The following is a 49667-nucleotide window of genomic DNA, read 5'->3' on the forward strand; positions in this document are numbered from 1 at the left end:
CCACGCTGTGCAGTGGCGTGACCGTACCGACCGCCTTCAGGCGCAGCACCAGAGGCTCGGCGCTGGCACGCGCCACGCGTACCGGGACCGTCTTGCCCGGCGCATCGTCGCTGCTGCCCGATCCGCTCCGGGGCCACAGCCACCACGCCAGAAGGGCGACGAGGGCGATAGCCAGCACCACCCGCAATGGGCGGGCACGGCGGAAGCGGGAATTTTCGGCGACAGACATGGGGCATCCTGCGCCCTGCGCGCGCAGGGACATGCGGGCCCGTCGGCGCGCTCAAGGCACCACGGGCAGCGGGGAGGGAGTGTCTGGCGGGGCCGCGGGCGCGGCGTGGCTGGATGCCGTCGCGGCAGCAACGGGGTGACAATGGTAGCCAATCACCCCGGCCAATGCCGCATGACCATCGTCATGCAACGCATTCGGTAGTGCCGGCCGCTAGCCGGCAACCTGCTGGAATCCGCGGGCATGTGCCGTGTTGCCGGCCAGCGGCCGGCACTACCGTCAGACAATCAATGCACTTCGTCGTGATAGACGAACTTCGGCATTTCCCAGCGGTAGTGGATCGCCAGAAGCCGCACTGCGAAGCCACCGCCGAGGCAGCACAGGATCGCCGTAGCGTCGGCCACGCCCCAGTGCAGCAGCAACAGGTACACCGCACCGGTCAGCAGCGAGATGATCGCGTACAGCTCCTTCTGGAAGATCAGCGGCACCTCGTTGCAGAGGATGTCGCGCAGCACGCCGCCGAACGCGCCGGTCAGCATGCCGGCAATCAGCACGATGGGCGTGGCATGACCGGCCTCGCGCGCGATCGAGCAGCCGATCAGGGTGAAGGCGATCAGGCCCAGCCCGTCCAGTACCAGGAAGGTGCGACGGAAGTGATGCATCCAGCGTGCGACCCACGTGGCGATCAGCGCCGCGCACACGGTGAAGCCCAGGTACTCGGGGTGCTTCACCCAGCCCAGCGGGTAATGACCGAGCAGGATGTCGCGCAGCGAGCCGCCACCGAGGGCGGTGACACAGGCGATCATGACCACGCCGAACAGGTCCATGCGGCGGCGGCCCGCAGACAGGGCGCCGGTCATGGCTTCGGCGGAAATGGCGATCAGGTAGATGATGGACAGCAGCATGGGGCAGGCTCCGGGCGCGGTGGGGCCGGCCATGCGCGACCACCGCCACTGCCTGCGCAATGACGGGATGACGATGACCGGTGCCGCTCCCGCTGTCCTTTTGCCTGAGAGTTCAGCGGCATGGGCCGCGTGCCCCTTCGGCGGATCGTCCCGGGCGTGCCCGGTGACCTCTCTCCAGCTCGGCGAGTCGAATGCATGGTTGGTGGGATTCCAGCCCACCGGCCTGAGCGATCATGGGAGCCTGCGCCTTCGGCGGGCGCCAGCGCGGCGCCTCTCTCCTGCATTCGGGCGCCAGTATATCCGCTGCAGTGCAGCACGGCATAATCCGGGTATGGCCCCGTCCCTCCGCCCGTGGTTCCTGTACCTGCTCGAATGCCGCGATGGCAGCTATTACGCCGGCATCAGCACCGACGTGCAGGCCCGTTTTGCCGCCCACCAGGCTGGCAAGGGAGCCCGTTACACCCGATCGCGGCCGCCGCTGCGCGTGCTGGCCGTGCGCGAGTACCCGGACCGGGCCGCCGCCTCGCGGGCCGAGTGGCAACTCAAGCAGCAGCCGCGCGAACGCAAGCTGGCGTGGTTGATGCAGTAGATCCACGCCATGCGTGGATGGGCGCATCCGGCCATGCCATGATCGCCCAGCCCTCAGCGCTGGAGACCCGGATGTCCACCGTTGCCCTGTTGTTCGCACTTTCCGCAGCAGCAAGCCCCGCTGCCGACGCCGCTACGATCGCGGCCATCGAAGCCACCTGCCATGACTACGTGGACGGTCAGCTGGAAGCCGACCCGCAGCGCGTCGCCCGCTCCTTGCACCCGGACCTGGCCAAGCGCGCGGTCCTCGGCGATACGCCAGACGAGCGACTCGGCTTGCGCCGGATGTCGAAGGAGGAGCTGGTCTCGCTGACGAAGCAGGGCGCGTTGAAGACCCCGAAGGATCAATGGGACCGCCGCTGCACGGTGCTGGACGTGACTGGCAATGCCGCCTCGGTGCGATTGGAAACGCCGTGGTTCGTCGATTACTTCCACATGGGACGCTTCGACCAGCGCTGGGTCATCGTCAACGCGCTGTGGTACCCGAAGCCGAAGGCGAAGTGAGCCTGGAGTGCGGCGCAGATTGCCGACTCCGCAAGGAAGGAAGATTTCTGCCGGGCATGGTCGAAACGGCGGGTGCCGGGCGGCCCGATGAATCGGTAGATCCACGCCATGCGTGGATGGTGTTGACGGGGTCAGAGCCCTTTCCTGCGGAAAGGGATCCGACCCCAACGTAATTCAATCATCCACGCATGGCGTGGATCTACCGCCTTGGTCGACGGTCTTCCTGGTCATCACCAAAAATGATGCGCGCGCTGCGCTGGTAGCTCCAGTACGCCACGGCCCAGTTCAGCAGCACTACGATGCGGTTGCGGAAACCGATCAGGAAGAACACGTGCGCGGCCAGCCAGAACCACCAGGCCAGTACGCCGGAAAGCTGCAGCCGGCCCAGGTGCACGATCGCGGCCATGCGGCCGATGGTGGCCAGGTTGCCGAAGTCGGCGTACTTGAACGGACCGGGCTCGGGCTTGCCGTGCAGGCGTGCACGGATCACCTCGGCCACGTACTTGCCCATCTGCTTGGCGGCGGGCGCCACGCCGGGCACCGGCTTGCCGTTGGCCTGGTTCAAGGCGGCCAGATCGCCGGCCACGAACAGTTCCGGGTGGCCAGGCAGGGTCAGGTCGGGTTGTACCTGTACGCGTCCGGCGCGGTCCAGCGGCACCTCCAGCGTGCGCGCCAGCGGCGATGCGGCCACGCCCGCGGCCCAGACCACGGTACGTGCCGGTACGAACTGATCACCGAGCCTGAAGCCCTGGCTGTCGATGTCGCTCACCGGAGTACCCGTCAGCACTTCCACGCCCAGTTTTTCCAGCTGCCGGCGTGCCTTCAGCGAAAGCACTTCCGGGAACGAGGACAGCACGCGTGGGCCGGCCTCCACCAGGCGCACCTTGGCGCTGGCCGGGTCGATATGGCGGAACTCGTTGCGCAGCGTATGCCGCGCGATCTCGGCCAGGGTGCCCGCCAGTTCAACACCCGTGGGGCCGCCACCGACCACGGCGAAGCTCAGCCATGCGGCCTTCTTCGCCGGGTCCGGTTCTGCCTCGGCGCGCTCGAAGGCCAGCAGCAGCTTGCGGCGCAGCGCGATGGCATCGTCCAGCGTCTTCAGCCCGGGGGCATCATCGGCCCATTGGTCGTTGCCGAAATAGGCGTGGGTGGCGCCGGTGGCCAGCAGCAGGCTGTCGTAGTCCAGCGTGCTGCCATCGGCCATGCGGATCTGCCGGGCCTGCTTGTCGACGGTCACCACTTCGCCGAGGCGTACTTCCACATTGCGCTGGTGGCCGAGGATGTGGCGCAGTGGTGCGGCGATGTCCGGTGCGGACAGGCCGGCGGTGGCCACCTGGTACAACAGCGGCTGGAACAGATGGTGGTTGCGGCGGTCGACCAGGGTGATGCGTATGCGTTCGCGGGCCAGGGCGCGGGTGGCCCAGAGCCCGGCAAAACCGCCGCCGACAACGACCAGGTGGGGAACGCGCTCGCGACTCATCGACTCACTCCAGTGGGGGCATGGGGGAAGCGTTTGGCATCTTCGCACGGCAGGTGGTTGTCACGTCAGCGCCTGCGTGGATCAGCGATACTCGGGTTCAGGCAACCGCCCGCGAGGAATCCATGAGCGAACCCGAAAAGCGCATCGCCCTGTTGATCGATGCCGACAACGCGCCGGCCTCGAAGATCGACGAGGTCCTGGCTGAAGTCGCCCGCTATGGCGTGGCCAATGTGCGCCGCGCCTATGGCAACTGGAAGAGCCCGCGGCTGAAAGGCTGGGAAGCGGTGCTGCACGAATACGCGATCCGCCCGATCCAGCAGTTCGCGTACAGCAAGGGCAAGAACGCTTCGGACATGGCGATGGTGATCGATGCGATGGACCTGCTCTATGCGCGGAATCTCGATGGTTTCGCCATCGTCTCCAGCGATGCCGATTTCACCCCGATGGTGATGCGCCTGCTGACCGACGGCGTGAAGGTGTATGGCTTCGGCGAGAAGAAAACCCCGGAGCCGTTCGTCAACGCGTGCTCGAAGTTCACCTACCTGGAAGCGCTGGGCCAGACCCATGCCAGCGTGCAGGATGTCGAGCAGGGATCGAGTGAACAACCGTCGAGTGAACAGACGCCCAGCGAGCAGCCAGCGAGCGACGATGCGCGCCCACGCAAGAGCGGCGCGGAAATGCGCAGTGATACGCGGCTGGTGAAGATGTTGCGCCGCGCGGTGTCCTCGGCCGAGGGCGAGGATGGCTGGTCGCATCTGGGGCCGGTTGGCAGCCAGATCGGCAACCAGGCTTCGTTCGATCCGCGCAACTACGGCTATGGCAAGCTCAGTGACCTGCTGGCCGCGATCGGCCTGTTCGAGCTGAAGAAGGACGGCAAGTCGTCCTACGTGCGCGCGCTGCCGAAAAAGAACCGGTAGTGCCGGCCGCTGGCCGGAAAGGAACCGGTAGTGCCGGCCGCTGGCCGGCAATCCCCAGATCCAGATCCCGCATCGGGCACGCACACACCCCAACCGATCAGGCGTATCGTTGCCGCTCGCATTGCCAGCAAGGGAAAACCCGCATGTTGAAGATCTGGGGCCGTCGCAATTCCAGCAACGTCCGCAAGGTGTTGTGGTGTGCCGAGGAGATCGGCCTGCCGTATGAGTCCATCGAAGTCGGTGGCAGCCACGGCGGCACGCAGACGCCGGAGTACCAGGCGATGAATCCCAACAGCCTGGTGCCGGTGATCGAAGACCACGGCCTGCCGCTGTGGGAATCGAACGCCATCGTGCGTTACCTGAGCGCGCGTTATGCGCTGGGCACGCTGTACGCCGAGGACCCGATGGAGCGTGCCCAGGCCGAGAAGTGGATGGACTGGAGCACCTCGCGGATGGCGCCGCTGTACACCGACCTGATCTGGGGCATCATGCGCACCGCCCCGGCGGACCGCGACGAAGCACGGATCAACGCCGCCGTCGTGCGTGCGGGCGATTACCTGGCGATGGCAGATGCGACCCTGGCCAACCAGCCGTGGTTGTCGGGCGAGAACTTCGCGATGGGCGATATCCCGCTGGGCTCGCTGATCTATGCCTGGTTCGAACTGCCGATCCAGCGCCCGGAGCTGCCGCACCTGGCCGACTGGTACGCCCGCCTGCGCGAGCGGCCGGCCTACCAGCGCGGCGTGATGTCGCCGCTGACGTAAGCGAAAGCGTTCGGGGTCAGAGCCCTTTTCTGCGAAAAGGGATCCGACCCCGATAGCCAAGGGGCGGATCCCACCCGACGGGTGGGCTCTGACCCCTCAATACAGATCCGTCGGATCCACATCCAGCGACCAGCGCACCTTGCGTGCTTCCGGCAGCGCGTAAAGCTGCGGCACCAGCTGCGCCAGCACGCCGTGCAACGGCGGCCGCTGCAGCGCAGACAGCAGCAACTGCGTGCGCTGGTAGCCGGCACGGCGCGGCATCGGTGCCGGCATCGGCCCGTAGGCCTCGACCACGTTCTGTTCGCCCAGCAACTGTCGCGCGGCCAGCAGGAACCCATTGGCGTGCTCGATCTGCTGGGCTTCGGCACGCATCAGCGCCAGGTGTGCGAACGGAGGAAAGCCTGCCGCCTCGCGCTGGTTCAGCTCGGCCTGTGCGAACGGGTGGTAGCCGCCGCTCACCAGCGTTTCCAGCAATGGATGCCCGGGATGGTGGGTCTGCAGCCAGACCTCACCAGGATCACGTGCGCGGCCTGCACGGCCCGCCACCTGGATCAGCTGCTGCGCCAGCTTTTCACTGGCGCGGAAGTCGGCCGAGAACAGGCCTTCATCGATGCCCACCACCACCACCAGGGTCAGCTTGGGCAGGTCGTGGCCCTTGGCCAGAATCTGCGTGCCGACCAGGATGCCAGGCTGGTCACCCAGCTTGGCCAGCTGCTGTTCCAGCGCATCGCGGCGCGAGGTGGTGCCGCGGTCGATGCGCACCACCGGAAAATCGGCGAAGGCACTGACCAGATGTTCTTCCAGCCGCTCGGTGCCGATGCCCTGCGGTTGCAGCGCCAGGCTGCCGCAGGCCGGGCAGGCCAGCGGTGCAGGTTGCCGCGCACCGCAGTGGTGGCACTGCAGGCGGCGGCCGCCCCCATGCACGGTCATCGGCGCATCGCAGCGGTTGCAAGGGGCGGTCCAGCCACAGTCATGGCATAGCAGCACCGGCGCGTAGCCGCGGCGGTTCTTGAATACCAGCACCTGCTGGCCGCGCTGCAGATGCTCGCCGATGCCGGCCAGTACGTCGGCCGAGAGGCCGTCATGCAGCGGGCGCTTGCGTACATCCAGAATGCGCACGCGAGGTGGCCGTGCATCACCGGCGCGCTGCTTCAGGCGCAGGTGGGCGTAGCGCCCGGCGTAGGCGTTGTGCAGGGTTTCCAGCGAAGGGGTGGCGCTGCCCAGCAGCACCGGGATACCCAATGCCTTGGCCCGCACCAGGGCGAAATCGCGTGCGTGGTAGCGGATGCCGTCCTGCTGCTTGTAGCTGCCGTCGTGTTCCTCATCGACGATCAGCAGGCCGGCCTGCGGCAGCGGCGTGAATACTGCCGAGCGGGTGCCGACGATGACCCGCGCTTCGCCACGTGAGGCCGCTGCCCAGACACGCGCGCGCTCGTTGTCGTTCAAGCCGGAATGCAGGGCGTGCACCGCGATACCCAGGCGGCCACGGAAGCGCGCCAGGGTCTGCGGGGTCAGGCCGATTTCCGGCACCAGTACCAGCGCCTGCTTGCCCTGTGCCAGGCAATGGATGATCGCCTGCAGGTAGACCTCCGTCTTGCCGCTGCCGGTCACGCCATCCAGCAGGAACGGCTGGAAACCCGTGACGGCGTTGATCGCGGCCACGGCCTCGGCCTGCTCCGGGTTCAGGCTGGGGCCGGGCAGCGGCTGCGCATGCTGGGGCGCCACGCTCATAGCCACGCGTTCGGCCAGTTCGCGCTTGGCCAGGCTGCGCGCAGCGGTGCGCCAGTCCTGCATGCGTTCGCCCAGCACGTCTTCATCCACGATGGCCTCGGCCAGCAGTTCCGCCAGTTGCCGGGGGCGGCTGCCAGCGCGCAGCTTGTCTCGCTGGACGCGTCCTTCGGCGGTCAGCTGCCAGCCCCAGTGATGGGTGTCGGGCAGCGCCTCGCCATGGCGCAGCGGGCCGGGCAGGGAGGTGCTCAGCACCTCGCCCAGAGGGGCGTGGGTGTAGCGCGCCAGCCATTGCAGGCTCTGCCACAGCTCGCCCTGCAGCAGCGGATGCGGGTCGCACCAGGCCAGCGCTTGGCGCAGGCCCTGACCGTCGTCGGTCTGACCGTGGCCGACCACCACGCCGACCAGCTCGCGGTTGCCGAACGGCACCTTCAGCCGGCAGCCGACCGCGACCGCGGGGGCCTCACCCTCCGGCGACAGGTAGTCGAACAGACGGGGCAGGGGGACGGGCAGGGCGACCTGCAGGGTCGGAATCGGTGAAAGCATCGGGCCAGTGTACCGGGCCATGCGCGCGCGAATGGCGGAGCGCGAGGCGGCCGGGCGACGTCCGCTGAATCATAAATGTCACCTAAATATCGGTGTCCATTGGAGATTCAGTCTTATCCACATGTTCTGTGGATAACGTTGTGTGTTACCGGTCAGCGGGAACGCAGGAAGCCGATGGCGACGGCCTCATGCTCGGGTTGGTCAAAAAATCGCCATATATAAAATGCTTTCATAATCAATAATTTAAGTGTGAAACATTGCTGAAACAGAGTGAATTCAGCTGGATGCCCCAGTTTTCCGCAGCGGGGGCGTGGTGCTGTGCACAACCTGCAGCACGAAGCGCCTGAGGACGCAAGTCCTGCCGGGCGCCGATGGCCTGCCGCTATCATGCCGGTAGACCTTTGGAGTGACCGATGACGGCTGTGCCCGCCCCTGTTTCCTCGACCGCGGCCGGCGCGTTGTCGGCGTTCCTGCGTGGCGTCGAACGCCGTGCCCTGGTGGTGGCTGAACTACAGTGCGGTGAAGCCGCCCGTGCCGAGCAGACCCTGGTGGCGGTGATGCGCGCCTTCGCTGCCGTTGCCAGCGACTTGCCGATGGCGCAGTGGCCGACCCGCTTCTGGACCCTGCTGGGGCAGCGCCAGGCGCTACGCGAGCCGGTGGGCGGGCAGTGGGCGCCACCGTTGGCCGCGCTGGGCGGGATGGAGCCCCTGCCGCGCCTGGCGCTGTTGCTGCGGGTGGGCGGCAGCCTGGATGAGGGCATCGCCATGCGCGTGCTCGACCAGGACGAGGCCAGCTACCAACATCTGCTGGCCGACGCCTGCCCGCGCGATGCCTACGGCCAGCCCGATGCCTCGGCCTGGCGTCAACTGGCCGAACAGGTACAGGCGCGTATCCGCGACCTGCCGGCCAAGCGCCTGCAGCAGTTGCAGCAGCCAGCGGCACCGGCTGCCAACAATGAAACCCCGACCGCCAGCTGGCGCACACCGCAGCGGGATGAGCGTGCGCCTGCCAACGGCAAGCGCCGCCGTGCGAACGCCAAGCCGCGCTGGCGCGGTCCGTTGATCCTGCTGGTGACCGTGGCTGTGCTGCTTGCCGCTGCACTGGGCTGGCGCCATTGGCAGGGCCATGCGCTCGGCAGTGATGCACCGCTGCCGGAGGGTGTCGTGGGCGATGCCGGTCCGGTCACGGTGGAAGCGCTGCCGCCGAGCAAGGTCAACGCCACGCCGGCTGCGACCCCGGCCCAGGCCGCCGACGACGCCACCATGCTGGCCGATCGCGACTATCCGCTGGTGGCCGATGCCAATCTGTATGCCTGGACCGCCGCTGGCGGCCCGCTGCCGGTGGACGAATCGCAATCCAAGCCGAGCCGGCCCGAGCCGGCCAGCGCCACGCTGGAAACTGCTGCTGCCGATGAATAAGACCGTGTTCGCCAGCCTGCTGCTGGCCCTGCCGTTGTCGCTGTCGGCCGCGCCGCAGACCGTAAACGTGCCGTTGCCGCCGCCGTCGCCCGGGACCGAGGTGGCTACCCCGGCTCCCGCCGCTGCGCCGTCGGCGTTTGCCCAGCTCGATGCCCAACAGCAGCGTCAGCGCCGTGCCGACTATGCCGCGTGGCGGGCATTGCCGGAGGGCGAGCGTGAGCGCATCCGCCAGGCCGCGGCGCGATTCAATGCGTTGCCGGCCGATCAGCAGCAGCGACTGCGCCAGCAGTTCCAGGCGCAGGACCAGGCGTTCCGTGAAGGCTGGCGGCTGGGCCCGCAGCTGGGCCTGGAGTTCCCCAAGCTGCACGGCCTGTTCGGCTTCGTGCCGGCGGAACAGCGTGAGGCCGCGCTGGCCGTGCTGCGCCAACTCAGTCCGGCGCAGCTGGCCCAGCTGGCGCTGGTCGCGCAGCGCACGCCGCCGCAGGAACGCGAAGCGGTGCGCAGCGCCTTCCTCGTCGTGCCGGCCACCGAGCGCGACACCTGGCTCAAGCGTCAAGCCGGGCATTAAAAAGGGGACGGAGGGGATTAAGTCGTTTCAGGACCGTCAGTGCCAGATGCGACTTAATCCCCTCCGTCCCCTTTTCTGTGGGGCCTGCTGAAACCCAGCATTCACGCCATGTCATGGGAATGCGCGCGCGGCACGCGTAAGATGGCGGCCCGCAACCCGGTGCCTGTGCCCTTCGCGCGCAACCGTAGTTCGCGTCAAGCACCTTATGTCTACTGCAACCTCCACGCCGCGCTTCAGCAAGGAAGTCGGCGCTACCGGTCTGCTCGCCCTGCCGCTTGTGCTCGGGCATGTCTCCACCGGTCTGATCTCCTTCGTCGACAACGTGATTGCCGGCCACCACGCAACATCCACCCTGGCCGCGGTGACTATCGGCACGGCGCTGCTGTGGCTGCCGATGCTGATCCCGATCGGCACCCTGATCTCGCTCACCGCCTCGGTGTCGCAGCTGCATGGCGCGGGCCGCGAGCGCGAGATCGGCCCGCTGTTCCGGCAGGCACTGTGGCTGGCGCTGGGTCTGGGCCTGATCATGTTCACCTTCCTCACCGTGGTGCCGCCGCTGCTGCCCGCGTTCGGCATCGCGCCGGACATCGTGCCCGGCGCGACCGCGTTCCTGCATGCGGTGCGCTGGGGTGGCCCGGCGCTGACCCTGTACTTCTGCATGCGCTACCTCAGCGAGGGCATGCACTGGACGCTGCCGACCATGCTGATCGGCTTCGGTGGCCTGGTGGTGCTGGCGCCGATGGGCTATGTGCTGGCCAACGGCAAGCTCGGTTTCCCTGAAATGGGCGCCGAAGGCCTGGGCATCGCCTCGGCGGTGATGATGTGGCTGCAGGCGATCGCCTTCGGTACGTATCTGTGGTTCACCAAGCGCTTTGCCCACCTGCAGCTGTTCTCGCACTTCGAAGGCCCTCGCTGGTCGGCCATCTGGGACCTGCTGCGCACCGGCCTGCCGATCGGAATTACGGTGCTGATGGAAGGTGGACTGTTCATCGTTACCGCGCTGCTGATCGGCCGCCTGGGTGCCAACGAAGCGGCTGCGCACCAGATCGCGATCAACGTCGCGCAGTTGTGCTTCATGATCCCGATGGGTGTGGCCGAGGCCACCACCGTGCGCGTGGGCCATGCGGTCGGCCGCGGCGATGGCTTCGGCGTGCGCCGCGCGGCCTGGGCCGGCTACGCGATCATCATGGGTACGCAGACGCTGTCGGCGGCGGTACTGCTGTTCGGCCACGATGCCATCGTCGGTGTCTACACCAACGACCTGGCGGTGGCCGGTCTGGCCTCGACCCTGCTGCTGTACGCGGCCACCTTCCAGTTCCCCGACGGCATCCAGGTGCTGTCGGCGGGTGCGCTGCGCGGCCTGAAGGACACCCGCGTGCCGATGTTCATCGCCATGTTCGCGTACTGGGGCCTGGGCATGCCGCTCGGCGCCGGGCTCGGCCTGGGGCTGGGCATGGGCCCGCAGGGCATGTGGATCGGCCTGATCGTCGGCCTGACCGCCGCCGCCATCCTGATGGGCTGGCGCCTGCGTCGCAGCAGCCTGCGCATCGGCCAGTCCAGCCTGTCCTGATCCTTCCCGCCCGCCCCGATGACCCGTGGCGGGCGATCCCCTGACTTGTGTCCGATGCCGCATCACGCGGCACCGGCTATGCTGGCACTACGGCAAGAAGCCTTCCGGAGCGTTCCATGAATCAACCCGTGCCCCCGCTGCCCCCGGCGCGTCGCAACCCCGTCGCCAGTTTCTTCATCGGGCTGTGGGACGTCATGAATTTCACCCGCCGGTTGATCCTCAACCTGGTGTTCTTCGGCCTGCTGTTCCTGCTGCTGGTGATGTTCGTCATCGCCGCCGGCATGGGCGCCGGTGCCAGCAAATCGCTGCAGGACCGCACGACCCTGGTGATCGCGCCGGAAGGCCGCCTGGTCGAACAGTTCAGCGCCGACCCGGTCAGCCGCGCGCTGGCCAAGGCGGTGGGTGACAACGGCGCCGAAGAGATCCAGCTGCGCGACCTGCTGCGGGTGATCGAGTCGGCCAAGGAAGACAAGAAGGTCGAGCGCGTGGTGCTGGAGCTGGACAAGCTGCAGCCCTCCGGCTTCGCTTCGCTGCGTGAAGTGGCCGCTGCGCTGCAGGACCTGCGTGCGTCCGGCAAGCAGCTGGTGGCCTACAGCGAAAGCATGGGCCAGTCGCAGTACCTGCTGGCGGCGCAGGCCGACGAGGTCTACCTGGACCCGATGGGGTCGGTGGTGCTCGAGGGCCTGGGCCGTTACCGCCAGTACTTCCGCACCGGCCTGCAGGACAAGCTGGGCGTGGACGTGCACCTGTTCAAGGTGGGCGAGTACAAGTCCGCCGCCGAGCCGTACGTGCTCGATGCTGCGTCGCCGGCATCGAAGGAAGCCGACCTGTTCTGGATGAACGACGTGTGGCAGCGCTACCTGGGCGACATCGCCAAGGCCCGCCGCCTGGATCCGGCACAGCTGGCCGCCGGCATCGACACACTGCCGGAAGGCATCTCTGCCGCCGGTGGTGACCTGGCCAAGTTCGCCCTGCAGCAGAAGCTGGTGACCGCGCTGAAGACCCGCGAGGAATTCGAGGATCTGATGATCGAGCGTGGCGTGGCCGACGAAGATGCCGACGGTGGTTTCCGCAACGTCGACTTCGGCCGCTACCTGGCCCTGCTCGACGCGCGCCGCAACCCGGTGGACTCGCGTCCGCAGGTGGCGGTGGTGGTGGCAGCCGGCGAGATCAGCGGTGGCGACCTGCCGGCCGGCCGCATCGGTGGCGAGTCGACCTCGGCGCTGCTGCGTGCCGCGCGTGACGACGAGAATGTGAAGTCGGTGGTGCTGCGCGTCAATTCGCCGGGTGGTGAAGTGTTCGCCTCCGAGCAGATCCGTCGCGAAGTGGTGGCCCTGCAGGCCGCCGGCAAGCCGGTGGTGGTGTCGATGGGCGACCTGGCCGCCTCCGGTGGCTACTGGATCAGCATGAATGCCGATCGCATCTACGCCGATCCGTCGACCATCACCGGTTCGATCGGCATCTTCGGCATGGTGCCGAACTTCAGCCGCGCGCTGGACAAGATCGGCGTGCACACCGACGGTGTCGGTACGACCCGCTTTGCCGGTGCCTTCGACGTTACCCGCCCGATGGACCCGGCCGTGGGCCAGGTCATCCAGTCGGTGATCAACAAGGGTTACGCCGACTTCACCGGTCGTGTTGCCGACGCCCGCAAGAAGCCGGTCGAGGCTGTCGACGAAGTGGCCCGTGGCCGCGTGTGGAGCGGTGCGCAGGCCAAGGAACGCGGCCTGGTCGACGCCTTCGGTGGCCTGAAGGACGCCGTGGCCGATGCCGCCAGCCGTGCCAAGCTGGGCAAGGCCGACGCCTACCGGGTGCGTTACATCGAGAAGGCTGCCACGCCGTTCGCGCAGTTTGTCGGCGGCTTCGCCGGCAGCCGCGCCGGCGCCTGGATGCTGTCCGACTCGGGCATGGCGCGGATGATGCTGGCGCGTGCGATGCCGGAAGTGGACACTCAGCTGCGCTTCGTCGAGAACGCGGCCCGCGACAAGGGCAACGGCGCGCCGGTGAAGGCGCTGGCGTACTGCTTCTGCGGGTTCTGATCGCAGCGTCCATCCACGCATGGCGTGGATCTACTGGAAACGCCCGGCTCTGGCCGGGCGTTTTTGTTTGGCAGCGCCGGGCATGGCCTGGCGCTACCGCTGTAGATCATTGCGTCGCGTCGGCCTCGGCCTTCTGCTCGCGTGCGGCAGCATCTTCCACGGCCTTCTGCGCGCTCTTGGCGCGATCCAGCGGTTCTTGCATCGCACGGGCCATCGCCTGTGGTGCCGGTGGCTTCTCCGGGTTGGGCGTCGGCGGTCGTTGGCACGCTGCCAGCAGCACGGTGGCCAGCAGCGGCGTGGACACGATCAGGATGCGCATGGCGGCTCTCCGCAGTGGGCGTGCGCGCAGTGTCGCATTCCGGGCAGGGGGCTGCCGTGAGCGCGTATCCTTGCCGCATCGAAACACATCGGGCGCGGCCCCGGAGGACACATGACCCAGCAACGGTGGCGCCTGGACGGCCAGACCGCCCTGATCACCGGTGCCAGCGCCGGCATCGGCCTTGCGATCGCACATGAACTGGCGGGCTTCGGCGCCGACCTGATGATCGTCGGGCGCGATATCGACATGCTGGAGACGGTGCGCGACGAACTGCTGGACGTGTATCCGCAGCACCAGGTGCACGCGCTGGCCGCCGATGTCTCCGATGACGAGGACCGCCGGCAGATCCTGGACTGGGTGGAAGACCACAGCGATGGCCTGCACATCCTGGTCAACAACGCCGGTGGCAACATCAGCAAGCCGGCCACCGAGTACTCCGAAGACGAGTGGCGCAACATCTTCGAGACCAATCTGTTCTCGGCGTTCGAACTGTCGCGCTATGCGCACCCGCTGCTGGCACGCCACGCCTCGTCAGCGATCGTCAATGTCGGCAGCGTGTCCGGCCTGACCCATGTGCGCAGCGGCGTGGTCTACGGCATGACCAAGGCCGCGATGCACCAGATGACCCGCAACCTGGCCGTCGAATGGGCCGAAGACGGCATCCGGGTCAACGCGGTAGCGCCGTGGTACATCCGCACGCGGCGCACGTCCGGTCCGTTGTCGGACCCGGACTACTACGAGGAAGTGATCAACCGCACGCCGATGCGCCGCATTGGCGAGCCGGAGGAAGTGGCCGCGGCGGTGGGCTTCCTGTGCCTGCCAGCAGCCAGCTATGTCACTGGCGAGTGCATCGCCGTCGACGGTGGGTTCCTGCGTTACGGGTTCTGATCACCGCCTCCCGCCGGGCATGGCCCGGCGCTGCCCGGACATCGCCGCGGCATGTCCGGCGGAGGTCGAGTAGATCCACGCCATGCGTGGATGCAGTCACCGCGGTACCGGCCCGGCGGAGGTCGAGTAGATCCACGCCATGCGTGGATGCAGTTACCGCGGTACCGGGCAGTTGCTGGCTTCCAGCACACGCTGCAGGCGTTCGCGATCGTCGCGTGCGGCATCGCGGCTCTCCGGCGTGACGAAGCGCTCGCGGCCGCGCGCATCGCGGAAGCGCTGCTGCCAGCTGCCGCAGCGCTGTGCCTCGGGCAGTTCCTCGCAGCGGTCGCGCACCACTTCGCAGCCGGCGGCGTTGACCGGCGTGACACCGCCCAGGCCCTGCACCGTCATCAGTTCGCAGCGACCGGGCGCGGCCTCGTACTCGTACAGATAGCCCCCGCCCTGACCGTCGGTGCACTGGAAGATCGGCGGCAGCGGCGGCTTCGGCGGGCCGTCGCTGGCGGCGGACTGGGCTTCGGCGTCGCGTCGCAGCGTCGCGCTGTCGAGGATCTGGTTGCCGCCTTCGCGTTCAACCATTCCCGCTTCCATGATCGTGCGCCCTTCGTCCGCGCGGCGAGGTGCCGCTGGGGCTGCGGGGGCAAGGGCCGGCACGGGCAGTGCGGGCGGTGCGGGTGCCGGTGCGGCGACGGCAGCGGGTGCGGGCTCGGGCTCGGGCGCAATCACTGCCGGCTGCGCACTGGCGGGGTCTGGAACGCGCAGCACCTGCTGTTTGCTGCCGGCGGGGCAGGGCGTACGCTGCAGGGTCGGCACGTCGCTGCTGCTGGAAGTACAGCGATAGACCACGCCCGTTTCGGCCAGTGCGCTGCCAGGCAGCAAGGCCAGGGCCAGCCAGATCAGTTTGTTCATGCGCACAGCGTACAGGCTGTGATGCGGAGCCGCGCTCAGCGTTGGCAATCGCGCGACATGCGCGCGTCGATGCTGCGCTGTTCGTTGCTGATGGCCGTACGCTCGCTCTGCAGCGCACTGTTGTAGCGACGATCCAGCTCCCAGCGCCGGTCGCGCAGGCGCGCGCACACGTCCTGCGGTGGCAGCGCATGGCAACTGTCACGAACCAGGACGCTGCCGGCGGGAACCTGCACCCCCATGGCGACCGGGGGCGGGCGATAACCTGCGCCTTCACCGATGGCGGTCCCGACCGGTGTGCCAAAGGCTGGACGCGGGCCGGGATGGGCGTGGCCGCGATGCCCGTGCGGCAGCCAGACACTGGTCCACAAGGGGACCCAACGTGGATTGCCTTCGTTGTTGTCGCTGGTGTAGCGCTGGCCATCCTCGGCGACGCACTCGTACATCGGCTGCGGCGGTTGGATGTAGACGTGGCGTACTTCGCGCTCGCGGATGACCGGGGTTTCGGCAGGGGCGGGTGGCGTGGCATCGCTGCGCACCACCCGCGGCGCAGGATCGCGCGGACGCTGCATGTCCCGCACTTCCTGGCGGCCGCTGTTGCAGGGCGTGTCCTGCAGGGCGACGGCGCCATTGCTGGCAACGCAGCGGTACACGCGGACGTCCTCGGCGGCCAGCGCAGTGCATGGCAGCAGCAGGCACAGGCCCAGGGTGGTGCGCAGCAGGTTCATGGCCGCAGGGTGCGCGATTGTCCGTGGCTGTGCAATCGCCGGCTCAGGAGCGCAGCACGTTGCCGCTGAGCGCATCGCGGATCGGGGTTGGCTGGCCCAGGCCACCGGTCTGCCCGTCGAGGATGCCGTCGAGCAGGCGCAGCAGGCGTGGGTCCAGCTCTTCGCGGCTGCGTGCCGGCGGTTCACCGGCCAGATTGGCGCTGGTGGATACCAGGGGGCCGCCCCAGGCGCGGCACAATTCCGCCACCAGCGGGTGGGCACTGATGCGCACGGCGATGCCGCTGTGCTCGCCGGTGACCCAGGGTTGCGCGCGCGGACCGGCTGGCAGGATCCAGGTATTGGCGCCGGGCCAGCTGGCCAGCACTGCACGCTGGCGGGCATCGGGCAGCGCCTGCAGGCGCACCCAACCTTCCAGCTGCGCCAGCTCGGCGGCGACCAGGATCATGCCCTTCTCGATCGGGCGCTGCTTCAGCCGCAGCACCATGTGCACCGCAGCTTCGTGCGACGGGTCGCAACCCAGGCCCCAGACCGCTTCGGTCGGATAGGCGATCACGCCGCCTGCGCGGAGCGAGGCGACAGCAGAGTGCAGGGTGAGTTCTTTCATGGCAGCGACCGGCCCGGCGTGGGCCTTCATTATCCCCCCGCTGTGTGCAGAAGGGGTGGTGGGTGCGGACGGTAGGTGCGGACCGTTGGTCCGCACACCTTGACCCTCATCCACGCATGGCGTGGCAGAGCATCCACGCATGGCGTGGATCTACTTCTTTACAGCGGCCTTCTTGGCCGGGGCCTTCTTCGCGGCGGCCTTCTTGACGGCCTTCTTGGCGGGGGCTTTCTTGGCTGCCGCCTTCTTCGGCGCGGCTTCCTTCTTCACGGCCGCCTTCTTGGCCGGCGCTTTCTTGGCGGCGGCCTTCTTGCCGAAGCCCTTGCGCACCGGCTTGCCGGTTTCTTCCATCAGCTGCTGCACTTCAGCCAGGGTCAGCGATGCCGGCTCGCGATCCTTGGGGATCTTGCCGTTCATCTTGCCGTCGCTGATATACGGACCGAAGCGGCCGTTCAGCACCTGGATGTCACTGCCCTCGAACTCCTTGATGATCCGGTTGCGCGCGATCTCTTCCTTCTCTTCGATCAGGAACACGGCGCGGGCCAGGTCGATGGTGTACGGGTCGTCTTCCTTCTTCAGCGAGGCATAGGTGCTGCCACGCTTGGCGAACGGGCCGAAGCGACCGATGCCGACACTGACATCCTCGCCCTTGTCCTCACCCAGGGCACGCGGCATCAGGAACAGCTCCAGCGCGTCTTCCAGAGTGATGGTGTGCATCGACTGGCCCGGGCGCAGCGAAGCGAACTTGGGCTTCTCCTCGGCGTCCTCGGCGGTGCTGCCGATGGCTGCATACGGCCCGAAGCGGCCCAGGCGCACACTGACCGGCTTGCCGGTCTTGGGGTCGGTGCCCAGTTCGCGTGCACCGCTGGCCTCGGCACGGTCGACCGATTCCTTCTTGTCTTCGACCAGTTCCTTGAACGGCTCCCAGAAGCGCGACATCAGCGGGATCCACTCTTCCTCGCCGCGCGAGACGGCGTCGAGCTCGTCCTCGAGCTTGGCGGTGAAGTCGTAGTCCACGTACCGGGTGAAGTGACTGGACAGGAACTTGGATACCGCGCGGCCGACATCGGACGGGCGGAAGCTGCGGCCTTCCATTTCCACATATTTGCGGAACAGCAAGGTCTGGATGATCGAGGCGTAGGTCGAGGGACGGCCGATGCCGTATTCTTCCAGCGCCTTCACCAGCGCCGCTTCGGTGAAACGCGGCGGCGGCTGGGTGAAATGCTGGTCGGCCACGATGCGTTCCAGCGGCACGCGGTCGCCGGGCTTCATCGCCGGCAGCTTGCGGCCTTCGTCCTCGTCCTCGGCGCTCTTGTTGTCCTTGCCTTCTTCGTACACGGCCAGGAAGCCGGGCACCACCACGGTGGTGCCGCTGGCGCGGAATACATGGTCGCTGCCGGCCGACAGATCGACGCTGACGGTGTTGAGCGTGGCCGGGATCATCTGGCAGGCCACCGCACGCTTCCAGATCAGTTCGTACAGCTTGCGCTCGTCATCGGTCAGGTAGCGCGATACCTGCGCGGGCGTGCGCAGCGCCGACGTCGGGCGCACCGCTTCGTGCGCTTCCTGAGCGTTCTTCGACTTGGTCTGGTAGGTGTTGGGCTGGTCCGGCAGCGAGGCGATGCCGTAGTCACGGGCGATCACGTCGCGGATTTCGGCCAGTGCATCCTGCGACAGGTTCACCGAGTCGGTACGCATGTACGAGATCAGGCCGACGGTGCCTTCGTCGCCGATGGCCACGCCTTCATACAGCTTCTGCGCCACCTGCATGGTCTTGCGGGTAGTGAAGCCGAGCTTGCGCGAGGCCTCCTGCTGCAGCGTGGAGGTGGTGAACGGCGGTGCCGGGCGGCGCTTGCGCTCCTTGCTGGCCACGTCGGTGACGTGCAGCGCACCCTGTGCGGCCTGCTGGATGCGCAGGCGGGCAGCCTCGGCGGTGTCGCCGTCGGTGACGGTGAACTGCTCGAACTTCTGCCCGTCCAGCTTGATCAGCTTGGCGTTGAAGTGCTGCGACGGGTGCGCGCACTCGGCGGCGATCGACCAGTACTCGCGGGCGATGAAGGCTTCGATCTCTTCCTCGCGCTCGACGATCATGCGCAGCGCCGGGCTCTGCACGCGGCCGGCGGACAACCCGCGCTGCACCTTGCGCCACAGCACCGGTGACAGGTTGAAACCGACCAGGTAATCCAGCGCGCGGCGCGCCTGCTGGGCGTCGACCAGGTCGGTGGCGATTTCGCGTGGCTGGCTGATGGCTTCCTTGATCGCGCGCGGGGTGATCTCGGTGAACACCACGCGCTGCATCGGCTTGTCCTTGACCAGCCCGCGTTCCTTCAGGATCTCGGCGATGTGCCAGCTGATCGCCTCACCCTCGCGATCCGGGTCGGTTGCCAGCAGGATGTCGTCGGCGCCCTTGGCAGCCTTGGCGATCGCATCGACGTGCTTTTCGTTCTTGTCGATCACGTCGTAGTGCATGGCGAACCCGTTGTCCGGGTCGACTGCGCCTTCCTTCGGAATCAGGTCACGCACATGCCCATACGAGGCCAGGACGGTGTAGTCCTTGCCGAGGTATTTGTTGATCGTCTTGGCCTTGGCCGGCGATTCAACGATGAGCAGGTGCTTGGGCATGTCGGGAAAGGTCTGTGGGCGGACCGGGGGAAGGGGCCGCTAGGGTGGAGCAAACGGCCGCATTAGTGAAGCGGCCACGGGCAAATCCATAAACTGAACGCCCGGTAGTGTGCCGGGCGTTCAGGTTTCACCTTATTAGAGGAATCACGCCCAGCCAGCCCATGTCAAGCAGCGAGGCGTGAGGATGGCCGTTCATGAGGCCATCTTGGCGATGAAGCCGACCGCGGCCACCAGCAGGACCAGGCCCGCCAGCGACAGCAGCGCGGTCAGCACCAGCACCACGATGGTGACCGTGCCCAGCTCCCGGCGCTGCAGGTGCGGCTGGTCGGTATAGGCCCAGCGGTCGACCACCAGGGTGTCGCAGATCATGTCGTGCAGGCCCTGCTTGCGCTCGGTGAACGCCGCCATCAGGAAGCCGATGCCGAGGGTGAAGCTGCTCAGCAGCATGGCCCAGTAACGACCGAAGGCGCGGGCCTTGGTCAGGCGCTCGCCATTGCCGCGCACGACCTTGATGCCGACGGCCATCTTGCCCAGCGTGGCGCCGCCACGCGAGGCATGGAACCAGGTGTAGTACGCCATGCCGATGCCCAGGTTGATCAGCGCGCTGGCCAGCTGCGCGACGATTTCGATGGACGATTCGCCACTGCCGACCGCACCCATGCTGGCGCCGAGGACCACGCCGAGGATGGCGCCGATGATGCTGCCCGGGATGACCAGCACCAGGTAATCGATCATGTAGGCCGCCACGCGCTTCCAGAAGCCGGCGTAGATCACTTCGCCGCCCACCACTGGCTGTGCATTGCCCGCAGCACCGGCGGCGGCCGGCGCGTTGTACGGCGAGCTGCTGATGGCGCCGGTGCCGGGCAGGGGAGCGGTGCCGTTGTCGATGGCAGCGTAGTCGCCGCGCAGGTCGAAGCCGCCGCTGCTGCTGGCGGTGCCGGCATCGGCCAGCGTCTGCAGCCCGAGCTCGTCGACCACCTGGCGCAGCGCGGCCCACTGCGCCATGCCTTCATGCCAGACCAGGGTGTCCAGGTTCAGTTGGCCGCGCTGGAAGCGCTGGCGGATGTCCTGGACCGGCAGCGGGCCCTGGCGTTGCTGCCCTTCGGCGTAGTACCACTCAGTCATTGCATGTTCCCTGTTGGGTCGTCCTTGGAGGGGATGGCGTACGTGCGGCTCAACCGCGGCACGACGCTGGCAGATACTTGTCGTCGCTTTCGCCGGTGCATTCCCAGCGGCCGCTGTCGCGGTCATATTCCAGCCACAGCAGGTCGCCGTCGATGCTCTTGCCCGGCACGGCCAGCGTGGCTTCGATGCCGCAATGGCCGTTGTTGAAGCGGCCGATGTTCACGGCTGACAGGCCGGCATGGGCGAAGTCGCCCGGTGCCGGGAAGCCTGCGTCGTTGGCGCCCGGGCAGCGGCCTTCGTCATCGGCGAAATGCTGGACCTGGTCCTTCAGCGGCTGCAGCACGGTAACCGCGCCGGAGACCTTGCTGCGCAGGGTGTAGTCGTTGTACGCAGGCAGGGCGATGGCGGCGAGGATGGCCACGATCGGCACCAGCACCAGCAACAGGGCGCCACCGATGATGGCGGTCAGTGCGCAACCTGAGAGTTTCTTCTTCGGAGGCGGCAGCGCCGCAGCCGATGCGCTGGTTGCGTAGGGTGTGGAGGGGGGCAGCACCGGCGGTTGCGGCGGCAGCGCGACGGGTTCCGGTTCGGGCTCGACATCGACCGGCGGTGCGGCGGCGTCCAGCGCCGGCACGATCAGGCCGAGTTCGTCCACGACCGTGCGCAACGGCTGCCATTGCGGCAGCCCGTCGCGCCAGACCAGGGTGTCCAGGGAGATCTGGTTGTTGCGGAACAACTCGACCAACTGTTCCGCCGGCAGCGGGCCTTGCTGCCGGTTGCCTTCTGCATGGAACCACTCGCTCACGGGGACGCTCCTGAATGCGCTATGCCCCCAAGTGTACGGTCAGTGCAGGGGTTCTGGCTCGTCCATGAACATCTGCGTTTCCATCCAGGCATAGGCCGCTTCGGAACCGGGCTGGTTGAACAGCACCATCAGCACGACCCACTTCAGGTCGTCCAGGTCCAGTTCGTCCTGGTCCAGGGCCATGGCGCGGTCCAGCACCAGCTCACGCTGGTCGGCGTCGAGGATGCCGTGCTGTTCCAGGTACAGCAGGAAACCACGGCATTCCACGTCCAGCTTGTCCAGCTCGGGGCCGTGGTAGACGCGCACGGGGCCATCGACCCTTGCCTGGGCCACGCTCGGCCGCTGCGCGGCCAGGGCATCGAGCCAGTCGAATGCCTTGTTGATCTCGGTTGGGCTGAAACCGGCCTGGATCAGGCCGTTCTGCAGCGAATCGCGGTCACGGATCAGGTCCGCATCTTCGCTGAAATAGTGTTCAAACAGGTACAGCAGTACGTCCAGGATGCTCTCTTTCATTGCCCCTCGGCCTGCGTCGCGCGACGCTGTGGAGGTGAAGAAACTAGGGAGTTCGACAGTAGCGGCCGTGTACGCACACCACGATTCCCGCCAGTTCCATGGCCAGCAGCATGGAGGACACCTCGGACGCCGTCAATCCACAGCGCGTGATCAGTGAATCCATACCGCTTGGGTTGTGGTCCAGGGCCCGCCACAAGCACTGGTAGTCAGGGTCGTCGGCCCAGCGTGCCGGCAGGAGCGCCGGCGGTGCCTGTTCAGTGGGGGTGGCCAACCGCGATTGCAAGTCCGGCAGCTGCTGGCGCAGGGCCGGGGCCAGCAGCTCCAGCACTTCCTCGGGGCGCTCCACCAGCGCGGCGCCTTCGCGGATCAGCCGGTGGCAGCCCGCCGCACGTGGATTGAGCACCGAGCCGGGCAGGGCGCAGACCTCGCGGCCGGCCTCGGCGGCCAAGCGTGCCGTGATCAGGGCGCCCGAGCGCTGGGCGGCCTCGACGACCACCGTCGCCAGTGCCAGCCCGGCCACCAGCCGGTTGCGCGCCGGGAAATGGCCAGGCCGTGCCGGTGTGCCCGGCAGGTATTCGCTGAGCACCACGCCTTCGGCCGCGATCTGCGCCTGCAGCCGGGCGTGGTTGTCCGGGTAGGCCCGGTCGGGTCCGGTCCCGATCACTGCCACGGTGCAGCCGCCTGCGTCCAGCGTGGCCTGGTGGGCGGCGGCATCGATACCGGCGGCCAGTCCGCTGGTCACGGCCAGGCCTGCCTCGACGAAGCAGCTGGCAAAACGCGCTGCCAGCGCCCGCCCACCGGGCGTCGGCGAACGGCTGCCGACCAGCGCCACCGAGGGTCGCCACGCCAGGCTGGGGTCGCCGGCCACGAACAGCGCCAGTGGCGGGTTGGGGACGTCCAGCAGGGACGGAGGAAAGGCCGGGTCGGTGAAGGCGAGCAGATGGTGGTTGTCGTCCTGCAGCCAGCGCAGGCCTGCGGCCGAGGTTCGGGTATCGGGGCCTTCCAGTGCCGCGCACTGTTCTGGCGTGCAACCGTGCGCGCGCCAGTTCGCGGCGCCCTGCGTGATCGCAATCTCCGCGCTCCCCGCGGCCTGCAGCAGGGCCCGCCGTGGCGCCAACGCGCCGCCTGCCATCAGCAGGCGCAGCAGCGCCTCATCAATTTGCTTGGTCATTCCCCACTATCGACCGCATGCAACAAAGGCGCCCTAGGGCGCCTTCGCGTGTGGCTGTCAGACTTTGCCGGGAATGCCTGCCGGCCAGCGGCCGGCACTACCCGGGGTGGCCGGGCAGCCCGGCGATGGTTACTTCGCGTCCGGATGCAGCGCGTTGTAGCCCACGCGCACCGGTTTCACGCCCTGCATCACCAGCGCATAGCTGACGTTGTCGAAGGTGCGGAACACCATTGCGTGCGCGGCATACTCATCCGGCATCACCACCCGGCCGACGGTGCCGCTGAGCGCCTCGTCCGTGCGCGAGGAGGTCGGGTACTTCATGCGATCCGCTACATGGCGGCCCGGCCGCCACAGCGAAAACACGGTGCCGTTGTCCACGCCCTGGGAGCGGCCCGCCGAAATCGCGATCACGTCGCGCGGGCCACCCGCGGTGAACATGTCGGTCACCGCCAGCACGCGCACGTCCACGACCTCGACGCTGGCCGCCGGTACATGCGGCACGAACTGCAGGTCGTATGGTCGGGCCTCGACCGGAACCAGACGGTCGCCAACGCGGACCTCGCGGCCGCCCTCGTTCTTGTCCAGCACCAGGGTGGACGCCTGGACCTTGCCGCCGGCGACCTGGGTGATGGTGCCGGTGGCGACCTGGGCCAGTTCATAGCCGAGCACGCCGCGGCGGGGGTTGGGGGCGCTGTAGTCCCGCCACAGGTTGCCGCTGCCCGGGGTGACATCGCCGTTGGCGGTCAGGTCCTCGGTTGGCTTGGGCTGGGCGTAGCGTACGGTCGGGCGGACCACGGCCCAGCGTTGGCCGAGCTGGGCGTCGGCCAGGCGCACGTAGACGGCATGGCCGCTGGTGGCACGCAGGCGTTCTTCTTCCAGGCCGGCCACGGCGGGCAGCTGCTCGATGCTGTCGACCACGCTCAGCTGCTTCAGGAACGGCTCGACCTGGGCCAGCGGAATGGCGTCGATCGGAGCGTCCTGGCGCGGCCCGGGCTGGGACGCCACGGTCACCCGGTCCAGGTAGGCCAGGCTGAGCACGTCACCGGGATAGATCAGGTGCGGATTGGCGATCTGCGGATTGGCCTGCCAGATCTCCGGCCACAGCCACGGCTTCTGCAGGAAACGTGCGGCGATATCCCACAACGTATCCCCTTTTCGGACCACATAGGTGTCCGGGTGCCCGCCATTCACTTCCACGGCGGTAGCATAGGCAGCCACGGTCAGCATCGCCGCGGCGACGACCGTACGAAAACGAAGCAACATAGGTGTGAAGCCCTGATTCCCCAACAGGTCCGCGCACTATAGTCCAGAAACCGGGGCGCAAGGCAAGCGTTGGAGCTAGAATCTGCGACGTATGCCGGCGTGCCGGCCCCCAATCCGGAAACTGCCATGGCTCTTCTCCCCATCCTCGAGTTCCCCGATCCGCGCCTGCGTACCAAGGCTGCGTTGATCGAAGCCGCCGAAGTCACCACGCCGGCCTTCCAGGAACTGATCGACAACATGTTCCTGACCATGTACGACGCCCCGGGCATCGGCCTGGCCGCCACCCAGGTGGACGTGCACAAACGCTTCATGGTCATCGACGTCAGCGAAGAAAAGAATGAACCGCATGTGTTCATCAACCCGGAAATCGTCGCCAAGGACGGGGGCCGTGTGTACCAGGAAGGCTGCCTGTCCGTGCCGGGCATCTTCGCCGACGTGACCCGCGCCGACACCATCACCGTGAAGTACCTGGACCGCAACGGCCAGCAACAGGAACTGGAGGCCGGTGAAGTGCTGGCCACCTGCATCCAGCACGAGATGGACCACCTGGACGGCAAGCTGTTCATCGACTATCTGTCGCCGCTCAAGCGCGAGATGGTCCGCAAGAAGCTGGCCAAGCAGCGCAAGCACGTGGCGTGATCGCCAATCCGGGTCGCCCTTCGGGTGGCCCGTGCCTGCGCGGCACGCGCGGGCTGTACGGCGCCGCCCGACGGCGCCGTTTTTCTTTTCTGCACGAATCCATCCTGCAAGTGGGGTAGCCATGAGGATTGTCTTTGCCGGTACGCCGGAATTCGCGGTGTCGTCGCTGCGCGCGGCCGCGCGCCATCACGAGGTCGTCGCTGTCTACACCCAGCCTGATCGCCCCGCCGGCCGTGGCCGTGGCCTGGCCCCGTCGCCGGTCAAGCTTGAAGCCGTGGCCCGCGGCATTCCGGTCTACCAGCCGGAGTCGCTGAAGGACGAAGCGGCCCAGCAACAGCTGCGCGACCTGCAGCCGGACCTGATGGTGGTGGTGGCCTATGGCCTGATCCTGCCCAAGGCGGTGCTGGCCATTCCGACCCATGGTTGCTGGAACGTGCATGCCTCGCTGCTGCCGCGCTGGCGCGGTGCCGCACCGATCCAGCGTGCGATCCAGGCCGGCGACACCAAGACCGGCGTGTGCCTGATGCAGATGGAGGCCGGCCTGGACACCGGCCCGGTGCTGCTGCACCAGGAGCTGCCGATTGCCGCCACCGATACCGGTGGGCAGTTGCACGACAAGCTGGCCGAACTGGGTGCGCAGGTGCTGTCCGATGGGCTGGGCCTGCTGCGCGCGGGCATCAAGCCGGTGGCGCGCCCGCAGCCGGAGCAGGGGGTGACCTACGCGCACAAGCTGGACAAGACCGAAGCCCGTTTGGACTGGTCGCAGGATGCAGGGGCGCTGGCACGCACCGTGCGCGCCTTCAATCCGTGGCCGATCGCCGAGGCGACCCTCGCCGGCGAGCGCGTGCGCATCCATGGCGCGGTGGCGCTGGATGAGGCCCACGGCCAGGCGCCGGGCACGGTGCTGGCGGCCAGCCGCGATGGCATCGACATCGCCTGTGGCCAGGGCGCACTACGCCTGCGTGTGCTGCAGCGTGAGGGTGGCAAGGCGATTACCGCCGCCGACTACCTCAACGCCCGTCGCGACCTGCGCGTGGGAGCGTAAGCGGTGTCGAAGCAGAACGATTTCTCCGTCGCCAAGGCGGCACCGGGCGCAGCCACGCGCATGCTGGCCGCACGTGTGCTGGCCCAGGTGTTCACCCGTGGGCGCTCGCTGAAGGCCGAACTGGCCTGGGCGCTGCCGAAGCTGGCTGACAGTCGCGACCGTGCATTGCTGGAAGCGCTGTGTTTCGCGGTCCTGCGACGCCGCAGCACCTATGACGCTGCCCTGCAGGGCTGGATGCAGAAGCCGCTGTCGGCGCGTGACGCCGACCTGCGTACGCTGCTGATGGTCGGGTTCGCCCAGTTGGATGTGCTGGAGCTGCCGGCGCACGCGGCGTTGTCGGCCACGGTCGATGCCGCGCGTGCTCTGGGCCGTGAGCGCCAGGCGGGCCTGGTCAACGCGATCCTGCGTCGGGCGCAGCGCGAAGGTTTCCCGGAACAGCCGGCGCGCGATGCCTTCCCGGAATGGCTGGCCGATGCGGTTGAACGCGATTGGCCGGAACAGGCCGAGACGATCTTCAGCGCCAGCCTGCAACCGGCGCCACTGTGGCTGCGCGCCAACCGCCAGCAGGGTGGCCGCGACAAGGCGCTGGCCGCGCTGACCGAGGCCGGCATCGCCGCCGAAGCCAGCGCGCTCAGCGTAGATGCGCTGCGGCTGGTGGTTCCCGTTGCGGTGAACCAGCTGCCGGGGTTCGCCGAAGGTGCACTGTCGGTGCAGGACCTGTCGGCGCAGTGTGCGGCCGATGCTCTGGCACCGGCGTCTGGCACGCGCGTGCTGGATGCCTGCGCGGCGCCCGGCGGCAAGTCCGCGCACCTGCTCGAGCGCGATCCGAGCCTGCGCCTGCTGGCACTGGACATCGATGCCCGCCGCCTGGCGCGCGCACGCGATACCTACATCCGCACCGGCGTGGGTGAGCACGTACAGACCCTGGCCGCCGATGCCAGTGACCCCGGGTCATGGTGGGATGGCGTGCCCTTCGACGCGATCCTGCTGGATGCGCCGTGTTCGGCCACGGGCGTGATCCGCCGTCAGCCGGATGTGATGTTCCACCGCCGCGCCGAGGACATCGACGCGCTGGTCGGCGTGCAGGCGCGCTTGCTGGAAGCCTGCTGGTCGATGTTGCGTCCAGGCGGCGTGCTGCTGTACGCCACCTGTTCGATCCTGCGTGCCGAGAACATCGATCAGGTCCGGGCATTCCTGAAGTGGCATCCGGACGCGATGGCGCAGCCACTCGATGACACCTTCGGCGTGGATTGCGAAGGTGTGGCGCGGCAGAGACTGCCGGGTGAAAACGATGCTGACGGTTTCTTCTACGCGCGTCTGTTAAAAGCAGCCTGACCCCGCTGCCGCTTCGAGGCCCATGCTGAAATCCCCCGCGTCACGCCAGACCGGGTTGTTCGTGGTGACGGCGCTGCTGGTGCTCGGGGCCGGGCTGGGCCTTCGCGATCCGTGGCCTTCTGACGAGCCGCGCTTCGCGCTTGTGGCCAGGCAGATGGTTGACAGTGGCCACTGGCTGTTTCCGCTGCGTGGCACCGAGCTGTATTCGGACAAGCCACCGATGCTGATGTGGTGGCAGGCCGCGCTTTACGGCCTGGTCGGGCACTGGCGGGTGGCCTTCCTGCTGCCCTCGCTGCTGGCTGCGCTGGGCACGCTGTGGTGTGTGGTCGACCTGGGCCGGCGCCTGTGGACGCGGCAGGTCGGGCTGTATGCGGGCTGGACGCTGCTGTTCGCGCTGCACTTCACCTTCCAGGCCAAGAAGGCGCAGATCGATCCGTTGCTGGTGCTGTTCATCACCCTGGCCAACTATGGATTGCTGCGCCACCTGCTGCTGGGCCCTGCCTGGCGCTGGTGGTGGCTGGGCTGGTTCTTCGCTGGTCTCGGCGTGATCACCAAGGGCGTGGGCATGCTCGCGCTGATGATGATCGTGCCAGCGGCGATCGCCTCGGCGCTGCACTGGCCAAGGGTGCGACTGCATGTGCATGGCGGCCGCTTCTGGCTGGCACCATTGGCATTCCTGCTGGCGCTGTCGCTGTGGCTGGTACCGATGCTGCTGACGGGTCTGGCGACAGGTTCGGACCAGTACCGCGCCTACATGGAAGACATCCTGTTCCGGCAGACGGCACAGCGCTATACGCAATCCTGGGACCATCACCAACCGTGGTGGTACTTCCTCGGGGTCATGCCGGCGATGTGGATCCCCGCCTTCCTGCTGCTGCCCTGGGCGGTTCCGGCCTGGTGCCGGCGGCTGCGCCGCCGCGACCCGCGCTACCTGCTGCCGCTGGCCTGGTGGCTGCTGGTCGTGCTGTTCTTCTCGATTCCCCATGGCAAGCGCGACGTCTACATCCTGCCGGCCCTGCCGATGTTCTGCCTGGCGCTGGCACCGTTGCTGCCGGGCTTGCTGAGGCGGCGTGATGTACAGGGCGTGCTGGCGGTATTCACCGGATTGCTGGCGACGGCGCTGGCCGTGGTCGGCGCGCTGGCGCTGCTGGGTGATCCGGGCTTCGAAGTGCGCCTGACCCATGGACGAGGCCTGGCACCTGGTGGCACCGATGCGCTGGCATGGGCGGCGTTGGCGATGGGGATCTGGGCGGCCCTGAGCCTGGGGGTGTGTGGTCGCCGTCGCCGCCATTACGCCCTGGTCTCGACCCTGGCCGCGGTGTGGGTGCTGTACGCCGTGGTGGGCTATCCGGTGCTGAATGATTCCAGTTCGGCCCGTGGCCTGATGCGCGACGTCAGCGCACGCATCGGCCCGCAGGCCGAACTTGGATTGGTGGCATGGAAGGAACAGAACCTGTTGATGGCCGATCGCCCGGCGGCGACCTTTGGTTTCGAGAACCGTTGGCATGAACAACTGCAGGATGCCGTTCGCTGGCAGCGGCTGGTGCCGCAGCGACGCTGGTTGCTGGTGAACGAGGATGCGATGCAGGCATGCATTGATCGATCGCGCGCAGAGATGGCAGGTATCTCCAATCGGCGCCGCTGGTGGCTGGTTCCAGCGACGGCGATCATGGGGCCATGCAGGCCATCGGTGACGGAACTCGAGCGGGAGCGTCGTCTGCAGGGGCCCGTCGCTGCCGAATGAGTGCGACGGTGCCGGCGCTCAGTTCCCGGCCAGCGCCGTCTGGTAGCTGGCCAGCGTGGCGTCGGCGAACGTCTGCAGGCCGAACTCGCGCTGTGCGTGGCGGCGCGCCGCCCGACCGTGTTCCGGCAGCGTCGCGCGCTGTGCGTACAACGTCTGCAGCTGTGCGGCGATGGCATCAATGTCGCGGGTGGCAACAACCCAGCCATCGACATCCTGTTCAATGTTCTCCGGCAGGCCCGCGTAGTCGCTGACCAGCATCGGCTTGCCACTGGCCATCATTTCGCGGCAGGCGAAGGAAATCGTCTCGACATCGTGGGACAGCACGAAGCCGACATCGCCGGCGGCGATCAACTCGCGGGTATCGGCCAGCAGGCCAGTGAAGTGCACCTGCGCAGCAGCCTCGCCCAGCGCCTGCACCTGTTCGCGCTGCTGCGCGCTGGGCAGATGGCCGGCCACCGCCATATGCACGTGCGGGCGGACCGCATCGGGCAGGCGCGCGATGGCCCGGGCCAGATCGATCCAGCCCTTGTAGTCGTCGGTGCCGGCATTGCTGACCAGCACCAGTGCCTGTGGGTCCTGCGTCCATTGCTGGCGCAGCGCGTGGCCGCTTCCGGCAGGCAGCGGCGAATAGCGCTCCAGATCGACACCGTTGCGGACCACATCGATCGGACAGCGCCGGTAGGGCCCGCGTTGCAGCAGGCGCTTGGTGTCGGCCGATACCGCGATCACGCGGTCGGTGGCCCAGCGCGCGCGAAGCACATTGCCGAAAGTGTTGGTTGGCTTGCTGTTGTGCTTGGTCAGCAGGATCGGTGGGCGGCGCATGCCGAGCAGGCCCTGCATCACGAAGCGATGATCGCGCGCACCGTTGACGTGGACCAGGTCGATGCCTTCCTGGCGGACCAGCCGGCGCAGCGCGCGTTGTTCGGCCAGCTGCTGCGGCAGGGTCGGTACGCCGCTGCCGAAATCCATCGGCAACGCGGTGGCGATGCCTTCTTCGGTCACGGTGCGCATCAGGCGGCTGTCGGCGGGGGCTGCGACATGGAGCGTGTGCCGGCCATGCAGCGCACGTGCCAGCGAGACAATGTACGTGGTATGACCGCCACCGTCGCCGTAGTGGAAGTTGGTGTACAGGATTTTCATGGGGGGCCTTCAGCCAACGCGCGGGCAGTGTGACACAGCACGCTCAGGAGCGTTCCACCGGCGGCGCCGGGTCGGCCACCGCCTGCCCATTGCCCAGCATCCACAGCATGATGGTCTTCTGCCGCACGTAGTTGGCGCGCACGTAGGCATACACCAGGCCATGCCAGCCATCGCGGAAGCCACCACGGAACACGAAGCCGCGCCAGAACCGCCAGGCGGGCGCCAGCACCAGCTTGCCCAGGGTGGCCCGCTTGCCTCGCGCGAATTCGTGCTCGGCCATCATCCGCGCGTACTTCTCGGTCTTGGCCAGCTGCTGCTGAAGCGAGCGGTAGGGGTAGTGGATCAGATCGCCATGCAGGGTAGCGACGCTTCCATCGACGCTGGCCGCCTCGTGGATCTCGCGCTTGCCACGCCAGCCACCGTGGCGGCGGTCGAACAGGCGCATCACCCGGTCCGGGTAGGCGTTGCCATGGCGCAGGAACTTGCCGAAGTACTCCGAGAGGCGGGCGAACCGGTAGCCGGCATGACCGGCAAAACCACCCTGGCGGGCCTGTTCGATGGAGGCGTGCAGCGCCGGGCTGATGCGTTCATCGGCGTCCAGGCACAACACCCAGTCGTGGCTCGCCTGTTCGACACAGAACGCCTTCTGGCTGCGGAAGCCCTCGAACGTGCGCTGCAGCACGCGGGCGCCAGCGGACTCGGCGATGGCCACGGTGGCGTCGGTGGAATACGAGTCCACCACGATGATCTCATCGCAGAAGGCCAGCGAGGCCAGGCAGTCGCCGATGCGGCCGGCCTCGTTGAACGCGATAATGCACGCCGAGATGCGAGGCCGTTCGTTGGGAGCGGTCGTGGAGGACATGATGGCCGGGTACCTGTTGTTTGCGACGGAGCGCTATGCGCTGCCTATTCTCGCCCCGTTGGCGCAGGCCTTGCACGCCTCCGGGCAGGAGGTGGCCGCCTGGTTCGAGGGCGGCGCGGCCGGCAGCAGCCTGCCGGGAGTGCCCAACATCGGCCTGAAGCAGGCCCTGGCGATGCGCCCGCGTGCGGTATTCAGCGCCGCCAACTGGGTGCCGACCTTCCTGTCCGGGGCCAAGGTGCAGCTGTTCCATGGCTTCAACGTGGAGAAGCGTGACAGCGCGCGCGGCCACTTCCGGGTGCGCGGCATGTTCGACCTGTACTGCACCCAGGGGCCGGCCACCACTGCACCGTTCCGCGAGATCGCCGCCCAGCAGGGCCATTTCGCGGTGGCCGAGACCGGTTGGCCGAAGCTGGACCCGCTGTTCCGCGACGATGGTGGCGAGAGTGCCGCGCTGCGTGCACCGGCCGGCGGGCGTCCGGTCATCCTGTTCGGCTCGACGTTCACCGAGCGCCTGAGCGCGGCCCCGCACCTGCTGGAGCCGATCGCCGCGGACATCGCCGCCGGTGAGCGCTACTGGCTGCTGACCCTGCACCCGAAGTGCCCGCCGGAGCTGTTCGAACGCTACCGCGCGCTGGCCGGTGCCAATGCGTGCTTCATCGAGCCGGAGCAGGTGATGGCCGCGCAGCGCGCGGCCGACGTGCTGGTCTCGGATACCTCATCGATCGTCTCGGAGTTCATCGTCCAGCACAAGCCGGTGGTGACCTTCCGCAACCGCGTGCCGAAGCCGCACATGATTGATTTCGACGATGCTGCACAGCTGCCGGCGATGCTGCAGCGTGCGCTGCACCCGGATGCCACCCTGCAGGCGGAAATCATGCGCTATGCCGATGCCATCCACCCGTACCGTGATGGCCGTTCCAGCGAGCGGGTGATCGCCGCGACCGAGGATTTCCTGTCAGGCGAGATGGGCGCGCTGCGGCGCAAGCCGTTCGGCACCTGGTTGCGTGATCTGCAGATCCGCAAGGACCTGGGCTACTGGGGCCCGTCGCAGCGGTAAGCCGAGCATCGGCTCGGCTACAGTAGATCCACGCCATGCGTGGATGCGCGAGCCCGCTTGCAGTAGTGCCGGCCGCTGGCCGGCAACCTCGGGGTGTCTGCGATTGCCGGCCAGCGGCCGGCACTACCTGTTCACGGCCGGGATCCGACCCCGCATCACCAGCGCAGTTTGCGCCGTGCCAGCGCTGCCGCCAGCTGTTCCATCACCTGCTGCGCCTGCGCGCGCGGCAGGTGGTGGAGAGTCAGTGCCACGTCGCCATGTGCGCCGGCGGTATCCAGCTGCAGGCTGCTGGTGCCCAGCAGCTTGTCCAGGGGCGAACGCTGCAGGCGCAGGCCCTGCACCTTGTCCAGCTCGGCCCAGCGCCACCAGCGCTTCCACCAGCCGCCGCGCACCGCGACGTAGTGATCGTCCAGGTACCAACCCATGCGTGCCATCTGCCGGTGCGCGACCAGCAGGGCCACCGGCAACCAGGCCAATATCACCAGCCCCCATGGCCCCCAGCGCCAGTACCCGGCTGCAGCCAGCAGAGGCACCAGCAGCAGCGCGCCCAGGCACAGCCGCCACCAGCCACGCTGGGGAATGGCGTGCCACTGCAGTGGCGGCCATTGCAACTGTGGCAGCAGGTGCTGCACCAGCTGCTCGCAACGCGCATTTGACGCCAGCGGTGCCAGTTCGCGCAGGGCACGGTCCTCATCGCGCGCGGGCCCACCAGCGGCGCTGTCGATGCGCAGCTGGCGCAGGCCGAACCAGCGATGCAGGGTGCTTTCGCGCAGCGTCCAGGCCTGGATGCGGCGTCGCGCCACGCTGCTGCGGGTGCGGCTGAGCAGGCCGGCCGACACGGTCAGGCGGCGCTCCTGCTCACTGAGGGTGAAGCCGTGGTAGCGCAGCAGGGTCAGCACCACCGACAGCGCACGCAGCGCCAGCCAGCCCAGCAACAGCGCCGCGGCCAGCAGCAGGAAGGCGCCGGCCACGCCGGGATGCAGGTGGCTGGCATAGCCGAAGGCCTCGCGGCCGCCGCGCTGCAGGGCATCGTCCATCACCGGTCGCGGCACGGTCTGGAACAGAACACCGAACGCGGCGATCGCCAGCGCCCAGCCGCGGTTGGAGAGCAGGCCCATGCGCACCACGTCCCAGCTCGACATGCGCAGCAGCACACGCTCACTGTCGGTGTCGAGCACCTGCCCGGAAGTGACCGCGTCGGCGGCCTGCGGCGCTTGTCCGCGCTGGCGCACCAGCCGTTCCAGGGCCAATGCCTGGTCCAGCTTCAGCACCCGCATCTCGGCTTCCGGGCGCACGCCGCCGGCCGATTCGAGGCGCAGCTCGGCCACACCGAACAGGCGATGCAGCGGATTCTGCCTCACCTCAACGTTGTGGATGCGGGCGAACGGGATCTCGCGCCGGTTGCGTGCCAGCAGGCCGCTGCGCACGGTGATCGCATCGTTGCCAATGCGGTAGCGGTAGCTGAGGTACTGCAGCACCGACACCAGCACCAGCACGGCAATTGCCGACAGCGGGATGAGTTGCGCCCACATCGGATCGCGGTCGCTACGCTGGCCGAACACCAGCAGCGCTACCAGCGGCAGGAAGTAGTGGCGCAGCTGCATCATCAGCACGAACAGCCACGACCACGGGTGCAGGCGATGATCCTCGCCACCATTGGGCAGCGACGCAGGCAGGGGCGGCGGCTGGCTCACAGGGCGTCGGCGTCCTGGTCGAGCTGGTGCGAGAGGGTGTCGCGCAGGCGCTCGGCATCGGCTTGGTCCAGGCCGCTCACGGTGACCGCGCTCATGCGGGTGCCGGCGGTGTGCACGATCAGCGTGGCCAACCCGGCACGGCGTTCCAGCGGGCCGCGGCGCAGGTCCAGGTGCTGTACGCGCGAAATGGGAATGCGGGTTTCCAGCTGCCACATCAGATCGCGGCGCAGGCCCAGCCCCTGGGCATCCAAGCGCCAGCGGGTGCGGGTCAGGCGCCGGCGGCCAAGCCAGGCGCCGAAAACGATACCCACCAGCAGCCCCACCACGGCGCCCCACAGGCCGGCAGGAAGATCGAAGAACCACCAGGCTGCTGCCAGCGGAACGCCCGGCACGAACAGACCGCCGAATGCTCCTGCCAGCGCTGCCAGGCGCGCGGCGCGTGGTGGCAGCGCCTGCCAGTCAGAGGTGAGCGGTGCAGGAATCGAGGCTTCGGTCACGCGGGCTCCGTCAGGCAGCAGTACAGGCGATGGCGGCGACGGCCGCACCGCGCAGACGGTAGCAGGTCGGCCGTATTACTGGGCAGCCTGGATCAGCGCGTCCACATCGAGCATGTGACCGGCGCGGTCGGCCTTGGTACGCAGGTAGTGTTCGTTCTCGGCGGTGATCTCGCCAGTAACCGGGATGCAGTCCAGCACCTCGATGCCGGCGTTGCGCAGGCGCTGCGCCTTGGTCGGGTTGTTGCTGAGCAGGGCCACGCGCGAAATGCCCAGGCCGCGCAGCATCGCCACCGCGCTGCCGTAGCGGCGCTCGTCGGCGCCGAAGCCCAGCTGTGCGTCGGCGTCGATGGTGTCCAGGCCGTCGTGCTGGTAGCCGTAGGCGCGCATCTTGGCGGCGATGCCGGTGCCGCGTCCTTCCTGGTCCAGGTAGAGCAGCACGCCGCCGCCCAGTTCCTTCAGCTTGCGCAGGCCACGCCGCAGCTGGTCGCCGCAGTCGCACTTGAGCGAACCGAACAGGTCGCCGGTCAGGCACGAGGAGTGCACGCGTACCGGCACCACGGCCGACAGGTCCGGTTCGCCGACGATGATCGCGACCTGGTCACGCTGGGCCACACCGCCGCGGAACACGGCGAAGGTGGTCATGCCGACGTCGCGCAGCGGCACCGGCGAGCGCGCCACCAGTTCGTAGTCGTGGGCGGCATGTGCTGCGCCCTCCGCCAGGTCGCACAGGGCCACGTCGGCGGCGCCGTCGAACGTGTTGTCATCGGCGTCCAGACGTACCGCCACCATGGCCGGCAGCAGCAGGCCAAGGCGGGCCAGTTCCACTGCGCCGGCATCGAAGGCGTCACCGGCGCTCCAGCCGTCCGGCATCGGGCCCGGCTCGCGCAGGTAGCCCAGCGAGGGCAGGGCATCGAAGGCGACACCGGCCAGCGGCAGTCGCGCACCTTCCGGTGCCTCCACGCCGAGTACGCGGGCGCGGGTAGCGGTCAGGAACAGGTAGTGGCGTTCCCGCGCGGCACTGGCAAAGGCCGCGAAACTGCTGGCCGTGGCGCTGTCCAGCGCGATCACCGCCAGGCGCTGGCCCTGGCCATCATGGAGCAGCACCGGGCGACCGGCGCGAAGTTCGGCCACCGCGCGCTCGCAGCGGATCGCGGCCGGATCACCGAACAGGGAAGAAGCAGACATGGCAGGACCGGGGGAGGCAGACATCGGTGTCTCTATGGGGGCGCCAGCGTCGTATTCAACATGCTGCGGCGGTCTGTCGCAGGCCGGCGGGAGCGGCTTTCAGTGCGGATGTTCTTCGGTCGCATACGGGTCTTCCTCGTCGCTGCCCGGTGGTCGCAGGGTATAGCGCTTGTAGGTCCACTGGTACTGCGCCGGGTCGCGGCGGGCGATCTGCTCGATGCCGGCGTTGAGCGCGGTGGCGGCCACCTGCGGGTCCGGGTCGGCCACGCTCGGGTCGGTCGGCTCGATGTGCAGGGCGAACTCCATGTCCGGGCCGATCCGCTCGCACCAGCCATACAACACGGTGGCGCCGGTGCGCTCGGCCAGGCGGTTGACCAGGGTCATGGTCAATGCCTGCACGCCGAAGAACGGCACGAACACGCCATCGCCGGCCTTGGGCTGCTGGTCGGGCAGGATGCCGGTGGCTCCGCCGTCCTTGAGCACCTTGAACAGCTGGCGCACGGCCGGGCCCTCGGCCCGCACCTGCTGCACGTTCTGTCCACCCCGGACCAGCTGCAGGAAAGCGTCGCTGGCCTCGTCCTCCGGTGGCTTGTAGACAATGGCGATCTGCCCGCGTGAGGCCAGCCACTGGTTCAACAGCTCCCAGTTGCCGAAGTGCGGCGCAGCCACGATCACCCCCTTGCCACTGGCCAGCGCTGCGTCGTACAGGGCTTCGCCATGGCGCTCTTTCAGGTGCAGGCGCAGGTTGTCGGCGGGTTCCTGGCTCCACAGGCGCAGGGTCTCGATGGCCTGCAGGGCGGTGGAGCGCAGCAGCTCGCGGTGCAGCTGGTCGCGCGCTGTGCGGCCCAGCTCTGGATAGGCCAGCTCCAGGTTGCGCCGGGTGACGCGGCTTTCGCGGGCGTTGAGCGTGATCCACGCCCACGCCAGGGCGCGCGCGACTCCCCGCAGCAGCGGCCAGGGCAGGCGGGCGAACAGGGTGGTGGCGCGGTAGACCAGCCGGGCTTTGCGTTGCGGATTCATCGGCGCCAGTTTAGCCAAGGGCGCTGCTATCGTGGCCGGCCCGTTCATTGGAAGCCCACAGATGCTCGTCCTGATCCAACGTGTCAGCCAGGCCGCCGTCCATGTCGATGACGAAGCCGTGGGGCAGATCGGCCCTGGCCTGCTGGCGCTGGTAGGGATGGAGCCGGGCGATACCGAAGCCCAGCTGCAGCGGATGGCCGAGCGCCTGCTGGGCTACCGGGTGTTCGCCGACGATGCCGGAAAAATGAACCGGTCGCTGCGCGATACCGGGGGCGGCCTGCTGCTGGTAAGCCAGTTCACCCTGGCCGCGGATACCCGTTCCGGCATGCGGCCAAGCTTCACCACGGCCGCACCGCCGGACGAGGCTGAACGCGGGTTCAATCGATTTGTCGAGATCTGCCGTGAAAATCACGCGCCAGGGGTGGAAACGGGCCAATTCGGTGCCCATATGGTCGTCAGCCTGGTCAATGACGGTCCTGTGACCTTCCTTCTCCGGCCCTGAGCCTGCGGGACCACCGCCCGGCAGGCGGGGCCCCGGGCTGGTATAATGCTACGTTCCCTATTTCCTACCCTGCCGGTGGCGCGAGCACTACATGGCCAACGAACGTCCTGCCCAATCCGAAATCAAGCAACTGATCAGCAAGGGCCTGGAACAGGGCTACCTGACCTACGCCGAAGTCAATGACCATCTGCCGGACGACATGGTCGACCCGGAACAGATCGAAGACATCATCGGCATGATCAACGGCATGGGCATTGATGTCCATGAAGTTGCGCCGGATGTGGAAACCCTGCTTCTCAACGATGGCAACACGGGCAACCGTGAGGTCGACGACACGGCGGCTGAAGAAGCTGCCGCCGCACTGAGCGCGCTCGATACCGAAGGTGGCCGTACCACCGACCCGGTGCGCATGTACATGCGCGAAATGGGCACCGTCGAGCTGCTGACCCGCGAAGGCGAAATCGCCATCGCCAAGCGCATCGAGGAAGGCCTTTCGCAGGTGCAGGCCGCACTGGGCCAGTTCCCGGTGTCGGTCGAATCGCTGCTGACCGATTACGAAGCCCACAAGGAAGGCAAGAAGCGCCTGGCCGAAGTGATCGTCGGCTTCAACGACCTGGCTGACGAAGTGGCTGCCCCGGCCGCACCCGCCGCCTCTGACGACGGCGACGATGCCGACGCCGATGGCGACGAGGAAGAGGACGGTGATGTCGAGGGTGGCGATGAAGAAGCCGCACCGACCGGTCCGGACCCGGAGGAGGTCGCCGCGCGCATGCAGGCGCTGAGCGATGCCTTCACTGCTTTCAAGAAGGCTGTGGCCAAGGGCGACAAGAAGAACCTGCTGAAGCTCCGTGAGGAGATGTCGGCGGTGTTCGTCACCCTGAAGCTGCCGTTGCCGCTGACCGACGTGCTGACCAAGCAGCTGCGCGACACCATGGCCGGCATCAAGGCCCATGAGCGCCGCGTGCTGAACCTGGCTACGGTCACCGCACGCATGCCGCGCAAGGATTTCATCCGTTCCTGGGAAGGCAACCAGACCAACCTGGAGTGGGTGGAAGACGCACTGAAGCGCAAGCAGAAGTGGTCTTCGGCCCTGCGTGAAGTGAAGGACCAGATCATTGCCGAACAGCAGGCGACGATCGACATCGAGAAGCTGACCCAGCTGGATCTGGAAGATCTGAAGGAAATCAGCCGTGCCATGGCCTATGGCGAAGCCAAGGCGCGCAAGGCCAAGAAGGAAATGGTCGAGGCCAACCTGCGCCTGGTCATCTCGATTGCCAAGAAGTACACCAATCGTGGCCTGCAGTTCCTTGATCTGATCCAGGAAGGCAACATTGGCCTGATGAAGGCCGTGGACAAGTTCGAGTACCGCCGCGGCTATAAGTTCTCCACGTATGCGACCTGGTGGATCCGCCAGGCCATCACCCGCTCGATTGCCGACCAGGCGCGCACCATCCGTATTCCGGTGCACATGATCGAGACGATCAACAAGTTGAACCGCATTTCCCGCCAGATGCTCCAGCAGTACGGCCGCGAGGCTACGCCGGAGGAGCTGGCCAAGGAAATGGACATGCCGGAAGACAAGATCCGCAAGGTGATGAAGATCGCCAAGGAGCCGATCTCGATGGAAACCCCGATCGGCGACGACGAGGATTCCCATCTGGGCGACTTCATCGAGGACACCAACGTGGAGTCCCCGATCGAGAACACCACCAACATCAACTTGTCTGAAACCGTGCGCGACGTGCTGGCCGGCCTCACCCCGAGGGAAGCCAAGGTGCTGCGCATGCGCTTCGGCATCGACATGAACACCGACCACACCCTCGAGGAAGTCGGCAAGCAGTTCGATGTGACCCGCGAGCGCATCCGCCAGATCGAAGCGAAGGCCCTGCGCAAGCTGCGTCACCCGAGCCGCTCGGAGCAGCTGCGCAGCTTCCTGGATATCGATTGATTTCCAGCGGCTGTTGAAGCGTTGAGAGAAACCCCGCCTGGTGCGGGGTTTTTCTTTCTTGGGTGGCCTCTGCTTTGCCGGCTCCTCAGTAGCGCCGAGCCATGCTCGGCTGCCGTTCGCGATGACGTATCTGGCAGATTGTCTCAACGAGTAGCCGATCGAGCGCGGCCTCCACTACACTGTGACGCTGCGCCGGGCCTATAGCTCAACGGTTAGAGCAGGGGACTCATAATCCCTTGGTTTCAGGTTCGAATCCTGATGGGCCCACCATAAAAAACAGGCACTTAGGCTTCTGCCCAAGTGCCTTTTTTGTGTCGCCGGGAAAATTGCCGGGAAAATTCAGCGCTTGCGCGGTGGTTTCACGACTGGCACGTCGTGATCGTAGCGGCCCGTCGTGGTCGGTGATTTGTGCCCGGCCGCGTCCTGCTTGTCGCCACGGTTGCCTTCGGTGTCGGTAATGCCCCGGTGCTTGAGACCGTGCATCGAGAACCGCTCGTCTTCCTCAATCACTCCCTCGCTCATTGCCATGCGAATGAAGCGTTGCCAGGCACTGGACATTGAAGACCGGGCGATGGGGTTGCCTGTCTGTTCCACCAAGAGGAAGCGCTGCTCCGGCCTGATGGGCACAGGGAAGTTGCGACCCTTGCGGTTCCAGATCGCGTTACGTCGAGTGACCAGCGCCTCCCATGCCTCGATCATTTCCTCGTTCCATTCCGTGACTGATGCGCGCGATCCCTTCCGCCGTTCGCCGTGTACGCCCTGGTCCAGGCGGTGGGCGTCGGTAAGGGTGCAGACTTCGATGCCGCGCAGACGCGCACTGAAGGCCAGCACCATCGCCGGGGCGATGTATGCCGGGCAGCTGCCCTTTGTATGAGGGCGCCGGGCGCCACGCTCACGCGCGAAGGCAAGCACCTTCGCGAAAGCATCTGGGCTTGGCATCTTGTGCTCGCGTGCTTCCTTCGCCTGTCTGACGCCTTGTGCTGGGTTGCTCTTGCAGTAGCCGTGCCGGACTCCCCACGCCAAGGTGCGGCGCAGGTAGCGGAACTGGTGGTTGGCCTTGCTAGGGAATGCCGGCAGTGCGGGCTGAGTCTTAGTGGCCGGTCGTCCCCTGGCGAATACCTCCACCAGCCGCTGCACCACCGGTGTGGTGATCCTGTCCACCTGCATGCGCCCAAATGGGGTGCCGCACTTGCGCACATAGTTGGCCAGGCTATCGGCGTATCGCTTGTAGTCGTCCTGGGTGTCCAGTGAGAGTTCCTTGAACTCGCTGGATTCGTGGAATCGGTCGAACAGATAGCGAACTGTCCCGCGCTGTTGGCCGGTGGTCAGTGATTCCACGATGGCATGTAGCTCCGACAATCGCGCAGTCGCGTGGGCGACCGTGCGCTTGACGCGACGGCCGCCCTCCGCGTGATCCTCAAGCACGTACCAACGGTTGTCGTGCCAGTAGATCCCTTGCGGCAGCGCGTCCTGCTCGATGTGCCCCGGAATGTCGGGGTTGAACTTCCTCTTTCTGCCGCGTGCCATCAGATGTTGTCCTCTTCCCTTACGTCTTCGTGCTGCGGGTCGATCAACCCCAGCGCCGAGTTCACTGCGTCGAGGGTCGTCCAGATCCCACCTTGACGGTCGTACTTGTAGCGGATGCCTTCCCTGTCTGCCCAGCGGCGGACGGTGACGGCCCTTGGGGAAGGGCCGTCGGGAGCGCAGATCCGCTGCAGGTCTGTGAAGTGCAGGATCTGCGCCATGCTCAAGCTCTCCCTGCGGCGAACAATTTCATCTGTAACACGTTGCTCGGCAAAGGTTCCTCCACCGCCGCGGCAGTCGGCTGCAGGCCATGCTGTTTGTACCAATGCGCCCACGCGATATTGAACGACGGGTGCTTTGCGGTGGTGCTGCAACGGCATTCGATGATGTGGCCGCCGCCTGCGCTCTCGCGGCGCAGATCATGGATGTAGCGGACAGGGTGGCGACCCGGGCAAGTGAAAAGCACGCGAGGTGGCGCTTTCTGAACCTGTGTCATGCAGCCCCCAGACCCTTACGAGCGTAAAGCGCCGTCGCGGAGCAGCCGGGCGTCGTGCGGTACGCATACAGCGTCGCCGGTTGCACCTTCCGGATGAAGTAGCCCACACCGGTGGCTTCCTCCAACCACCCACCAAACGCATCAGGCCGCAGGACGCAGGCGGCTTCCAATTGAGCCAGCTTGTCAGCCAGGGTCAACCTCGACACGTAGTGGGCGACCACTTCAATTTCTCCGCATTCAGTGTCGAATACCTTGCCGATGTAGTTCTCTGCCGCAGATTCGATGAGCCTACGTGCAAAGGCAGAGCCGGGGGCGGATGAAGCTAGCGCTTTAGCAATGGCTGCGATGTCCGCACCTTTGCCGTAGGGGCTGATGCCGGCGAGGATGCTGCCAGCGGCGTGAGGCGGGCCGTTGCTCTCGAACTCAGCGGCTGGGAACCGGTTATGCACACCCGTGATAGCCTCTGCTCCGGGACCGGTGCTGGAATCCAGCGACTTTGCAAGGATGGTCATGGCTTCGCCTGTCACCTGTTGCATGGTTCTCTCCTGAACTTCGTTGGTGGATGGCCTTGGGGGCGGTGTTGGCGCACTCCCCGCCAGGCCTTTACTGTTGCCACGGCCCTTACTTCTGGAACACCCAGCACTTCACGGTGCTGCTGAGCATTGGGGTGGACCGGATCGCGCTGTTCACGGCGGTATTGGCGCTGACAAACTTGTGGCGCTTCGACTCGACCAGCAGCCGGCGCAGATCGCCGATGTCAGGCGCCTGCTGGCCGAAGTGGCCGGCCTTCTGAATGAACTCGTTGAGGTTGATGGCGATTCGGTTCTTGTCGCGCGAATGGTTCAGCACCGTTCGCTTGTCGCCACAGGCCTGCATCTCGATGTACTCGAACGCATCCCAGAACTCAGAAACGATGCGATGATCGGCGCCGATAGCGTCTTGGCGCTCCGTGGCCATCTTGGCCAGGGCGTCCCGTGTATCGCGCACCATGTTTTCTGGCAGGTTCACCACCAGTCGCAGTGCATCGAGCAGCGCGAGCATCTGTGCATGGTTCTTGATGATGCGCTCGACACGCAGTTCCTTTTCCTCGCGCAACCTGGCTTCGTAGAGCCGCACGCGCTCTGCGAATTTCTCCATCACGGCGGTTTCCGCCTTGAGCGCGGCCAGCAGGAAGTAACTCAGTTTCTCGACCGGAAGTGCATTGAGGTTGTCGGCGGCCTGTCGACTCTCGGTCGTTGCGGTTGGCTTCTTGAAATGCAGCTTGACGATGCGTGTCAGGATCGCCTCGCTGCCATCCACCGGCGCATTCTGGCTGATGACGATGGTTCCTTGGAATGGCGGCTCGTAGGTCTCGTTGCCGCCGTTGCGCACGCCTCGCGTGGCCAGGGTGCCACCGCCGTAGTAATCCTTCAGTTCGTCCCACTCGAACGATTTGGCGTGCGCCTTGTCGTTGCTATCGCTGCGGTCGCCTTCAAGCAACACGATGGGCATGCCGGAAATCTGCCCCATGGCGCGGGCGCGGCCAGCCTTGGTGGACTTGGCAGGGTCGAAGCCCTCATGGTCGGCGCGAGCCAGCAGCTTCCAGAGGAAGTTGAGCAGTGTGGTCTTGCCAGCGCCGGCCTCGCCCGTGGCTTCCAGGAACGGGAAGGATTTATGCGTACTGCGGATCTGGTTGGCGAACAGCGAGCCGAACCAGAACGTCAGGGCCACAACACCATGCGTGCCGAAGCACATCCACAGCCACTCAAGCCACTGGCTGGTGTACTGATCATGGTCACGCTGAATGTCCATCCGGATCGACCGCTGCGTGGTCTTGATGCGTAGCTTGTTGAACTCGAAGTAGTCCTCGGCGTTTGCGAGGGTCACCTCGCCGGCACGCACTGCAAGGTCGGGGAAGATGTAGGCCTTGTGGTCGGGGCTGTAGCCGACGAAATCGACCGTATCGACCTTTTTGATGTTGAACAGCTGATCTTCCATCATCCGGTCCAGCTGCTGGCCGCTGCCGCTGAACACGGCACCCTGCGCGAGGCTGATGATTCGCTTCTTGAACTCGGTTGCGCTGGCCACCTGTGCGCCGGTGAAGGTTCCCTTGACCGACGGAGCGTCGTGGGGGAAGTCCACGCGGAAGTAGTACCAGCTTTCGTCGGTCGCTTCGTGGCGCTGGAAATAGAGGGCTTCGGGATAGCAATTGGCTATCTGCTGCACCGATGCACAGGCACGTTGGATCTTGGCTTCGGCTCCTTCGCTGACCGCGCTCTCCTCATCGTCGGGGTTCTTCTCCCGCATCATCTTGTCGAAGCGCACAGCGTCGAAATCGAACCAGAACAGGCGCGAGGCGAACTCGATGTAGAACTCGGTTTTCTGCTCGCGCTGGTACATGACCAGCCCCTTGTCTACCGCCGTGCGCGCCATGAGTACGGCGCCGTTGTGGCGTGCCAGGTCGAGGTCGGCCTGCCACTGTGCGTCGCCGTCCTCAGCCGCTTGCGCGCGCAGGTGCAGATCGTTCCAGTCGGTCTTCTTCTCGCCCACCTGCTCGATCTGGGCGGCCAAACACTGATAGCCCAGCTTCTCGGCACGGCGGGCGTGCTTGATCGTGTAGGTGCGAGCACCCAGTTCATTGTCCAACCCCCACACCAGCACCGGCAGATCGTTGGGGCGCGCGGCTTTCAGTTCCCTGAGGGACAGTTCGGGATAGGCGTTGCTCGACATAGCGGCAACCGCGCAGACGCCACGCTGCAGTAGCGCGATGGCGTCGAAGATTCCCTCCACGATCCACACCTCGCGGGTGGTGCGCAGTTGGTCCAGTGTTGCTGCTCCCCACCACACCCCGGCGTAGCTTTCGCCGGGCGCAAAGCGGGCCTTCTGTTTGCCGAAGCGGTGCGGGCGGTCGATCAGCCGCTCCCACCAGCCTCCTTTATTCAGCGGAAATCGCACGGTGGCTGTGCCTTCGCGCTTCGTGCGGTCGTAGTAGCTCTCCTGCGTGTACAGTCCGCGCAAAGCGGTCACGTTGAATCCGCGGCCGGTGGCCAGGTATGCGTCGGCAGCTGCATGCGGTGCCTGCGGTGTCTGCGGGTTGCTCTTGGAGTAGTCGTCGAACAGGTCGTCGTAGAGGTCGCGTACGCGCACCTCTTGGCCGCACTTGGCCTGTCGGCCGCAGCGCAGCACCCACGGCTTCTGGTAGCTGGTGTAGAGCTCCCTCTTGCCGCAGTGCGGGCACCTGCCCCCGCGCATGTACCCGGTACCAATGCGGTGCTTGAGGCCATAGTCGCGCTCGACGCGTGACAGTACCTGTTGACGGATTTCTTCTTGCATGGCGCCTCAGCCTTCGTTCGCCGTGTGCGCGGCGGTGCAGTGGTGTTGCATGGTTTCTCCTGACCAACCGCAGCGGCGTTGGCGCGTTGTCGGGGCCGGGTAGGGCGCGAAGGTCGGCAGCGTCGGGCTGCTTCTGCGCATATGGCACGCATTTGACACGCATTGGCGAGGTGACAAAGCTCGGCTCCATTGCCAAGGACCAGCCGTCAAATTGAGTGTTGTGGCGCATCACAGGCGCATCACAGGCGCAGCACTCCCTTGCTGGCGTCATAGGGCGCCAGGTCAGTAAATTTTGGAAGGGGAAAGGTAGATCAGGCGGAGGGCTGGTCGCCGTCGGGTGGATGGGATTCGACTGCGTCAATCCAGTTGGTCTGCAGGCCGCCCCGGTCCTGATTCCAGCGCGACTGCAGCATCGTCCGTTGGTAGCCAGGTGTCGGCGGCAGCTCGCAGGCAGGAGCGTTGGGGAGGCCGCTGGGGCTGGCCACGTGGGTTAGTTCCGTGCTTCCGGTGTAGGTGGCACCACACATGGGGTTCGGGCAGACGTAGGCGTCAGTACGGAGAAACGGGTGTTGCAACGCACTGGTGCGCTTCACCAGCCGGGCATTGCAGGCGGGGCAGCAGAACACAGCGCGCTGTCCGACTGCGGCACTCATGCTTTACCCCATGCCTTCTTCGCCTTTGTGGCGGCCGTCTTCTTAACCGGGGCTTTGCCGGTGGTGTGCTTGGCCGTGCAAACGCGGGTGGAAAAGAGCAAATCTGTGTGAGAATCAGGGGCGGATTTCATGCCGAGAGCGACAGCAGCATCGTGGGTCTTGCCTATCCGGCACTTGCTTGTGCTGCGCAGGGCATTGTTCACGGCGTTTCGGTCCAACCCGTGCCTTTCCGCGAAGGCGGTTACGGAGAGACCGTTGTCGATGAGCCACTGTCGGGCTTGTCCGGCAGTGCGTAGCGCAGTGGTACGTCGTCTGGCGTTCATTCCGTTTCCGTTGTGTATTTCTAAGCGGAATGTTGGTGAAGTTAACTGCACCTGTCAAGGGGGTTGCGTGTCTCTGGGTATTCGCCTGAAGGAAGAACGGAAGCGGCTGGGTCTGACCCAGGAGGCCATGGGACTGGCCTGCGGTGTCTCCAAGCGCACACAGATCCTGTTCGAGCAAGACGCACACGTGCCCGGTGGCGCGTACTTCGTTGCAGCCGATGAACTCGGCATGGATGTGACATATGTGCTGGTCGGCCGGCATGTTCGCCTGGACGAGGCCGATGCGGATCTGCTCGATGCCTGGCGCACTGCGTCGGCTTCGGCACGGGCGGCAGTGATGGCAGCGTTGCGTGGTGTTGCGGCAGCAACGACGGCGGCTTCGCCCCGTACCTCCTTCGAGAACACCAGCATCGGCCAGCAGATCAGTGGCGATGTGGATCTGCGTGGGCAAACCGTTCTCGTAAAGCCGGCGAAGCGCATAACGAAACGGAAAGACTGAACTTACTGAACTAATGCTCTGCCCAGTGCTTAATCGCGCGCACGATGCGCCGGGATGGCGTGGAACAGGGTGCTAAAGGAAATGAGTTGCAGTGAGGTGAAGTGTGTTGCAGCGAAGTGCGGTTGTAATGATCAGACCGTGTTCAAGGATGCAGTGATCGGACAAGTATTCACGGGCGACGTGCAGATTCAGTGCCCGCACGCGGAGCATCGCTGCTCCGCACATGCCGCAACAGAAAGGGCGCCCACGGAAACGGGGCGCCCTTTGTCCACCGCTTTGGTCGCGCTGGCAATCTGGCAGGCAACCTACCCGGCCCCTAGCGGTGAAGCCGCTTGCGGCTCGACACTCCTCCACGCTGCGCTGTTCCTGATCGCAGGTGCGGCCATGCGCTACCTCAAGCCGAAGGTTCTGCGCTGGCTTCGCCGCCTCGTTCAAGTTCTAAGGCGGTAACGAAACCACCGCTGGCGTCGATGGTGTGCGTGGCTTTGGCCACCAGCCAGTCAGTGCCATCAATTTCGGGCTTGAAGCCACTGACGTTAACCGTCTGCTCCGGGTAGATATCGGCGCGTCCAACGGCGAGCCGGTAGCTCAGCTGTGCGGAACCTCGGTCCAGTCGCTTGAACTCGGCCTCGGCGTGCTGCTGCGCTTCCGGCGCCGTGGCATAGGTCGGCTGCAGCTTCTTTTCGTTGTCGGCCGTGCCCACCAGCACGTCTGCGCGGTGGGCCGACTTGCGGTCGCCCCAGTAGGCGCGCACGCCGGTGAACTTCTCGCGGTCGGCGACGCTGTAGCGGTGCTGGTCACCCGATGCACGGGTGATCTGCACGCCTGGCAGTGGTTGGCCGCTGGCCGTGGTGCCTGCGCCGATGGGCGCGAAGATCAGCGTTCCGGCCTTCACCGTGGCCACGGCATCGAAGCGCTTGCCGAGCCGCGTCAGCAGGTTGATATCGCTCTCGTTGGCTTGGTCGAGGTGTGGAATCAGCACGCCCGCCAGATCCGCGGTTACGGATGCGCGCAGCGAATGTTCGCCCGCAATGGCGCCGAGAATGTCGCCCAGGGTGGTGTTGTGCCAGCTGCGTTCGCGTCGGCGGCGAACTGCTCCCGTCAGGTCGGCCGAACGCGCGCGAATCGTGATGATGTCGGGCGAGCCGCTGTGTTCTACGTCATCGACCTTGAAGGTGCCCTTGTCGAACAGGCCGCTACCTTCATAGCCGATGGCTACCTGCAGCGTAACGCCCCGGCCTGGCAGGGCCAGCCTGCCGTCGTGGTCGTGCACGCGCAGATCGACTTGGTCGGCTTCGTCGCCGCGGCTTTCGGTCAGCGACAGATCGAGCAGGCGCGGGGCCAGCCGCTCGGTCAGATCCACGCCGTCGAGGACAACCCGCCACGCGGGGATCGGGTACGGGCTGGCCCTCATGCGATGACCTCGCTTGCGCCGTCATCGTCGCGTTCCAGCTGCATCTGGAAGTCGATCAGGCGCGGCGTGCCGTCGCTGAACAGCTCGCGTCGCGTCTCGCTGAGGCTGGTCAGCAGGTAGGCGCCGTAGACGCGGCCCGTGCCCTCTACCAGCGCCTGCGGCTTGCCCTGGTCGGCCAGCTCGCGCAGCGTGTCCAGCACCTGCAGGTCGGTGGCCAGCTCGCCGGCGATGGTGCCCTGCAGGCTGATGGTGTCATCGCCCGGCCCGACATACTGCCGGGCTGCACGGGCGCCCACGCGGTCGCTGCTGGCGTGGCGCCAGGTCATCTGGCGCTGCAGGTCGCCGTAAGCGGCAGTGGAAAGGGAAAACACGAATGTGCCCCAGGTCATCATCATGGTGGTGATCCTCAGTCGCTGAGCCGGGCACCGCGTCGGGTGGCCTTGTCGCGCTCGATCTGTTCAATGGCCTGCCGCACCAGAGCCGTGATTTCGCGGGAGTCAGCGCCGGCTGGCGGGTGGATGTTGATGGTGTAGCTGGAAGGGCCTGTGCCGCCCGCTGAGGCCTGCGCAGCAGCCGGGGTAACCACCGGGGCAGCTGCGGCCATGAGGGGCAGCGCAGCGGCGCCCAGCGCGAATCCGGCCGATGCCTGACGCAACCTGTCGCGGCTGGCCGTGGCGCGTGCGGTGTCGGTGTTGTTGCCTTGACGCGCAATGCGCTGCTCGCGCAGCTGGTCCAGTCGGGTCGGCCCGGCAGCGTTGTCGGCCGCGGTGCGCTGCATGCGCTGGGTCATGCCGGTGCTGATCTGGGTCAGGTGCTCGCCGCCAACCGCTGCTGTACGCAGGCGGTCACGGCTGGCGGTGGCACGATCGGTGTCAGCATCGGCCCCATTCCTTGCGATGCGGCGTTGCCGCAGTTCATCAAGACGGCTGGCTGACTCGGCAGGGCCACCGACGCCCGCCTGCTGCAGGCGCTCGCCCATGCCCGCACCGGCCTGTGTGATGCGGTCGCCAACGCTGGTGACCTGCTGTAGTGGCTCACCCTGGCTGCGGTCGATGCCGCCGGCCAGGCCCTGCATGGTGAAGTCGCCGAACTCTGCGAACACACGCGATGGGCTGTGGATGCCCAGCAGACCCTTGAAGCGATCCATCACGCCCGAGGCGATGCTGGCCACCGCATCCATCGCTGCACTGCCGCTGGAGATGATGCCGGTGACCAGGCCCTGCACCATGTCGATGCCAGCCTGCATCATCCTTGCTGGCCAGCCGAGCAGGATCTGATTGGCGCCGTCCCACATCGCTGTCAGGCCCAACCGGATCTTGTCCCCGTTGAGGGTGAACAGGCCGACGATCAACTGCCATGCGCCCTGCAGGTAGGTCCACGCGCCGCCGACGGCGTTCTGGATGATCGGCAGCATGAAGGTGAACGCTTTCACCAGCCAGCCGACAGCGACGACGGCCATGCGCAGATTTACGGTCAGCACCTGGCCCAGCACCTGACCGAAACCACGGCCGGCAGTGGTGGCGCCCTGCAGCTGCTCGCTGGTGGCCTTGAAGGGGGTGAGCAGCTTCTGCACCCACGCCCAGGCTTTGCCCATGGCATCTGACACCTGCGCCCACACCGGCCCCAGCGGTTCCAGCGCGGTCATCAGCTCGGCCATGATCGGGTTGACCACGTCCACCACGCCCTGCCACACGCCGATCATGAACGCCTTGATCGGCTCCCAGTATTTCCACACCAGCGCGGCGACCACCGCCACAGCGGCGCCAATGGCCAGCACCGGCAGGCTGATGCCGCCGAGCATCGGTAGCAGCATGCGGCCGACATTGAGCAGCATGGGGAAGGCCCGGCCACCCAGCGACAGCACCTGGCCAACCAGTCGGCCGATGCCCCCGCCACCGCTGAGCAGCATCACACCTTTGTGGATCTGTGCCAGCGCCATGGCACCCACGCCGCCAGCAACCAGCAAGCCGCCTAGCGCGGTAGCCAGGGCGGTACCGCCGATGGCCAGCTTGGCGATGGTGGCCACCAGCTGCGGGTTCTTCGTCACCCATTCGGCCATCCGGTCGGCGACCTTGGCCACGCGCGAGGCCAGCTCCTTGACTGTCGGCAACAGGGTTTTGCCCAGGCGCTGGGAAAGCACGGTGGCGCTGTTCTTGAGCAGAATCAAACTGTTTTCTGCCGTACCCGACCGCGCGGCATACTCGGCGTTCATCGAACCGCCGTACTTCTGCGCATCGGCGACCTTGCCGAAGTTCTTCTTCAACAGATCGAGGTCGGTCAGCAGCGGTGCAATCGCACCGATCGACTCGCGGCCGAACAGCTGCGTCATCGTCGCCGCCTGCTCGGCCTTGGGTAGCTTCCTGAGCTTCTCCAGCACGTCGAGGATGGCGCCACCGGCATCCTTCTGCATGGCCTGCGCCAGGTCACTGGTGCTGAGGCCCAGCTTCTTGAACGATTCCACCTGTCGCTTCGTGGCCGCATCGCCCGAGGACAGCGTAAGCAGCATGTTCTTGATGCCGGTGGCCGACACTTCCGATTCGATGCCCATGCCGGCGACGGTGGCGCCCAGCGCGGCCAGCGGGCCGCT

At 66.7% G+C, this 49667-nt stretch carries 46 protein-coding genes, 1 tRNA gene and 2 riboswitches (1 of these 49 cut by a window edge); of the genes, 18 read left to right on the forward strand and 29 right to left on the reverse strand.

All coding sequences use genetic code 11. The features are described from left to right. Together ABR323_RS11515 and ABR323_RS11520 are read right to left on the reverse strand one after the other, a co-directional pair. Nucleotides 1-229, reverse strand: the beginning of a protein-coding gene (locus ABR323_RS11515) for an MdtA/MuxA family multidrug efflux RND transporter periplasmic adaptor subunit (protein ID WP_439449388.1). The gene continues 938 nt to the left of window position 1, outside the view; only the first 229 of its 1167 coding nucleotides appear in the window; the start codon lies at nucleotides 227-229; its stop codon lies beyond the left edge, outside the window. Between the two features lie 284 nt (nucleotides 230-513). Beyond that, the gene (locus tag ABR323_RS11520; protein ID WP_135275268.1) at nucleotides 514-1131 is read right to left on the reverse strand and encodes a trimeric intracellular cation channel family protein; all 618 of its coding nucleotides are present in this window, start codon (nucleotides 1129-1131) and stop codon (nucleotides 514-516) included. Between the two features lie 84 nt (nucleotides 1132-1215). Then, nucleotides 1216-1319, reverse strand: a riboswitch (glycine riboswitch). 13 nt (nucleotides 1320-1332) lie between these two features. Continuing rightward, nucleotides 1333-1422, reverse strand: a riboswitch (glycine riboswitch). 40 nt (nucleotides 1423-1462) lie between these two features. Here ABR323_RS11520 and ABR323_RS11525 point away from each other — a divergent pair. Together ABR323_RS11525 and ABR323_RS11530 are read left to right on the forward strand one after the other, a co-directional pair. Next, nucleotides 1463-1720: a GIY-YIG nuclease family protein gene (locus tag ABR323_RS11525; RefSeq protein ID WP_439449389.1), complete on the forward strand. Its 258-nt coding sequence runs from the start codon at nucleotides 1463-1465 to the stop codon at nucleotides 1718-1720. Between the two features lie 71 nt (nucleotides 1721-1791). Further along, nucleotides 1792-2223: a nuclear transport factor 2 family protein gene (locus tag ABR323_RS11530; RefSeq protein ID WP_439449390.1), complete on the forward strand. Its 432-nt coding sequence runs from the start codon at nucleotides 1792-1794 to the stop codon at nucleotides 2221-2223. A gap of 199 nt (nucleotides 2224-2422) precedes the next feature. On the opposite strand, the gene ABR323_RS11535 is transcribed toward ABR323_RS11530, so the two are convergent. Next, entirely contained in the window at nucleotides 2423-3703 is a 1281-nt protein-coding gene (locus ABR323_RS11535; RefSeq protein WP_439449391.1) for an NAD(P)/FAD-dependent oxidoreductase, read from the reverse strand. A 122-nt stretch (nucleotides 3704-3825) separates the two neighbouring features. On the opposite strand from ABR323_RS11535, the gene ABR323_RS11540 reads away from it, so the two are divergent. After that, nucleotides 3826-4620 (forward strand): NYN domain-containing protein, encoded by a 795-nt coding sequence (locus tag ABR323_RS11540; RefSeq protein WP_135275265.1) that lies wholly within the window; start codon nucleotides 3826-3828, stop codon nucleotides 4618-4620. Between the two features lie 143 nt (nucleotides 4621-4763). After that, complete coding sequence (locus tag ABR323_RS11545) at nucleotides 4764-5384, forward strand: glutathione S-transferase family protein (RefSeq protein WP_439449392.1); 621 nt, start codon at nucleotides 4764-4766, stop codon at nucleotides 5382-5384. 96 nt (nucleotides 5385-5480) lie between these two features. On the opposite strand, the gene ABR323_RS11550 is transcribed toward ABR323_RS11545, so the two are convergent. Next, nucleotides 5481-7658 carry a primosomal protein N' gene (locus ABR323_RS11550; RefSeq protein WP_439449393.1) on the reverse strand — a complete coding sequence of 726 codons (2178 nt, stop codon included), beginning with the start codon at nucleotides 7656-7658 and terminating at the stop codon, nucleotides 5481-5483. A gap of 413 nt (nucleotides 7659-8071) precedes the next feature. Here ABR323_RS11550 and ABR323_RS11555 point away from each other — a divergent pair, with 413 nt between their 5' ends. The 4 genes from ABR323_RS11555 to sppA all read left to right on the forward strand — a co-directional run bounded on the left by ABR323_RS11555 (nucleotide 8072) and on the right by sppA (nucleotide 13253). Next, nucleotides 8072-9076: a hypothetical protein gene (locus ABR323_RS11555; protein ID WP_439449394.1), complete on the forward strand. Its 1005-nt coding sequence runs from the start codon at nucleotides 8072-8074 to the stop codon at nucleotides 9074-9076. Further along, entirely contained in the window at nucleotides 9069-9644 is a 576-nt protein-coding gene (locus ABR323_RS11560; RefSeq protein ID WP_439449395.1) for a DUF3106 domain-containing protein, read from the forward strand. The genes ABR323_RS11555 and ABR323_RS11560 overlap by 8 nt, the downstream gene beginning before the upstream one ends. 205 nt (nucleotides 9645-9849) lie before the next feature. Then, nucleotides 9850-11214 (forward strand): MATE family efflux transporter, encoded by a 1365-nt coding sequence (locus ABR323_RS11565; protein ID WP_439449396.1) that lies wholly within the window; start codon nucleotides 9850-9852, stop codon nucleotides 11212-11214. Nucleotides 11215-11330: 116 nt separating this feature from the next. Beyond that, on the forward strand, nucleotides 11331-13253 hold the full coding sequence (gene sppA, locus ABR323_RS11570) for a signal peptide peptidase SppA (RefSeq protein ID WP_135275259.1): 1923 nt from the start codon (nucleotides 11331-11333) through the stop codon (nucleotides 13251-13253). Nucleotides 13254-13359: 106 nt separating this feature from the next. Here sppA and ABR323_RS11575 read toward each other — a convergent pair whose 3' ends face one another. After that, nucleotides 13360-13572, reverse strand: coding sequence for a hypothetical protein (locus ABR323_RS11575; RefSeq protein ID WP_135275258.1), 213 nt, complete (start codon nucleotides 13570-13572; stop codon nucleotides 13360-13362). 111 nt (nucleotides 13573-13683) lie between these two features. On the opposite strand from ABR323_RS11575, the gene ABR323_RS11580 reads away from it, so the two are divergent. After that, complete coding sequence (locus ABR323_RS11580; protein WP_135275257.1) at nucleotides 13684-14460, forward strand: SDR family oxidoreductase; 777 nt, start codon at nucleotides 13684-13686, stop codon at nucleotides 14458-14460. A gap of 153 nt (nucleotides 14461-14613) precedes the next feature. Here ABR323_RS11580 and ABR323_RS11585 read toward each other — a convergent pair whose 3' ends face one another. The 9 genes from ABR323_RS11585 to ABR323_RS11625 all read right to left on the reverse strand — a co-directional run bounded on the left by ABR323_RS11585 (nucleotide 14614) and on the right by ABR323_RS11625 (nucleotide 24191). After that, a complete protein-coding gene (locus ABR323_RS11585; protein ID WP_439449397.1) occupies nucleotides 14614-15366 on the reverse strand; it encodes a hypothetical protein in 753 nt (250 codons plus the stop codon). Nucleotides 15367-15401: 35 nt separating this feature from the next. Beyond that, nucleotides 15402-16091: a DUF4124 domain-containing protein gene (locus ABR323_RS11590; protein WP_439449398.1), complete on the reverse strand. Its 690-nt coding sequence runs from the start codon at nucleotides 16089-16091 to the stop codon at nucleotides 15402-15404. A gap of 43 nt (nucleotides 16092-16134) precedes the next feature. Next, on the reverse strand, nucleotides 16135-16725 hold the full coding sequence (locus tag ABR323_RS11595) for a Sua5/YciO/YrdC/YwlC family protein (protein WP_439449399.1): 591 nt from the start codon (nucleotides 16723-16725) through the stop codon (nucleotides 16135-16137). Nucleotides 16726-16845: 120 nt separating this feature from the next. After that, nucleotides 16846-19314 (reverse strand): DNA topoisomerase I, encoded by a 2469-nt coding sequence (locus ABR323_RS11600; RefSeq protein ID WP_135275253.1) that lies wholly within the window; start codon nucleotides 19312-19314, stop codon nucleotides 16846-16848. Between the two features lie 192 nt (nucleotides 19315-19506). Beyond that, complete coding sequence (locus ABR323_RS11605; RefSeq protein WP_439449400.1) at nucleotides 19507-20439, reverse strand: RDD family protein; 933 nt, start codon at nucleotides 20437-20439, stop codon at nucleotides 19507-19509. Between the two features lie 49 nt (nucleotides 20440-20488). Beyond that, entirely contained in the window at nucleotides 20489-21244 is a 756-nt protein-coding gene (locus ABR323_RS11610; protein ID WP_135275251.1) for a pilin, read from the reverse strand. Between the two features lie 39 nt (nucleotides 21245-21283). After that, nucleotides 21284-21757, reverse strand: a complete 474-nt coding sequence (locus tag ABR323_RS11615; protein WP_005411195.1) for a DUF494 family protein — start codon at nucleotides 21755-21757, stop codon at nucleotides 21284-21286. A gap of 43 nt (nucleotides 21758-21800) precedes the next feature. Continuing rightward, complete coding sequence (gene dprA / locus ABR323_RS11620) at nucleotides 21801-22928, reverse strand: DNA-processing protein DprA (protein ID WP_439449401.1); 1128 nt, start codon at nucleotides 22926-22928, stop codon at nucleotides 21801-21803. A gap of 129 nt (nucleotides 22929-23057) precedes the next feature. Beyond that, the gene (locus ABR323_RS11625; protein ID WP_439449402.1) at nucleotides 23058-24191 is read right to left on the reverse strand and encodes a LysM peptidoglycan-binding domain-containing protein; all 1134 of its coding nucleotides are present in this window, start codon (nucleotides 24189-24191) and stop codon (nucleotides 23058-23060) included. Nucleotides 24192-24317: 126 nt separating this feature from the next. Between ABR323_RS11625 and def the strand changes: the two genes are divergently transcribed. The 4 genes from def to ABR323_RS11645 all read left to right on the forward strand — a co-directional run bounded on the left by def (nucleotide 24318) and on the right by ABR323_RS11645 (nucleotide 28954). Continuing rightward, nucleotides 24318-24830 (forward strand): peptide deformylase, encoded by a 513-nt coding sequence (def, locus tag ABR323_RS11630; protein ID WP_135275248.1) that lies wholly within the window; start codon nucleotides 24318-24320, stop codon nucleotides 24828-24830. Between the two features lie 121 nt (nucleotides 24831-24951). Further along, the gene (gene fmt / locus ABR323_RS11635; RefSeq protein WP_439449403.1) at nucleotides 24952-25875 is read left to right on the forward strand and encodes a methionyl-tRNA formyltransferase; all 924 of its coding nucleotides are present in this window, start codon (nucleotides 24952-24954) and stop codon (nucleotides 25873-25875) included. A 3-nt stretch (nucleotides 25876-25878) separates the two neighbouring features. After that, on the forward strand, nucleotides 25879-27210 hold the full coding sequence (gene rsmB, locus ABR323_RS11640; protein WP_439449404.1) for a 16S rRNA (cytosine(967)-C(5))-methyltransferase RsmB: 1332 nt from the start codon (nucleotides 25879-25881) through the stop codon (nucleotides 27208-27210). A gap of 22 nt (nucleotides 27211-27232) precedes the next feature. After that, entirely contained in the window at nucleotides 27233-28954 is a 1722-nt protein-coding gene (locus ABR323_RS11645; protein ID WP_439449405.1) for an ArnT family glycosyltransferase, read from the forward strand. Between the two features lie 18 nt (nucleotides 28955-28972). On the opposite strand, the gene ABR323_RS11650 is transcribed toward ABR323_RS11645, so the two are convergent. Together ABR323_RS11650 and ABR323_RS11655 are read right to left on the reverse strand one after the other, a co-directional pair. Further along, entirely contained in the window at nucleotides 28973-30094 is a 1122-nt protein-coding gene (locus ABR323_RS11650) for a glycosyltransferase family 4 protein (RefSeq protein ID WP_439449406.1), read from the reverse strand. Nucleotides 30095-30137: 43 nt separating this feature from the next. Continuing rightward, a complete protein-coding gene (locus tag ABR323_RS11655; protein WP_439449407.1) occupies nucleotides 30138-30956 on the reverse strand; it encodes a glycosyltransferase family 2 protein in 819 nt (272 codons plus the stop codon). On the opposite strand from ABR323_RS11655, the gene ABR323_RS11660 reads away from it, so the two are divergent. Further along, complete coding sequence (locus tag ABR323_RS11660) at nucleotides 30955-32013, forward strand: CDP-glycerol glycerophosphotransferase family protein (RefSeq protein ID WP_439449408.1); 1059 nt, start codon at nucleotides 30955-30957, stop codon at nucleotides 32011-32013. The two genes, ABR323_RS11655 and ABR323_RS11660, sit on opposite strands and share 2 nt — an antisense overlap. Before the next feature lie 155 nt (nucleotides 32014-32168). Here the strand turns inward: ABR323_RS11660 and ABR323_RS11665 are convergent, their stop codons facing one another. The 4 genes from ABR323_RS11665 to ABR323_RS11680 all read right to left on the reverse strand — a co-directional run bounded on the left by ABR323_RS11665 (nucleotide 32169) and on the right by ABR323_RS11680 (nucleotide 36409). Then, complete coding sequence (locus ABR323_RS11665; RefSeq protein WP_439449409.1) at nucleotides 32169-33707, reverse strand: PH domain-containing protein; 1539 nt, start codon at nucleotides 33705-33707, stop codon at nucleotides 32169-32171. Further along, nucleotides 33704-34204: a PH domain-containing protein gene (locus ABR323_RS11670; RefSeq protein WP_439449410.1), complete on the reverse strand. Its 501-nt coding sequence runs from the start codon at nucleotides 34202-34204 to the stop codon at nucleotides 33704-33706. Before ABR323_RS11670 ends, ABR323_RS11665 begins: the two co-directional genes overlap by 4 nt. A gap of 75 nt (nucleotides 34205-34279) precedes the next feature. Next, on the reverse strand, nucleotides 34280-35413 hold the full coding sequence (gene ribA, locus ABR323_RS11675) for a GTP cyclohydrolase II RibA (protein WP_439449411.1): 1134 nt from the start codon (nucleotides 35411-35413) through the stop codon (nucleotides 34280-34282). Between the two features lie 75 nt (nucleotides 35414-35488). After that, a complete protein-coding gene (locus ABR323_RS11680) occupies nucleotides 35489-36409 on the reverse strand; it encodes a lauroyl acyltransferase (RefSeq protein WP_135275238.1) in 921 nt (306 codons plus the stop codon). Nucleotides 36410-36470: 61 nt separating this feature from the next. Here ABR323_RS11680 and dtd point away from each other — a divergent pair, with 61 nt between their 5' ends. The 3 genes from dtd to ABR323_RS11695 all read left to right on the forward strand — a co-directional run bounded on the left by dtd (nucleotide 36471) and on the right by ABR323_RS11695 (nucleotide 39129). Further along, nucleotides 36471-36911, forward strand: a complete 441-nt coding sequence (dtd, locus tag ABR323_RS11685) for a D-aminoacyl-tRNA deacylase (RefSeq protein ID WP_135275237.1) — start codon at nucleotides 36471-36473, stop codon at nucleotides 36909-36911. 91 nt (nucleotides 36912-37002) lie between these two features. Further along, the gene (rpoD, locus tag ABR323_RS11690) at nucleotides 37003-38859 is read left to right on the forward strand and encodes an RNA polymerase sigma factor RpoD (protein WP_135275236.1); all 1857 of its coding nucleotides are present in this window, start codon (nucleotides 37003-37005) and stop codon (nucleotides 38857-38859) included. A gap of 194 nt (nucleotides 38860-39053) precedes the next feature. Continuing rightward, nucleotides 39054-39129 (forward strand) — tRNA-Ile (locus ABR323_RS11695). 69 nt (nucleotides 39130-39198) lie between these two features. Here the strand turns inward: ABR323_RS11695 and ABR323_RS11700 are convergent. The 6 genes from ABR323_RS11700 to ABR323_RS11725 all read right to left on the reverse strand — a co-directional run bounded on the left by ABR323_RS11700 (nucleotide 39199) and on the right by ABR323_RS11725 (nucleotide 45167). Continuing rightward, the gene (locus tag ABR323_RS11700) at nucleotides 39199-40386 is read right to left on the reverse strand and encodes a site-specific integrase (RefSeq protein ID WP_439449412.1); all 1188 of its coding nucleotides are present in this window, start codon (nucleotides 40384-40386) and stop codon (nucleotides 39199-39201) included. Continuing rightward, the gene (locus ABR323_RS11705; RefSeq protein ID WP_439449413.1) at nucleotides 40386-40604 is read right to left on the reverse strand and encodes a hypothetical protein; all 219 of its coding nucleotides are present in this window, start codon (nucleotides 40602-40604) and stop codon (nucleotides 40386-40388) included. Before ABR323_RS11705 ends, ABR323_RS11700 begins: the two co-directional genes overlap by 1 nt. Before the next feature lie 271 nt (nucleotides 40605-40875). Beyond that, on the reverse strand, nucleotides 40876-41415 hold the full coding sequence (locus ABR323_RS11710; RefSeq protein WP_439449414.1) for a hypothetical protein: 540 nt from the start codon (nucleotides 41413-41415) through the stop codon (nucleotides 40876-40878). Nucleotides 41416-41500: 85 nt separating this feature from the next. After that, on the reverse strand, nucleotides 41501-44191 hold the full coding sequence (locus ABR323_RS11715; RefSeq protein ID WP_439449415.1) for a toprim domain-containing protein: 2691 nt from the start codon (nucleotides 44189-44191) through the stop codon (nucleotides 41501-41503). Nucleotides 44192-44502: 311 nt separating this feature from the next. After that, nucleotides 44503-44844 carry an ogr/Delta-like zinc finger family protein gene (locus ABR323_RS11720; RefSeq protein ID WP_439449416.1) on the reverse strand — a complete coding sequence of 114 codons (342 nt, stop codon included), beginning with the start codon at nucleotides 44842-44844 and terminating at the stop codon, nucleotides 44503-44505. After that, a complete protein-coding gene (locus tag ABR323_RS11725; protein ID WP_439449417.1) occupies nucleotides 44841-45167 on the reverse strand; it encodes a DNA-binding protein in 327 nt (108 codons plus the stop codon). Before ABR323_RS11725 ends, ABR323_RS11720 begins: the two co-directional genes overlap by 4 nt. Before the next feature lie 67 nt (nucleotides 45168-45234). Here ABR323_RS11725 and ABR323_RS11730 point away from each other — a divergent pair, with 67 nt between their 5' ends. Further along, nucleotides 45235-45666, forward strand: a complete 432-nt coding sequence (locus tag ABR323_RS11730; RefSeq protein WP_439449418.1) for a helix-turn-helix domain-containing protein — start codon at nucleotides 45235-45237, stop codon at nucleotides 45664-45666. A gap of 394 nt (nucleotides 45667-46060) precedes the next feature. On the opposite strand, the gene ABR323_RS11735 is transcribed toward ABR323_RS11730, so the two are convergent. The 3 genes from ABR323_RS11735 to ABR323_RS11745 form a co-directional block, all read right to left on the reverse strand. Further along, entirely contained in the window at nucleotides 46061-47080 is a 1020-nt protein-coding gene (locus ABR323_RS11735; protein ID WP_439449419.1) for a phage late control D family protein, read from the reverse strand. Further along, a complete protein-coding gene (locus tag ABR323_RS11740) occupies nucleotides 47077-47475 on the reverse strand; it encodes a phage tail protein (RefSeq protein ID WP_439449420.1) in 399 nt (132 codons plus the stop codon). The genes ABR323_RS11735 and ABR323_RS11740 overlap by 4 nt, the downstream gene beginning before the upstream one ends. 11 nt (nucleotides 47476-47486) lie before the next feature. After that, nucleotides 47487-49667: phage tail tape measure protein (locus ABR323_RS11745; protein ID WP_439449421.1), on the reverse strand; the 2181-nt coding region annotated here is incomplete at its 5' end.

The organism is Stenotrophomonas sp. ATs4, from assembly GCF_051861585.1.
In the GTDB taxonomy this organism is placed as follows: Bacteria; Pseudomonadota; Gammaproteobacteria; order Xanthomonadales; family Xanthomonadaceae; genus Stenotrophomonas; species Stenotrophomonas maltophilia_AS.

What these genes read in the sequence shown, in the direction of transcription:
- ABR323_RS11645 (WP_439449405.1), top strand. Translation starts at nt 27,233, where the DNA reads ATGCTGAAATCCCCCGCGTCACGCCAGACCGGGTTGTTCGTGGTGACG.
- ABR323_RS11540 (WP_135275265.1), top strand. Translation starts at nt 3,826, where the DNA reads ATGAGCGAACCCGAAAAGCGCATCGCCCTGTTGATCGATGCCGACAAC.
- ABR323_RS11600 (WP_135275253.1), bottom strand. Translation starts at nt 19,314, where the DNA reads ATGCCCAAGCACCTGCTCATCGTTGAATCGCCGGCCAAGGCCAAGACG.
- ABR323_RS11585 (WP_439449397.1), bottom strand. Translation starts at nt 15,366, where the DNA reads ATGAACAAACTGATCTGGCTGGCCCTGGCCTTGCTGCCTGGCAGCGCA.
- ABR323_RS11740 (WP_439449420.1), bottom strand. Translation starts at nt 47,475, where the DNA reads ATGATGATGACCTGGGGCACATTCGTGTTTTCCCTTTCCACTGCCGCT.
- ABR323_RS11560 (WP_439449395.1), top strand. Translation starts at nt 9,069, where the DNA reads ATGAATAAGACCGTGTTCGCCAGCCTGCTGCTGGCCCTGCCGTTGTCG.
- def (WP_135275248.1), top strand. Translation starts at nt 24,318, where the DNA reads ATGGCTCTTCTCCCCATCCTCGAGTTCCCCGATCCGCGCCTGCGTACC.
- ABR323_RS11550 (WP_439449393.1), bottom strand. Translation starts at nt 7,658, where the DNA reads ATGCTTTCACCGATTCCGACCCTGCAGGTCGCCCTGCCCGTCCCCCTG.
- ABR323_RS11565 (WP_439449396.1), top strand. Translation starts at nt 9,850, where the DNA reads ATGTCTACTGCAACCTCCACGCCGCGCTTCAGCAAGGAAGTCGGCGCT.
- ABR323_RS11545 (WP_439449392.1), top strand. Translation starts at nt 4,764, where the DNA reads ATGTTGAAGATCTGGGGCCGTCGCAATTCCAGCAACGTCCGCAAGGTG.
- ABR323_RS11530 (WP_439449390.1), top strand. Translation starts at nt 1,792, where the DNA reads ATGTCCACCGTTGCCCTGTTGTTCGCACTTTCCGCAGCAGCAAGCCCC.
- ABR323_RS11595 (WP_439449399.1), bottom strand. Translation starts at nt 16,725, where the DNA reads ATGAAGGCCCACGCCGGGCCGGTCGCTGCCATGAAAGAACTCACCCTG.
- ABR323_RS11735 (WP_439449419.1), bottom strand. Translation starts at nt 47,080, where the DNA reads ATGAGGGCCAGCCCGTACCCGATCCCCGCGTGGCGGGTTGTCCTCGAC.
- ABR323_RS11660 (WP_439449408.1), top strand. Translation starts at nt 30,955, where the DNA reads ATGATGGCCGGGTACCTGTTGTTTGCGACGGAGCGCTATGCGCTGCCT.
- fmt (WP_439449403.1), top strand. Translation starts at nt 24,952, where the DNA reads ATGAGGATTGTCTTTGCCGGTACGCCGGAATTCGCGGTGTCGTCGCTG.
- ABR323_RS11700 (WP_439449412.1), bottom strand. Translation starts at nt 40,386, where the DNA reads ATGGCACGCGGCAGAAAGAGGAAGTTCAACCCCGACATTCCGGGGCAC.
- ABR323_RS11680 (WP_135275238.1), bottom strand. Translation starts at nt 36,409, where the DNA reads ATGAATCCGCAACGCAAAGCCCGGCTGGTCTACCGCGCCACCACCCTG.
- ABR323_RS11605 (WP_439449400.1), bottom strand. Translation starts at nt 20,439, where the DNA reads ATGACTGAGTGGTACTACGCCGAAGGGCAGCAACGCCAGGGCCCGCTG.
- ABR323_RS11590 (WP_439449398.1), bottom strand. Translation starts at nt 16,091, where the DNA reads ATGAACCTGCTGCGCACCACCCTGGGCCTGTGCCTGCTGCTGCCATGC.
- ABR323_RS11625 (WP_439449402.1), bottom strand. Translation starts at nt 24,191, where the DNA reads ATGTTGCTTCGTTTTCGTACGGTCGTCGCCGCGGCGATGCTGACCGTG.
- dtd (WP_135275237.1), top strand. Translation starts at nt 36,471, where the DNA reads ATGCTCGTCCTGATCCAACGTGTCAGCCAGGCCGCCGTCCATGTCGAT.
- ABR323_RS11720 (WP_439449416.1), bottom strand. Translation starts at nt 44,844, where the DNA reads ATGAGTGCCGCAGTCGGACAGCGCGCTGTGTTCTGCTGCCCCGCCTGC.
- ABR323_RS11575 (WP_135275258.1), bottom strand. Translation starts at nt 13,572, where the DNA reads ATGCGCATCCTGATCGTGTCCACGCCGCTGCTGGCCACCGTGCTGCTG.
- ABR323_RS11710 (WP_439449414.1), bottom strand. Translation starts at nt 41,415, where the DNA reads ATGCAACAGGTGACAGGCGAAGCCATGACCATCCTTGCAAAGTCGCTG.
- ribA (WP_439449411.1), bottom strand. Translation starts at nt 35,413, where the DNA reads ATGTCTGCCTCCCCCGGTCCTGCCATGTCTGCTTCTTCCCTGTTCGGT.
- ABR323_RS11650 (WP_439449406.1), bottom strand. Translation starts at nt 30,094, where the DNA reads ATGAAAATCCTGTACACCAACTTCCACTACGGCGACGGTGGCGGTCAT.
- rpoD (WP_135275236.1), top strand. Translation starts at nt 37,003, where the DNA reads ATGGCCAACGAACGTCCTGCCCAATCCGAAATCAAGCAACTGATCAGC.
- ABR323_RS11705 (WP_439449413.1), bottom strand. Translation starts at nt 40,604, where the DNA reads ATGGCGCAGATCCTGCACTTCACAGACCTGCAGCGGATCTGCGCTCCC.
- ABR323_RS11525 (WP_439449389.1), top strand. Translation starts at nt 1,463, where the DNA reads ATGGCCCCGTCCCTCCGCCCGTGGTTCCTGTACCTGCTCGAATGCCGC.
- ABR323_RS11555 (WP_439449394.1), top strand. Translation starts at nt 8,072, where the DNA reads ATGACGGCTGTGCCCGCCCCTGTTTCCTCGACCGCGGCCGGCGCGTTG.
- ABR323_RS11615 (WP_005411195.1), bottom strand. Translation starts at nt 21,757, where the DNA reads ATGAAAGAGAGCATCCTGGACGTACTGCTGTACCTGTTTGAACACTAT.
- dprA (WP_439449401.1), bottom strand. Translation starts at nt 22,928, where the DNA reads ATGACCAAGCAAATTGATGAGGCGCTGCTGCGCCTGCTGATGGCAGGC.
- ABR323_RS11580 (WP_135275257.1), top strand. Translation starts at nt 13,684, where the DNA reads ATGACCCAGCAACGGTGGCGCCTGGACGGCCAGACCGCCCTGATCACC.
- sppA (WP_135275259.1), top strand. Translation starts at nt 11,331, where the DNA reads ATGAATCAACCCGTGCCCCCGCTGCCCCCGGCGCGTCGCAACCCCGTC.
- ABR323_RS11725 (WP_439449417.1), bottom strand. Translation starts at nt 45,167, where the DNA reads ATGAACGCCAGACGACGTACCACTGCGCTACGCACTGCCGGACAAGCC.
- ABR323_RS11520 (WP_135275268.1), bottom strand. Translation starts at nt 1,131, where the DNA reads ATGCTGCTGTCCATCATCTACCTGATCGCCATTTCCGCCGAAGCCATG.
- ABR323_RS11715 (WP_439449415.1), bottom strand. Translation starts at nt 44,191, where the DNA reads ATGCAAGAAGAAATCCGTCAACAGGTACTGTCACGCGTCGAGCGCGAC.
- ABR323_RS11655 (WP_439449407.1), bottom strand. Translation starts at nt 30,956, where the DNA reads ATGTCCTCCACGACCGCTCCCAACGAACGGCCTCGCATCTCGGCGTGC.
- ABR323_RS11535 (WP_439449391.1), bottom strand. Translation starts at nt 3,703, where the DNA reads ATGAGTCGCGAGCGCGTTCCCCACCTGGTCGTTGTCGGCGGCGGTTTT.